Origin of the sequence: Bacillus sp. TH25, from assembly GCF_016650935.1 — a bacterium.
Taxonomy (GTDB): domain Bacteria; phylum Bacillota; class Bacilli; order Bacillales; family Bacillaceae_G; genus Bacillus_A; species Bacillus_A mycoides.
The window spans coordinates 1-40,669 of sequence record NZ_JAEKEU010000011.1; the positions used below are offsets into that span (position 1 = coordinate 1).

Consider the following 40,669-nt stretch of genomic DNA (forward strand, 5'->3'; position numbering starts at 1 on the left):
GCAATGGATCTAATATCGTTTCAGCTTTCTTCACTTTTTCTAATATACGCTGAATATTTAAAGCTTTCGTTCCTTTAATCTCTTCTTCACTAGCCGCTACGTTATCATTTACAATTTCTTGCTCTTGTAGTGTAAACTTCTCACTAACAACTTGTTTTTTACTTTGTAATATTTCGTCTATTTGCAATCCATCTGGTATAGAAACATTTTCATTCCAAATATCTCCTAAATAGCTCTCATATTCCTCATACGTCTTAATGTATTGTAATTTTGTTTCTTTTGCTGTTTGTAACATCGTGTATTTTTCAATTTCTTCTTCAATACGAGCAATCTCTATCTTCACTTTCTTCTGCAATATACCCGTACTTTTTCCAAAGATTTGCTGAGATTTCATAAAGTATCTTTTCTTTAACTCATTTGCAACGTCAGCAGTATACAGAAGTAAGTAATCACCGGTAAATCCAGCCCCCTGTTTAATTGTTTCAGCCAACACTTCCGGTCCGAAAGCAATTTCTAACGCATATATGTCTTTCCCTATTTCCTCTGTAAATAACCCTTCTTCTTTTAAGAAGGCTACAATAAATTCTTTCACATGAAAATCAAGTTGCGTTTCAACAGTCTTTTGAAGAGCAGAATAAAAAGCATCTACACGTCTCTGTTTTTCTTGCTCCGTCTTTCCTTTCGCAAATAACAAACCAACTTTAAACTTCGTTAATTTCGTTTCTAAATATTTATTTGCCAATTCTCTCATTTCAAATGGCATTAAATACGCGTTATCTAATATGGCTTGTAAACCTTTTATAAATTCATTTCTCACATCAGATTCTTTACTAACCACCCGATTTTTATTTTCAGTTAACTCTTCCTTTTTTTCAACTATCTCTGAAAGTGACAGTGGTGATGTTAATTCTTCTTCATATTTCATGAGATGTTTTTCATTTTCAGAAAGAATAAACGAACAATGTTCTTGCAGTAAATATTCTGTTTCTCGCTCCATTCGTGATCAATATTTAAAGAAAAATCATCAAATTATTGAAAGTATGGAACAATTAGTTCGTGAAATTTTAAGCGTGTCGAAACTAGAACAACACACCTTTAAACTAAAAGTAGAAGAAGTTAATCTTTCAAAGTTAATAGGTACAATCACAAAAGATCTCGAATTTTTTGCTTCTCAAAAAACCATCCAAATAATAACAGAAATTGATTCTGATCTTTCTGTTTATACAGATCGTGTTCTTTTTGAAAAAGCATGTAAAAATATTATCCATAATGCGGTTATGTATTCACCACATAATGAAAAAGTCTATATAAAGTTAAGTGAGGATTCTGAACAAGGTCAAATCAAAATGCAAATTATGAATACAGGTGTCAATATTAAAGAAGAAGATATACAACAAATTTTCAAACCATTTTATCGAATTGAAAAATCAAGGAATCGAAATACTGGAGGAAGTGGTTTAGGTTTATATATTGTTAAACAAATTCTTGAAACGCTAAATATAAAATATTCTATAAAAAATATGGAACATAGTGTACAATTTTGCATGAACATTCCATTATCTAAACAAAAAACAAAGAAACTCCCCTCTTAGTAGGGCGAGTTTCTTTGTTTTTTGTAGTTTTAGTATTGTTACTTTTTAAGCAATATTGGGATTAGCTTTTTTACCAATCCACATACCTAAGCCCACCATGCCAAGCCAACAGCAAATTGCTAACATAAACATCAATCGTTGTACGGATAACCCTTCAATCTGCATTTGACCCTTCCCAACAATTGTTTGGAAAAGTTGCGACCATTCGACATCGTAAAAGACCCCTACTCCCACAATCACAATCAATATAAAAAATTGTAAAAATATATTCCCCATATTTCTCCATGTTGTGTAAATGAGTAAAGAAAGCTCTCTATGTGTAGCATTCACCATATATACTTTCATATTATTTTGAGAAGAAATACTATTAATGGCATAGCTCCCAAATGTAACGCTAAGGACTATAAATATTGGAGAATAAAACCCAAATATCATGATTAAATTACTTACTAAAAACAAATGGATTGGATTAACTTTCTTAGCAGCTTTGATATCTAAAAATATGGACATCAAAATCCCTAATAGGTATGGTCCAACTACAATGAAAATACAGGTTAACATGTTATAGAAAGTAAAACTATAAAAAATACCCATCAAAAATAAATATCCATTTCCTAATCCAAGTAAAAATGATTCTGCCTTTAAGCGAATTGGTAAAGATGATGAAAGTTTATGAAAGAACTTTCCTTTCAACAAACTCAAAAACATGAAACAAATAAGCGCTATAGAGAGTAGAAAAAAACAGAAAATATATTGTTCATTATTTATGTTACGACTTGTTCGTATCAAAAGAATAAGCATTGAGACAAAAAGAAACTTTCCTATAACCGATACGATGGAGATAGGTAAAAGCCCTTTGGCTAACTCTGTTCTCGGCATTTTTTTTATAGCAAAAAGGATACTGATTAAACAAATCCCATATATGCATGTTAGCAGCGGCGGCGATAGAAAACTAATTGCTAACAATATGATAATCAGTAAAAGAAAAACGATACCAATAATAATCGCTTGTTGATTTTTATTATAAATCTTTCCCCCGCCTTCAACATGTAGAAACAATAAAGTACTCGTCATGGTAGAAATTGTACTAACTGCAAAACCAGAAACTAACGCACTTATTTCTAGCCATCTTGAACTCCATCCAAAGAAAGTAACACTAAGTAATGATACTATCAGAATAGAAACAGCCCAATATAAGGAGCGGTGAATCCCAGCCTTATTCACAATAGGTATCCAGATAAACACACCCGTCATATAAGTTGTATAAAACAAGATTGATGGCCAGTATCCCTCAAAGCCTTTCGAAATCTGTAATCCATAAATAATGTAAATAAGCATTGGTGTAAAGATAGTCGTTATTAGTAGACTAAATGTAGTTATACTTTGCACCACAAGTCTTTTTTGTTTTGTCGTATGTATCGTATAACACCTCACTTAAAATGAAATCAGTAGTTGTTATTACTTATTCTGTCCGGAACGAGGTTGTTATATATGCGCAAATCCGATTGAAATTCCCATTACGAGGGAAACTCGATCTAAATCCCTATTAAATTAAGTGAAGTTCAAAAAAATGAATTTTGCGATGCTTAAAAACAAAGTTAATGGATATATTAAAAACCTTAATCATAAATGGAACAAATGTGTTACTTAGATTGTCTATTACGTATAAAAAAGGTGTTCTTGGTAGTTCTCTCATTTTGTAATGCAAGAAATACAAGAGAAGTGCTATCCTGTACATTTGTTAATTGCATCGGTATGTAAAATACCTATACAAAATCCATAAATTTTTGAAAGAGGTTGAAAATGTATGATAGTTTCAAAGAAGTTTTTTCACATTGCACATTATAAAAAGATGCTACCTGTAGTATTACTTTCATGTGTAACGCTTATAGGCTGTTCCAATAGTAATATTCAATCCGAACCACCGAAACAAACAAAACAAGAAAATACAAGTAATCATTCTTTTGTAAAGCTGGAAAAAGAATATGATGCTAAACTTGGTATTTATGCATTGAACACAGGTACGAATCAAACTGTCACTTATCGTTCAGATGAACGGTTTGCATACGCATCTACCCACAAAGCCCTTGCTGTTGGAGCACTGTTACAAAAAAACTCAATAGAAGATTTAGATCAAAGAATTAAGTATACTAGCAAAGATCTTGTGAATTACAATCCAATTACTGAAAAATATGTAGATACAGGTATGACTCTGAAAGAGCTTGCGGATGCTTCCATTCGATATAGCGATAATACTGCACAAAATCTTATTCTTAAGCAATTAGGTGGGCCAAGTGAATTCAAAAAATCACTGAGAGAAATAGGAGATACTGTCACAAATCCTGAACGTTTTGAGCCAGAATTAAACGAAGTGCAGCCAGGAGACACTCATGATACTAGTACCCCAAAGGCATTGGCTACTAGTCTTCAAACTTACGCGCTAGGTGATATACTTTCAACTGAGAAACGGAATTTTTTAATAGATTTGATGAAAAGGAATACTACGGGGGACAACTTAATTCGTGCTGGAGTTCCAGGAGAATGGGAAGTAGCCGATAAGACCGGCTCTGGGTCTTATGGAACAAGGAATGATATTGCAATCATTTGGCCACCAAATAAAAAGCCAATTATTCTTGCGATACTTTCTAATCATGCGAAAGAAGATGCGAAATACGATGATAAACTTATTGCAAATGCAACTAAAATAGTGTTAGACGCTTTAAAAGTAACGAATAAATCATAGCAATGAATTTAAGCTGCTCCTACTTTACGGCACATATAGTTTTAAATACTTGTACTTATCTAAACGCTAAGAAATGTAAGCGTGTTTTCAGGCAAAGAAGGAGGCAAAAGCCTCCCTCTTCTCCTAATCGAACTCTCATCCCATTCCTAAAGAAGACGACGCCACATCGTAGTGGTCTTTCAAGTTCGAATCTCCTATTTAGAATTAATATTTTACGTTTCCTTTCATCTTCAACCATTCTAATGCTCAATCATATTACGCATATTTTTAGATTTTCCATTTGTAGCTATATTAATCGAGACATTTAAATCTAATTCTTTATTTTGAAGGGATATTCCCCCCTCTTTTTTATACTGTTTCCACAATTTAGAATTCTGCCGATATAAGGAATGTGATAACTGATACGTGTCAATCCCTCTTTCGATTCCTTTTCGGTACGTTTTTTTAATTTCTTTTTCAACTTGGTCCTCTGCAATTTTTTTAATATCATTTACAGGCATAGAATTTATTAATTGAAAAATATCAGCATCGAAATGGATGTTCATAAGCATACGTAACTTTCCATTTTTAATAAAATGCTTTGTATCTATCTTTGGATTTTTTAATACTATATGTCCAATGATTTTCTTGTTAAATTTTAATAGTAATGGAGCTCGTTTGGTATTTTCATCCGTCCATCGAACCCCAGCAATATCATGGCTGTTTAAATGATTTATATAGGATTTATCGTTTATAAAACCATAACCACTAAATTTTAACATTGGAAATGATGTATGTCCTTTTTTCCAATATGTTTTAGTCGTAGCTAAGAATGGAATGCGAGTTGTCATCCCAGGTTCATAATAATTTCTTTGGAATTTATATAAAGGTAAAGGATCTATTATTGTATATTGCTTGGTTATCTCTTTTGGTAAATTAATGATTGTATATAATTGAGAAATATTTAATATATTATTGTTCGCTAATATATTTTCTAAAGGCTCCTTAGTTCCAAATATCCACATAGTATCTCGAAATTGAAAAAACCGAGAAAAAAAATCATTAAATTGATTTAAGTCACCATGTTTTAGAAATCTCTCTGTTACAACAATTGTTTTGAGATGCTCCCATGAGATTTCTTGTTGAGCACCCTTATAAAAATCAAATGCTGCCTCATCTAAAATGGGGCCTTTTCCCTTTCCGATATAGGCCTGGCTATAATTACGGGTAGTGCTCCCTTCTTGTTTAGCTATGTTAGAAAAATTAATAAATTGCGGACGGATGATATAGTTATTATCTTTAAAATCGATACCTAGACTATTTATATACAAAACGTGATGCAACTCTCTTTGATCCCAACACCCTGTTAGAAACGTACACATCATAAAAAGAAATATAACTATTCTTTTATTTTTCTTCATCGGTACTCTCTCTTTTCCTTGTATTATCTTGCGTATGCAATTCTTTAGGTCTTTTTTTCATATACGTGAAAGGAAGTCTAAATGTGGCTGCTAGCATACTTTTAAACACAGGGGGTGAATATGGTGTAAAGAATGGAACTCCAAAAGAGCGTAAATTTACTACATGTATCACCATCACAAGGACACAAAAGATAAATCCTACTATGCCTAATAAAGAAGATACTAAGAATACTACATACCGCAATATACTTATTATTCCTGTTACTGACTGATTAGTTAAAGCAAATGTCGAAACAACCGAGATTGCTATTATAATGACCATAGACGCTGAAACAATTCCTGCACTAATAGCAGCTTGTCCAATAATTAATCCCCCTACAACAGATAATGTTTGACCAAATACGGCAGGAACACGCAAGCCTGCTTGCCTCAAAACTTCAAATAAGGTCATCATAATTAGCCCTTCTAAAGGAGCAGGAAAAGGAATCCCTTCTCTTGATAAGCTTAATGTAGCTAACAACGTATAGGGAATCTGATCTGGATGATATGTAATTAGTGCTATCCAAATTCCTGGAAGAAATATAGAAATTGCTATCCCCAAAAGACTTACAAGTCGTACAAAGCTACCGAATATATAGAAAAAATCTTGATCTTCAGATGTATTCACAAAAAAAGGAAATGTAACTGGTGCAATAGTGGCTGTTGGTGACCCTTCAACTAGTAAAATAAAACGCCCATACAACAAACAATTCACAGCATAATCAGGGCGCCCAGTATATTCAACTAAAGGAAATACACTAAATTGATTGTTTGTAATTAATTCTTCAATTTGTGCACTTGAAACAATCCCGTCTATTTTAATTTGTCTTAATTTTAATCGAACTTGATTAATGATATCTTTGGATGCGATATCTTTTAAATACAAGAGTGCTACTTTAGTTTGTGTTCTTTCTCCAATAATAAATTCTTCATAACTAAGAGAACTCGTTTTTAGTCTTTTTCTAATTAATCCTATATTTGTGTTTAATTCTTCAACAAATCCATCACGCCCACCACGAATGGTCATCTCTGTATTTGTTTGTTCAACTGATCTTGTAGGTATTTGGGCAATATCAACTATATACCCTTGTTTAGATTCTTCAAAAATAATGAGGAGGTTACCTTCAAATATAATCCGAGAGATAGTTTCATTCGAATTTACTATATCTAATTTCTTTACTGATAACTGGGGAATTAATGTTGAAAGGTTAAATTCTTCTATCGAATTACTTAAAAGTTCTTTGCAAACTTGAGATGATGTGGCTTGTTTTAATTTTGTATTGTCAATTAAGCTTTGACAATACATAAACAATACTGACCTCGTTTTTTCTGTCTCATCGAATTCACGCTTTATTACTTTTACATCGTTGCATCCCTCAAACCACTCTAGTATTATCTTCTCGTCTAATTCTACTCGTTTGTTCATCTACGTTGTCTCCTTCAAACTCAGCAACCTTATATGAAATATATTCTCATACTCTTTCAAGAGCTTTTCTTATATTTAACAACCCATACAAACACTATTAGTAAGATAGAAAACAAAAATAGTCCTAATGCTGAAACTGGTAAAACAATTTGAGACACAAACCAATAGAAACTAGAGTCACTGATGGGGAGTATACTTATTACTACAATACATGAAAGTATTGCAAACATAATCCCATTTCTCGTTTTCCGATTTGTAATTGATAACAAATCTGGAATAAGAAAAACAACAAGTGATAGACGAATAAAGATCCCTACAAGCCACTGATACACGGAGAGAAAGTCTAAATTTTCAATGTACCTTCCTATTGACACAAGTCTCCATTCTTCAAATGCTGGATATCGTTGGTTTGCTGCTACGAAAGGACCAAATTCTATAATTGCTGCCATAACTGGGCCTATTGTGATACCAATAATAACAATACCCAAAGCAATCAGTTGATATAATTTGACTTTTGAACAAATGTGATGTTGTAAAAAAAGAATAAAAATTAACTCTAGAAATCCTGCTGCAGGATAAACCATCCCCTTAAATACTGGCTTCATTCCATTTTCCATCATTGGCTGAAGTAAAGAATAATCTTTATGTGGAACATTTGCAAACATGACAAAAAAACCAAGTAGAAATACAATAGGTAACAAAACACCTGTTGTAAGTGCAATAGATTGAATTCCTCTTGTAGCATTATAGAGACAAATCATTGAAAAAAGTATTCCTAATACAAAGTGAGGTGTTTCTGGTAAATAAAAAGAGAAAAAGGTTAATGTTTCTTTTAGTGCAACGACACCAATTGTTATTAAATAAATCACAACTATGAATATGATTGGATATACACTGAGTTTCCCAAAATTATTTTTTAACCACGAAAACAAGTGTTCATTTTTTATGTTTCTATATATAATGAATATTAATGAAATCCAAATCAAGTATATAATGCTTACTAATATGATAGAGATCCACGAATCTCTACCTGAGGTATCTAATAACATAGGAATCATAATGACATGATTAATTATCCCAATACTACCAATGAGTATCATAGAAACTTGAAATAAAGTAATTGTTTGCTTAGTCATACATACCACCATATTTTGTAATGAATAAATATTACATAGTATAACTGATACATTGCATCTTTATTCCAAATGGTTAGTGCTTAGAGCCATGGACAATTAAACGCTCTTATTTATAAAATCTATCACATGAGATGTAAGCTAGTTCCTTTTTACAAATAAATAATTAAACGGGACAGTATTTAGATCATACATCTAGATACTGTCCCATTTTTTACATGCAATTCTTCAATGATATAGTAAACCGATCATAACAAAAAGAACCTGTAGAATATACTACAAGTTCTTTTTCAAAAATTGTTAAAAAGGGAATAACAAACTATCTTAACATTCAATACAGGGAGACCATTTTGATTATGGCTTGGTTATATTGTATATCAAATATAAATATTTGAAGAAACTGATTTCGAAAATTATGTGAATTAAAAAACTAGGGTGTTTATATTAAATTTCGTTTACTACCAACTTCTTCTTACTTAAATAGACTGCACGGTCTGATTTTTTAGCAACTTCCTGTGAGTGCGTCACAACAATAATACATTTATTTTCTTTATGTGCAAGTTCTTGAAACAGTTCTATTATATCCATTGCCGTTTCTTCGTCGAGGTTTCCTGTCGGCTCATCCGCAATCAGTAAATCAACATTACAAGATAACGCTCGAGCGATTGCAACACGCTGCTGTTGCCCGCCACTTAGTTGCAGAACATTTCGTTTCGCTTCTACTTCTGTAAGTCCTACTTTCTCTAATAATTCTAACGCCCTTGCAGTTTTATTTTGCACTTTAACACCTGTAATTTCCATTGCTGTTAAGACATTTTGAAGAGCAGTCATATAGGTAATCAAATTATAAGATTGGAAAATTACCGATACATTTTGATTACGGTACCGATCCAAACCAATTTTTCGAATATCCTTTCCATTAAATAGTACATAACCATTTTTAGGTATATCTAGCCCACAACCTAAGCTAAGCGTAGTGGTTTTACCAGATCCGGATGGTCCTAGAATCGTGTAGAAATGTCCTTTTTGAAAAGAAAAGTTAACATTTTCTAGTATCGCTACTTTTTTCCGTTACTTTCATAATAATAATCTAAGTTTTTAAATTGTAAAATCGTCTCCATATCGAGCCTCCTTATTCATCTTTTAAAAGAATTTGTTTTGGATTCAGGCGTAGAATAGATAATGCTGGAAGAAGCGTTGCTAATATAGCAATAGCTAGTCCAATTCCCCCCATTTTTCCTACATCCTCTCCCGTTACACTTACATCAATCTTATCAATTGGCTCTTCGTTTTGGTTTTGTGGAGTACCACCAGCTCCAACCATCATTACACTACCATTTTGTGAATTGTCTTTTTCTTCGCTTGCTGTAGCAATTTCACCCGAAAGTAAGTTATCCCCTACGAATTGAGAAACTTTAGCCCCTGTTGTTAGGGATAATCCTAACGCTAAAATAGCAATACATACTACTTCTACTACGAACTGCGCCATCAGTTTCCATTTTTTCTCTCCAATGGACAATAAAATCCCCATTTCCTTACGACGTGCTTTAATCGATAACATAATGATTAATCCTAAGATAATCGCACCTGCAATAGATACCATATAGATAATCATTTGAGACGTAGAAGCGATATTTTCGATAGGCCCAATCATTTGTTTGTATAATGAATCATGTGCATCTAACTTAAAATAATTAAAATCAATATCAGATTTTTTTGCTTCTTTTTTAAATGCATCAATGTATTGTGGATCGTTCAATAAGTACACAACTTGAATACTACTACTCATACCTTCATCTGTTTCTAATTTTTTCAAAGTAGAGTAAGGCATATATAGTTTATTAGCTGGATTCATCATAGGAGGGGGATTTTGACCCATTGGTTGCTCATTCGTTTCGTAAATACCGATAATTTCAACTTCAAGAGTTTCCTTCTTATCCCCTGATTGAACTTTAACTTTATCTCCTACTTTCAAATTGTTTTGTTCCGCTAATCGTTTTTCCATTAAAGCTACATTCTGATCTTGCATCTGTTCTGTAATTGGTTTTCCATCAACGATTTTACTTTTTCCATTTTTAAAACTTTCTTGTAATAAAGTCTTGCGAACTCCTTCTATCATAAGAGAAGAATTCATATCTATTTCTGAACCTGAACCTGATCCTCCCACCATTGCAACGTTACCTTTTCCTTTTCCTTCTCCTTCTGAAGCTCCTACTAATTTAAACCCATCTGCAATTCCGAAATTATTGGTTATATAATTATAGTCTTTTACATGCTTGGACTTCGCTAATTGGTCTGCTTCTTTTGTGTTGAGCTTCGGCGGCTTAGGCATCTCGCCAGTTTCCCTAGCTTGTTGACCTAATTTATCAAAGTCAAGACCTAAAGTAACATCTGCACCTAGTTTTTTTCTTGCTGCATCAGCAGCTTTTTTTGATGCATTTTGGATTGTGAATCCTGCCAACACTAAATTTGTAACAATTAGGAAAACTGCCATCAAAATTAATGATGTTCCTACTCTTTTTTTCATACTGAGAATTGCTCGTTTCATAAAGTTCATTTTTTCTTACCTCCTTGATAACTTGTATTCTATATAGGTTATCTAGAGTCTATATGGAGCTAATCGGTAGTTTATCTAGAGATATAAGGAGTTTATGTGTAGTTATTCATTGACCTGGTCAAGAAAGACCGGAACACATATTCAAAAACGTAATCGTTTTTGAATATTGGCAAGGAGGTTATGGCTTTAGATAACATTGAATGAGAGCATACAAATCCATGCTTATTACGTAATTTCTATACAACAAATAAAAACCACCCTATTTGGATGGTTATATGTGTGCTTGTTAAATATGAAAATTCATTAAAGAATATGGAGGTTTATTGAAGTTGGTCGGATTCTCTAATAATAATATTGTGTTAAAAAGCCTAACTTATAATTTTATAAGTTAGGCTTTTATGCTATCTATAAGAAAAAGTTATAGAGACTCATAATATTTTATAATTTAACCTTTTGTATTTAAACAAGTAAAATAAAAGTAACAAGTGCATACATTAAGGAGGTTTTTTGATAGTGACAGAAACTATAACATTTAGGATTGCAACGGCAGATGATTTAGATGAAATTGTAAAAATGCTTGCTGATGATGTTTTAGGAAATAAAAGAGAGCGCTATGAAACACCACTCCCTGATAGTTATATAAGAGCATTTCATGCTATTGATTGTGATCCAAATAACGAGTTGATTGTAGCGTGTGATGGGACGGAGATTGTAGGTATTCAACAAATTACATTTACGCCTTACATTGTACGTCAAGGGGGTTGGAGAGCTACAATTGAGGGTGTACGGACAGCCTCATCAAAACGTGGTAAAGGTATAGGAAGTAAACTTATTAAATGGGCTATTCAACGTGCTAAATTACGGGGATGTCATTTAGTACAGTTAACAACAGATAAAGAACGACAAGAAGCTTTGCAATTTTATAAGAAATTAGGGTTTAAAGATTCTCATGAAGGATTAAAACTCTTTCTTTAATGAATATAGCTATTTATATACCAAAAAGACATATATTGTATGGTTAATTGACTATTGGCTTCGGAAATTATAGTAACTATCACTGTATAATATATATAAATTGACACATTGTCTTTCATATAAATCACGTCACTTCAAACGGTGTATCTTTTGATACGAAAATAAGCAAGTTAATGTTCTCTAATATGAATGAGAATATTAACTTGTTTTTTAGATTTTTGTATAAATTATTTATAGTTTTATTTTATTACTAGCTTTATAATATAATATACAAATTTATCACCTGTTTTTATAATTAATTAACAGCATAAAGAAAACATAAATTTTATCCATGTTTTAAAACAATATATATTTTGGAGGAGGTTAATTTGATTTTTTCAAAACTCATTGATCGATATGCCTTGTATGATTTGCACAAAAAAGAAGTATCGAGTTTCAGTATACTTCTCTTTCTAACACCTCACTAGATATAAAGGACATAGAATTTTTTATAAAGTACAACCATCTGATATTCATTTTAACATTAAGCATTCAAAGCAGGAAAAAGAATACATGGTGGGACAATTCAAATATAAAAGCTCGGTTCAATCTGGTGATTCACGCAACGACTCTGTGACTGGGGAATTATTTTTACATAAAAATGCAGATGCACCTCATGTCATCTTTGTTCACGGTTGGAGAATGGATTCTAACGAACGTGTAAAAAAAATATTTCACGACCATATGACCAACTTGAAGTGGAATATGTATTATTTCACTCTACCCTATCATTTTGAAAGAAAACCCAACCAATCCTTATTCAGTGGAGAGTACATGGTAAGTGCCAATATTGAACGAACTGTACAAGCCACTAGACAAGCGGTAGCTGATTTACGAGCTTTGATTAAATGGATTAAAGCAAATAAAAATGGCCCCTTGATTTTAATAGGAGTCAGTTTAGGTGGGGTTATTACTAACTTAACATCTCTTGTTGAACCAGAGATTGATGTATTAGCATCCATTTTCTACGCGAATCGACTTTCTTATTCGATTTGGAAGACAAATCCAGGTAAATTTATTAGAGAAGACTTGGAACATCATGGTGTAACGTATGATGATTTAATAAATTATTGGAAAATCACTGAACCGAGTCAAGCATTACCAAAAGTGAAAAAAGAAAATATTTTATTAATTTCAGGCAAGCACGATCTATATGTGCATCCTGAGGATACGGACTATTTGTGGGAATCCTGGGAAAGACCTACGCGATATATTTATACATGTGGACATGCTGGGATTGTTCTTAAACGTAAAAAAATTGCAACTGATACTATCAATTTTATTCAGAATCGATTGAACTCCCCTCACTTCCCCAAAGACATACCTTAAAGTGAGGGATTACTAAGTATAGAATCTTATACTTGTAATCTTTCATTTTATACCAAGTTCATTTCATATGGAAAAGGGGTACTCATCATTTTCACCAGGGGCTTATTTTTATGAAAAGAAATTATTGTTGTTTACCCTTTATATGCAATATTACATATAAAAATCTTTAATTGTTCTGTTATGATTTTAAGAGTAAATTATTCATCCATTAATTTACACCATCCATATCTACAGTTATGGAAACCTTAATTACATATAAAAAAGAGAAGAACCTTGGTGAGTTCTTCTCTTTTCGTTTATTAAATTGTAATATAATTACAGTATGTGAAATTATATTAAGTTAACTTTTAAAGCGAAGTGAGAACAACCGTCACTTCGCTTTTTGCATTTATTTAATCGGTTTCTCTGTTTTTAAAACTAGTGAACTTAATGCAGGAACTTTAATTTTATTGTCATGGACAACGTAAAGTGTTTTACTTCCCGCCTGATTCTCGTTTACTAGCACTTTCCATGGACCTTTCGATGGAAGAGTTATGTCCACGGCTTCTCTGTTTGCATTGTGAGCCACCATAAAGTATTCGCTTTTATTCCCACTTCCCTTTCCATCTATTGTATAAGCTACAACATTTTTTGGAACATCGATAAAAGCAATATGCTTTTTAATTTGCTCTGCAGATGTCATTCGAAAAGCTGGGTATTTTTTGCGTAAATCTATTAAGCCCTTCATGTACTCTACTTCATTATTAAATGCTGCACGGCGTAACCAGTCCATCTGGTTAATTGAATCAGGAGATTTGTAACTATTATGATCACCATATTTTGTGCGCATAAACTCTTGTCCTGCATGTAAGAATGGAATACCTTGTGATGTTAATAAAATAGAAGAAGATAATTTATGCATTTGTTTTCGCATTTCTTCACTGTCACCTGAATTAGTCAACTCAAGTTTATCCCATAAAGTATGATTGTCATGTGCTTCCACATAAGTTAGCACCTGCTCCGGATCTTGATAAGTAGACGAATTTGTATCATAGTCAATACCGGCTGTAATACCTTTTTTAATACGGTCTTCCATGTTTTGTTTTCCATTTACAAAACCATTTTCTTTCTCCTCAAATACACTACCTTTCAATCCATCACGTATATTATCGTTAAAATGAGCAATCCCTTTCATTTTCTCCGCATTTTTTTGATTTGCTTTCAATTCAGCCGCAAGAGGTGTATTTAAATCCCATCCTTCTCCATGCAGAATAATAGAAGGATCAATTTGATTAACAGCTTTACGTATCTCATTCATCGTTTCATAATCATGAATACCCATTAAATCAAAACGGAACCCATCTAAATTGTATTCTTTTGCCCAGTATGTGACGGAATCTACCATGAATTTTCTCATCATCTTTCGTTCTGAAGCGGTATCATTCCCTACTCCAGTTCCATTTGCTAATGTTCCGTCTTCATTGTAACGATAATAGTAACCTGGAACTAACTTATGAAAATTTGATTCAGCGGCATTATACATATGGTTATATACTACGTCCATCACAACACGAAGATTATTATCATGCAATGTTTGAATCATTTGCTTTAATTCAGTTATTCGAACAGTTGGCTCAAAAGGATTTGTAGAATAGGAGCCCTCTGGGACATTGAAATTTTTCGGGTCATATCCCCAATTATATTGTGGTTCATTTAAATTCTCTTCATTTACTGAAGCATAATCAAATATCGGTAAAAACTGAACGTGAGTAACACCAAGATCTTTCATATGATCAAGTCCTGTTTTTACACCTTCAGGCCCTTTTGTTCCTTTTTCTGTTACACCTAAATATTTTCCTTTTTGCTTAATACCACTTTCAGGTTGAATGGAAAGATCGCGTACATGCAATTCATAAATAATAGCATCTTCCGGATTTTTAAATTTTGGCTTTTTGTTTACTTTCCATTTTTTCGGATTTGTTTCTTCTAAATCAACAACTGCACCTTTATCTCCATTTACAGAAGCAGCACGCACATACGGATCAACCGCTTCAGTCCACTTATCCCCAATTTTCACCTTATACGTATAAAAGAGACCTTTTTGGTTCCCTTTAAGTTCTGCTTTCCAAGTTCCCTTTTCACCTTGTTGCATGTTTATTTCAGTACCTATTTTATCGCTCCATTTTTTATATGTAACTAACTTCGCTTCACTCGCAGTAGGAGCCCATAAACGGAACTTTGTATGTTGCGGAGTATATATATTCCCTAAATCATTACCACCATAATAAAATAAATTATCAAATTCCTCGCTACGAATAACTTTACCGATTTCAGTATTCGCATCAGCTAAGTTTGCTATTTTAACTTTGTATGTTTGTTTTAAATCAATTTTCTGTTCCGTAATTATTTTAACCTTATTAGTAATATCTCCACTATTTTTATCATAAGGACTAATTCCCTTAATTTTAACGCCTTCAATTTCAATTTTCTGTTCCTTACTATTAAACGGAACATTAGTCGTTACAGTAATTTCATTAAAACTATCAATAGTAGCTTTTTGAATTGAGAGATCCGAAGAAGGCTTAGAGTTATATACTTTTTCATCACCCGAAAGGATCCATACTTCAGCACGACCATCCCTTATATTTTCAACCCAGTGATCACCTCCATCTTTTTCCCATTCATTGGTACGAACTATAAATCCTACACGATTATAGTCACCATCTATTTTTATCTTAGCGTATTTTCCAAATTCATCTTCACCAGTAAATTCATAAGATTTACCGTTTGCATTTTCTCCCCATACCCAAAGATTCCAGTCTTTTGTATTTCCAGATTTCTCTTTGTAATGAATGATAACTTCAGTTGTTTTCGAATTTGAAACTGCCTTCACACTCTGAAAAGAGAAAACAGATGATAACATAACGATTATGGCAAGTAATAAAAATGATTTGTTAATTAATCTTTTTGTCATTTGCACCACATACACCCTTTCTTTAAATAATACGAGCGATTTATTATGCTCGTACTAAATTACACTGCTTAAATTAATATAGAAATCTCTTTTACTTCACCCCCATATTGACTATTTTCACGTATGTATTTCAATGATCTTTTAATACGAAAACGTTTGCATTAATGCTTAAAAAATAGATTTGTTTTTGCCCTCATATATTTGTAAATACTAAAAGATCAGGGAAATCATTTTAAAGCAATCGTTTGTTATCGCTTTCATTCTATAGCACTTACTATTAAGAGGTCAATATATTATTAATTTTCTGTTTTTTTATCCTTTAAATCTTATATATTTGACGTAGCTTATTGAAGATAGACAGCCTGATTATTGCTTAGTAAGTTTATTTTCACTAGTGTATTGCTACGTAAAAAAACAGCTAATATCCTTAAAATGACATTAGCTGTTTTTCATAATGTATTAATATATGAATGAAAACTTTATTTCTAACTTACTTAATTTTTGCTGCATCAAATGCCTTTTGAACTGCTTGAACTTCAGCTGTATTCGCCCCATATTTATTAGTCGCCACTCGAATACATGCTGATTTCAATTCTTTGAAATTAGATGTCATGTTTAACTCATCTGTATTTGCATAATAGAAAATATCAAACATTTTATCTTCACCAATTCCTTTAACAGTTACTCCGTTATGAGTTCCGCCTTTTGCAATGAGATACGCAACTTTATTAATAATGCTTGAATTAAAATGAACGCCGCCTTGATCCCATCCATTAAAATCGTTAAATTCACTGTAATCATCTGGATAAGGTACTCCAAGTGAAGATGGAACAGAAGCTGGGTTTTCCATATCACGGAAAACAGATCCAGTTTGTTCTCCCATTGTCCAGTTAAAGGTTCCATTATTTACGTATTTCTCAATAGATGTTCCCATAATATCAGATAGCGCTTCATTAATCGCACCAGATTCACCGTAATATTCAAGATTAGATTCGCTAGAAGTAACAGCATGTGTAAATTCATGTCCAGCTACGTCATATGCCTTGACAATAGGATCACCATATACAAGCATACTTCCATTATTAGCACTTAATGCATTTTGCCAATTTTTCGGATCGTTCGTATCTTCAGAATCCCAAGCATGTACAACTGAAACTACCTTTTGTCCCTTATTATCAAAACTATTACGCTTGTATTTATCTTTATAAAAATCAAATACCTTTGTTGCTAGGTAATGAGCACTTACTGCTTTTGGATCGTTAAATGTTGTTAAAGTGCTGGTTGCTAGTGTACCAGGATAATAGCTTTCTTCTTTAGTAATATCTCTGTAATTCACATCATATGTTTCAATTCCTTGCCCTCTTGTATAATCAGCAAGTGCATATTTGCCATTACTTTGTTTAGAAATACCAAATGAACGAGATATACCTAAATCATCTTTTCCTGTTCCAGTTAATGATGTAAGACTACTTTTTTTACTTTCCTTTAAAGCTCCAACTAGTTTTTCACTTGCTTTTAAGTTAGATTCTTGTACCATATTTTTTAACATATCACCATTTTGTGCATTTACTAAATAAGTTCCAGAAACATAGTTTGGTGTTGCTGCTTCAAATGTAACTTGATATGCATTTGAAGCTTGTCCATTATTTTCATCAACAAAAATAACTTCCTTAACTTCTGGCTCAGAAATAAACTTGATATCGTTCCCGTATTTCGTATAAATATATTGTTTCGCTTCATCTTTTGATAGATTAATAGGCTTTTTCAATTCTTCTTGTTTTAAATTTTGCGCGCTATCGCCTGAAACACTTTTAATAACACCCTTATTATCTACGTGTGCAGTTAATTGATGACCATATACTTCTTTTCCTTCGTATGTTTGCTGCATACGCACAAGTGTTGTTCCATCATACGAACCACGTTTTTGAAGAACTTTATAATCTACTCCTGTTTCTCCATTGACTTGCTTTGAAGAAAGAGCTTGTTCTGTTTTCTCCTTAAGAGCATCTTTTACTACATTCTCTGGTGTTTTTTGTGACGGTTGTGTAAGTTCACCTGAACGGAATGAGTCCTCTTGAATTTGAACTTGTAGTTGATTTGTTTCCTCTGCATGGCCTATTCCGTATGGTGCCACAGCTGTTAAAGCTAATCCTGTTGTTAATGCTACCTTAGTTAATGTCTTTGTGTTTTTCATTTTTTCACCTCGTATAATTTTTGAAATAGAAAGCTTGTACAAAGTATACTGTCTATTTATGTCGAAAAAAGAGAAAATACAAAATTTATGTAATATTATGCAAAATTACATAAATGTGGTCGATAAAATAAAAAATGAGCCCTTTTAGGTACTCATCCAATTGTTTAGTTGTTAATTATCTATATTCATTCTAATCAAAGTACACTTATATCTTATTAACAACATAAAAAACCACTCTTTACTATTTTAAGAATAGTAGATAAATACTTTAGTGAGGTGAGGCAACGCATATACAAGTTAGATTTTTCAATATAATTTTGTTATTTATGTCTATAGCTGCATGGATTGGAACGTTTTGAGACTGCTGAAGTCTTATATGAGTTTCAGGCTTTTTTATCTTGTCAAAAATATCTTTTAAAGATAAATTCTTCTCCCCATTTAAATATAGAAAAGGACATATCTATTGCATGTTATTAACTTAAGGTATGTTCTTTTAAAGCATATTATAAATATACATAGTGAGAAATGAAACAATAATTATTCAAATGAAAAATCCCCTGAATTTTTAGAGCGATTCAGGGGATTTTTTACCGATGATTCTCTATATTTCCATACCGATCACAAACTTTTTTAGGATAATGGTATGTCCAAGTTGAATAGTTTTTTGCACGAGAGCCATCTTTTTTATATTTATTTAATTATCCTACTAAGTTTTTTGTAAAATTCACCTTTTCTTTTTACATGATTAAACTGATTTGGATTAATATTAGCTTTTTGTGAGAGTGCTACAATCTCTTCTTTTGTAATTGAATCTTTAGTATTTATAGATGCTATATTTGTATATTTTCCATCTTCTGTTTTTGGGATTTCTAAAATCCCTTTATTTACGAGATCAACTACAGCCTTATGCTCTGAAGAATGTGTATCTACACCAGTAATTTTCCAATTATGCATAACTTTTGGCGTGTATACACCGTTCTTTACCTCTTTTAAATATGTAATAGCAAGGTTACGAATGGTTCCACCTGTTTCTCCGAATGCATTCTCTTGTTTAGATGACCAAGTTTGTTCAAATTTACGTCCCTCTAAAGCTCCCCCTTTTGCCTGAAGAGCCTCCATTCTATACGCATTCATTCCTAGCGTCATAACATCGCTCATTTTGATTGGTTTATTTGTACGAATAGAGCGTAAATTTGTAATTCTACTACCATATGGTTTTGTTAAGTCAATTTCGTATTTTACGCCTCCAAAGAAATCGTTCGTACTGTATTTAGACGCACGACGGTTTTTATCAAAGCTAACTGTTACATCTCCGGCACGAGATGAGTTAAAATATCCTGCTGCCCATTCCATATAGTCTTTTAAATCTTTTCCAGTTATCTTATATACTGTAATTTCTCCCAAAGCATATTGATAATTATAAGCAATATCTTTCTTCTTTATAGGACCTATATCCAAACGGGCATAATCATTATCAATTTGATGGGCTACTACATCCGCCTTACTGTAATGGAGCATGACTTCATGGAAGAAATCTGATAAAGGTGTCTCTTGAATCTGCACACTTGGAATACCCTTTATTTCATTTTCAGGAACAAGGTTTCTACCCTTTAATTGGGCGACTACAACATTTGCATCTCCTCTCGCATACTCATGAAAAGGTGTAAGTGTTTCTTCAAGTGTAGAATCAGATAATACTGTACTTCCATCAGCATTTTTTACAGGTATAGCGGTAGCTGTTTTATCTTTTAAAACAAGCTTCCCATCTTGCTTTGTAAAAGTAAGGTCAATACGTGAAATATGCGTTCCGTATTTATCTGGTTCTGTAATAATTACGCCATTTACAACTTCTTTTTTTACAAGTTTATGCATATGAGCCGCAAAAATAGCGCTTAGTTCCGGACAAGCATTCGCAATATCTTGAACACCAGTACCTGGGATTCCATTCTCATTTTCTAGTCCCATATGCATAACCCCTACCATTACATCTACTTTATCTTCTAATTCTTTAATAGCCTTTTTTGTCTCTTCTACTGGATTTTTCACTACTAAACCATCCAAATGATCTGTCCCTTTTTCAAAATCACTAATCATTGGTGTATTCATACCAATAATCCCGACTTTAATTCCACCTTTTTCAACAATCGTATATGCAGGAAGAAAACGCTCTCCATTTTCCTTATAAATATTTCCTGCTAACGTCTTTCCCTTGTATTGCTCACTAACTTTTTTCAATGTATCTAATCCAAAGTTGAATTCATGATTTCCAAATGTCCAGGCGTCATATCCCATTGTATTCATTGCTACCATCATTGGCGATTGTAGTTTATCGTTGAATAATTCTACTGAGTTTCCTTGAATTGTATCCCCGGCATCTACTAATATGGTATTTGGATTTTCTTGACGTACCTTCTTTATAACCGTATAAAGCTGCGTCAAACTTCCACTCATATTTGCTCCATCAAGCGCATAATCCCAAGGCATAAATCTACCATGAATATCTGCAGTACCTAACAATGTAATATTAACATTAGATTCCTCAGCCTTAGAAATAGCTGGTTTGACTGTTACTGCTGTTACAAGAAGCATAAGAATAATAAAATAGCATACATAGTTCTTCCATTTCGTTTTTTGCATAATATCAATATTTCTCCCCTTTTTGTACTGTCATAAAGTTGCTTGAACTTTAAAAATATAACTTGTTATTCAGAAAACTTCAACTGCAAAAGATAATTTTGGAGGTGGTTTTGCTGTGAAAATATAGAGAATAAAATGCATATATCCCCTAACAGAATAGTATTTTATCGTTTTCTAATAAAATACTTCTTCCTCCAACGTGTGAAGAGCGCTAAACCAACGGTAGATGTATATGTACTTTCAAAATTTTGGACATATAACTCATTTCCGGATTTTATTTCTAATTTTTTCCTTCTATATGAAAATACTGAGATCACTTCCAAAAATAATAACCCCGCTCTTCATTTAAGACGGGGTTACACTTATACAGCAAATCGGATTCAGATTTTTTTCAAATGTTCGTTTCCTCTTCAGGAGTAAAATCTGCTAGTTTCGTATTTTTTTCTGCTTATTGGTTGCTTTCAACTAAATTCATCATAATTTTAATCAGGACTTGTATTTTATCACTCGAACCCTTGATGCTATCCCAAATCGCTCAATAAATAGATAATGATTTTTACTTTTCAACTTCACAAAGCAATTTTATCTCTTTGATTTGTTCTATATGACGCTGTTCATGCAAATAGATCAGTTCTATCCACTGATCAAGGAGTAATTCTCCAAGAGCTGGATGCGTCACTGATTTTTTCGCTAATATAGATTCATCTTCTATTGTACTCAGGAAACGCATCAATTCTTTTCTAGAGTCGTTTAACAAATCAACCATTTGCTGCAATTCAAATGGCTCTATACTTGGTTCAATCATTTCTGGGGCTATAAATTTTATCGATCTATCTAATAAAATAGTGTGAATTTCTTTACGCTCATTTAAGATACTATCCATCTTTTTTAATCCCGATGAAATAACTGTTATAACTCTCTCATCTAATAAAACTAAGTGATGACAAACTTGTGCTATACTCCATTTATCCTTATCTGGTTTCCTATTAAATTGAGCATCACTTAACAAAGTAATTTCCTCAAATAATTGATTTCTAGTTTCATAAAACTTGTCATTTACAAATGTATTCATGTGAATTCTCCTTTCATTAGAACCTACATACTTAGATTCCTACGCTAGAAATATTCTCTATGGAAAAAAGATTTTCCTTCACTATTATTCCAATCCAATCTTTTCTTTCTTTAGTAGGTTCTCTAATTCATGCTGAAACGTATGAGTTCTCTCAACATCCTTGAAGATTTCCTTGAGGTTATTATGCGCTACAGCTACATCATAATACTTTCCACGGAATCCCTTCAATATAACCACATAAAACGTTCCTAATTATCAATCTAGCATTAAATATATGTAAAAAATCAGCCTATTCATTCATTTTTAATGCTTATGTATGTACATTTGTTAATTTATTAGTTATATTATGGGTATTGAATGATTACGAAAAGTCAATAAATCGCTTGTATAACACCTTATATTTTTATATCCGTGAAAACTACAAAATGTATAAAATTCCATTTGTCAAATGAATTTAATGCGGAAGGAGGTTTGTGGTTACTTCATCGGGATATAATAATCAGTTTTGAACTGATAAAAATATAGGAGGCGACATAATGTTTCGTACGATTTCAAATTTCATGAGAGTAGCTGAGATAAGAAACAAAATTCTTTTTACACTAGCGATGCTAATTGTTTTTCGAATTGGCACGTTTATTCCAGTTCCTCATACTAACGCAGAGGTATTAAAAGTACAAGATCAAGCCAACGTTTTAGGTATGCTAAACGTATTTGGCGGAGGAGCACTGCAACACTTCTCAATCTTTGCTGTAGGTATCACACCATATATTACAGCTTCTATCATTGTACAATTACTACAAATGGACGTTGTACCTAAATTTACAGAATGGGCAAAGCAAGGAGAAATGGGCCGTAAGAAATCAGCTCAATTTACTCGATACTTTACAATCATTCTCGCATTTATACAATCCATTGGGATGTCTTATGGTTTTAATAATATAGCAGGTGGACAATTAATTACAGATCAAAGCTGGACTACATACTTATTTATTGCGACAGTTTTAACTGCTGGTACTGCATTTTTACTTTGGTTAGGTGAACAAATTACCGCTAATGGCGTTGGTAATGGAATCTCAATGATTATCTTCGCAGGACTTGTTGCGGCGATTCCAAATGTCGCTAATCAAATTTATTTGCAACAATTCCAAAACGCAGGCGATCAGTTATTTATGCACATAATAAAAATGGTTTTAATTGGACTCGTAATTTTAGCGATAGTTGTTGGTGTTATTTACATTCAACAAGCTGTTCGAAAAATACCGATTCAATATGCAAAAGCTGTTTCAGGAAACAATCAATATCAAGGAGCAAAAAATACTCATTTACCTCTTAAAGTAAATAGTGCAGGTGTAATTCCTGTTATCTTTGCTTCAGCCTTTTTAATGACGCCGCGTACAATTGCGCAGCTCTTCCCTGATTCAAGCGTATCTAAATGGATAATTGCGAATCTTGATTTTGCACATCCATTTGGAATGACACTATATGTGGGTCTTATCGTTGCCTTCACATATTTCTACGCGTTTATTCAAGTAAATCCTGAACAAATGGCTGAGAATTTGAAAAAGCAAAACGGATATGTCCCGGGTATTCGCCCAGGTAAATCTACAGAACAGTATGTAACAAAAATTTTATACCGTTTAACATTTATCGGTGCGATTTTCTTAGGAGCAATTTCAATATTACCACTTGTATTTACAAAAATCGCTACATTACCACCATCTGCTCAAATCGGTGGTACAAGTTTACTAATCATCGTAGGTGTTGCATTAGAAACGATGAAGACGTTAGAAAGTCAACTTGTGAAGCGTCATTATAAAGGTTTTATAAAAAAAGTGAATTAATTACAAAAACACACTAGAAGTCACAATAGCGACCTAGTGTGTTTTTATTATAAAAACTTATAATAACGGAGGTTTTGTCTTATGAGTCAAAGAATGTCTTATTATGATATTTCGCCTGATGGTATGAAAATTATGATGGATATGGAGAAATACACGAAGAAATCTTCAATTAATCGAGCTGTTAGAGAGCTTATAAAAATTAGAGTCTCTCAAATTAACGGCTGTGCTTATTGTATCGATATGCATACTTCTGACGCCCGAAAATTGGGTGAAACCGAGCAAAGAATTTATTGCTTAAATGCATGGGATGATTGTGATTTTTATACTCCTGAAGAAAAAGTTGCTTTGGAACTATCGGAGCATATTACTCTCATTCCTACTAAAAGAGTTCCTGAAAATCTATACAACCGAGTACGTGAACACTTTGACGAAAAACAATATGTTGACCTTGTGTTAATCATTAATCAAATAAACAGTTGGAATCGAATTTCTATCGCGATGGGTAATACCCCGTAATAAAAAAATAACACTTATCCACCAAACAATATGCGATTGATTTAGTTAAGTGTAAAATTAAATACACCCTATATTAAAACACAGTTGGTTATTTCTCCAACTGTGTTTTTGATTTTACTATCTCTAATCTGTATTCTAATGTGTTAATCATTTTCTTCAAATTAACTATTTTTTCTTCTAAATTTCGAATGCGTTTTCCGCTGTTTTCCACATCATTAAACTTTAACTACATCTCTTTTTTTAACAACCTTCCCTGCTTAAAATAAACTCCAAGTGTAGAACGATTCGCTAAAAATACACCAATCAAGATTAAACAAGCTCCAATTCCCATTGTAGGATTTAATGGTTCTCCTAATACAAAATAACCTACAATAACAGCAATTAACGGCGATACATATAACCACGTTGATGGAAATACAGGATTTGTTTTTGATAAAAGCCAGTAATATAAACCGTGTCCACCGATAGATCCTACAAATATGAGATATAAAATTGGCCATTGTACATTCCAAGATGTTAAGATTGTTAGATTAGGCTGTTCCATTACGATAGATACAATTAACAACAAAACTCCTCCATAAAACATTTGAATGCCGTTAATGAGAAATGGTGATACGTTAGGTAAATCTGAAAGTATCTCTTTAGAACGAATAGAACCTATTCCATAAAACAACTCTCCTACTAATATAAAAAGGCAAGCGATACTCCATATGAATGTAAGTTCTTGATGCATTCCAGGTAAAGAAATGCAAAAAACACCAAGGAGTGCTATAACTAAAGCGACAAGTTGTTCTTTTTGCAATTTTGTTTTATTTCTCTTTGATTGTAATAGCAAAATCATCATTGGGGCTGTTGCAGATAGAACTGCAGCTAATCCAGAAGAAATATATTGTTCAGCCCAGTAAAGGGTCGCGAATGTCATAAATGTTAAACAAAAACCAGCATATATAATACGTTTCGATAATAAGTAAGGCATAATATCCTTTCGCTTTAATTTAAAAATAATAATGAGAATAAGGCCCGCCAAAAAGAAACGAATTCCAGCTGAAAATAATGGTGGTGCCCCCGCTTCTATTCCAATTTTTATCGTTAAAAATGTCGTTCCAAAAATAATACATACTAAAATATAATTTAAAATGACCATTTTCCTTCCTCCTTTTTACTCTTGAAATGAGTATAGAGGATATGGTGTATAACAGTGTATCCACGCATATAACAGTTGAATAAAAATATAGTTGATTGTCAGGATGTTTTTCGCTTTAATTAAATTAAAAAGAAAAACAGGTGATTCTATGAAGATAGTACTACGTAAAGAATCCAACATACCATATTACCAACAAATATATATGCAAATTGTTGAGAGAATTCAAAGCGGGATGTTTTCACATGGCGATTACCTCCCTTCTTTACGTTCTATGGCCGATGATTTGCAAATTAGTTTATTAACTGTTCGTAAAGCTTATAAACAGTTAGAAACGAAAGGTTATATACGAATTGAACAAGGAAAAGGTGCCTATATACATAAACGTGTGAATAAAGATTTCAAACCAATTCCATATCAATGGCAACAAACGAAATCCATTAATGTTATGCGTTCTCAATATGTGATGAACCAACACCGTAAATATTTCGATTTTTCACAGGCGGTCCTTTATCCGCGTTTATTACCAAATCCGTTTCTTTCAGATGAAATGCACAAATTACTTAATAAAGATCAAATGATACTAGCAACTTACGGACCTGTTCAAGGCGATAAAGAACTTAGAGTGGAAATAACAAACTACTTAAAAGAACACCAACAATTAGTTACAGATCCATCTCAATTATTAATTACAAGTGGTGCCCAGCAAGGAATCGATTTAATCGCCCAAACATTATTAAAGCCTGGAGACATAGTGTTAGTAGAAAGTCCGTGTTATGGAGCGGCGCTTGATGTATTTGTTAATAAAGGAGTTCAAATTATCCCTGTTAGTCTTGATAACAACGGCATTCGCTCAGATTTAATCGATGATATTTGTCAAAGAAAGAATCCTGTTTTGTTATATGTGAATCCTACTTTTCAGAATCCAACGGGCACAGTAATGAGTAAAGAAAGAAGAATGGAACTTGTAGAACTAGCAGAGCTATATAACTTCTTCATTATTGAGGATGATTCTTTCGGAGAAATTTATTTTGAGGATTTTAAAATTCCCCCTCCAATAAAAAGCTTTGATACAAATGGTCATGTTATATATTTAAAAGGATTTAGTAAAACGTTAGCACCAGGTCTTCGCATCGCGGCACTTGCAGCTGAAGGACATATCTTTGAATGGTTATACGCTGTGAAGGCTTCGATGGATATTGGTAGCCCTTTATTAACGCAGAAAGCACTACTTCCTTTTTTACGAGCGGAACGAATGAAAAATCATTTAGAAAAATTACGTACAGCTTTACAAATTAGACGCGATTTAACAATTGATATATTATCTCCATTAAAAGAATTAGAATTTGAAATACCTAATGGAGGATTTAACTTATGGATTACACTCCCTCAGTCAATCGATCCTTTTACATTATTACAAAAAGCGAATGAAGTAGATGTTTCTTTTTTACCCGGCACAGCTTGTTTGTTAAGCCATGAAACTCAATATAATCATTTACGAATTAGTTATTCAATGTTAAATGATAAAGATATGTTGATTGGATTAGAAAGATTACATGATACAATTGCTAAGTTTAAATCAATGATTTAAACTCAAAAACAACAACTAACCTCTTATTCACACAATAAAAAACCAACACTTTAAAATTTTATTAAAAGGCAAGATATAAGCTGAACCTATTATTAATAGTGAATTCTTATCTAATGTCATACATTATATGTATAAAAATTAAAAGGATAGAAGAGCTTGAATAAATTCGCCCTATCTATCCTCTTTTTAAACACAAATGACTAATCATAGCGGACTTCGCTGTCACCAGAACCCGTATTGCTCTATTGCTATGCTCAAACTTCTTTTTATTACTACTTGTTCAATAAGAGGTATTTTCTTCCTGCATAAAATTTATTTTATAGGGAATTCATTATACTTATTAAAACAACAACATGATATAGACAAAACCAAAGAATAAACATAATGGACTATAGAACCAAGTGTCATATCTAGCAAACTGAGAATGTTTAATTTTTTTGAAAAATCCAACAAACTTAAAATCACCAATTGCCCTAACAATGAAAACTAAAGCACAGACAATACTTCCGATTTTAGATAAACTATTTGCTTCGAACCCCTGCAAATAACCTACTTGAACAACAATAATGACACTAGCTAATAGAATAAGAATGGCTACGAATAATGTTCCCCATATTCTCGGAGTAAAAGCAGGCTTATGTTCTCCCTCTTTTACTGGGATAACAGCAGCAGAACCCCATCGACCTCCAAAAGCCCAATAAATATGCAAAAAACTGATAAACCACAGAAGCCCCACAGCTACTACTATTAATAGTAATTTCATTTATTCGCCCCCAATTTCGTAACTTCAAAGATAACATACACTACCGTATGTTATAGTGGAAATTTTGTCCCTTCAGGTTTTATAACCATATTAGGGACATTTATTATCGAATAATCAATTATGCCTCAGCATAATTCGGTGACATCCGCCGGAGGCTTTAACTTCTTTCAGTGGATGTTTGGACGCCCGCTGAAAGAAGTTAAAAGCTCAACCATTTTATCAATATCAAAATTAGGATTTGCTTCAAACCTTGTCATCCATCCTACATACGTTAAATAGGAAAGTCTCGCTCGATCAATTGATTCAGTTTCGTCTACGCCCATTTTTTGATACAATTTTGCAACACAAGAAATTCTTTGTTCTTCTATATCTACTAAACGTGTTGCCACAACAGGATCATATTTAGCCCAAGCATAAATACCATTCTCAATTTTTTTATCTCGATTAAAACTAATCTGTAATAGCTGTTCTAAAGAGGCGTCCTGTTGCTCCATATTTTGAACAATCAGCTTTGTTGCATGTACTTCCCAAAAGTCGAGCATAGAATCTAAAAGCTCTTGATGGTCACGAAAATAGTGATAGAAGCTTCCTTTGCTTATTTTTAGCAATCGAGCAAGTGCTTCAATGCGAACTTTATGTATACCTTCATTAGCTAATTGTTGTAATCCTACTTTTATCCAGTCTTCTCTCGTTAATTGCATATTATCTCTCCCATAAAATACGGTAGCGTATGTTTTACGTTAGATTACTACTATTCTCATTTTTTGTCAATTATTCATTCTGTTTATTTTTATGAACTTTAATGTTGTTGTTAATCGTAATATTGATCGTTATCACCCTTGATAAAATACAAGCACATACTAAATCAAATAGATTTTCTGTTTTGCCCATTAAAATATCTTCCCCTGTAAATTTCAAGAAGATTTGGATGGTCTACAGCCTAAAACCCTTGAATAAGCATTTAGACCACAAAATTTTTCTGTATATTATTTTAAGTCATATTAGCTTCACATGTATAAGGGATATATCAATGATTTTGTTGGTCAAGTATACAAACAATATAACATTCACGTAATAGAATGTACTATATTACACGAAAGGAGATAGCGATATTTGGAATTAAAAAAATTTATTGATCCCCTTCCGATTCCCTCTGCAATAAAACCTATAGGAACATATAAAGGTAAGCCATTTTATGATGTACGTATGGTTGAAACGCTACACAAGTTTCATAGTGATTTACCAAAGACGAAAGTATGGGGTTATAATGGAATGGTACCTGGTCCAACGTTTGAGGTGAAAAAAGATCATCCTGTATATGTGAGATGGTCAAACGATTTACCTGAAAAACACTTCTTACCTGTTGATACAACCGTTCACGGGGCGCATGATAACCCAGAAGTACGAACTGTTGTACATTTACATGGAAGCCCCAGTGAACCAGATAGCGATGGTCATCCTGAAGCATGGTTTACGAAAAACTTTCAACAAACAGGACCTAGTTTCGTAAAAGAGATTTATCATAATTCGAATCGAGAACGAGCAACTGCCCTTTGGTATCATGATCATGCACTTGGGATTACTCGTTTAAATGTATATGCGGGTCTCGCAGGACTTTACTTGATTCGTGATAAAGAAGAAAAATCACTACCCCTACCTAAAGGGAAATACGAGATACCACTTATCGTTCAAGATAAATCTTTTAATCCGGACGGTTCCCTATTTTATCCTGGTAAACCTGAAGATCCATCACCAGGTTTACCATACCCTTCTATTGTTCCTCTATTTTTAGGAAATACAATTGCAGTCAACGGGAAAGTATGGCCATTTTTAAAAGTGGAGCCCCGCAAATATAGATTTCGTTTATTAAACGCTTCTAATACTCGCACATACAAGTTCCAATTAAGTGACCTTAGCTCATTCTTTTTAATAGGGACTGATGGAGGCCTTCTTAAACGGCCGATTAAAGTACAAAGTTTAGATGTTTCACCAGCAGAGCGTATTGACATTATTATTGATTTTTCAAGGTTTGAAGGGAAAAAAGTAGTTTTACAAAATGGAATTGATTTAGATAATCCAACTGGTGAGATAATGGAGTTCCAAGTAACGAAAAGATTACCCTGCCCAGATAAAAGTAAAATCCCATGCAAATTAAGTAACATTGACTTTATTCCCGTAGAAAAAGTAAAGAAAGTAAGACGATTAACATTAAATGACTCAGAGGATGAATTTGGGCGTCTTATGCTTTTATTAGATAATAAAGAATGGGACGATCCAGTGACAGAAACACCTTTATTAAATTCTGTTGAAATATGGGAGTTAGTAAATTTGACCGTTGGGATTCATCCTATTCATATACATCTAGTTAATTTTCAAGTTCTTGATCGTCATGATTTGAATGGAAACTTATTAGATCCTCTCCCAGCTGATTTCGGTTTAAAAGATACCGTACTTGTAGCAGGTGAACAAACCGTTCGAATCATTATGAAGTTTGAGCCCTATTCTGGAGATTATGTATGGCATTGTCATCGTTTAGAGCATGAAGACCATGATATGATGAGACCGTTAAAAATCATACCTTCCAGTCTTAATAAACACAAAAGATAACACGAAAGTCCCTTCAGGATTACTGAAGGGACTTTTACACGTTTGCGAAAAGTGCCTTTATGTACAAGAAGCGCTTTTCAGTCTAAAACTATTTTTTTAGATTGCATTGCTCTAGAAGCTTTTCTAGCATTTCCAAAGTAACTGGTTGTGCCTTAGTAGTTAGTTGATACCCAATCCGTCCATTCGTTTCTACAGTTGCTTGTTGTAAATTCTTGATTTCATGTATACCTTTTTCTCTCAGATGCATAAATAATTGTTGTTCTGACATTTTTACGCGTAATAAATTCTTTTTTAAGATTTCTCCGTTTTCTATAACAATAATGCTATTTCCATTTAGAAACTTTTCTACTTTTCGTGATTTCAATTCAAAAAAATGAATAATAAGTAAAACACCCGCAAAAATAAACGCAGCAAAAATAGATGGGCCTACTTTCCTACTTAATATAGGTTCTACAATAATACGACCTATAGAAACCACAATAATAATTTCAGCTCTCGTCATTTGGCTAACAGATTTACTACCTGTCAATTTTAAAACAATAATTCCAGTGAGGATTAAAATAATGCTTTCAAAAAGTATATTCATTACAAGCCCAATCCTTTAATAGTGAATGTTACTAGTATTCCCACTAAAGGATTTTTATGATATTTTAAAGTATCCATTCTCTTTACGTGCCTTATTCTTTGAAGCACCTCTCTCCCAGCTAGTAATGGTAAAGCATCAATTTTCTTCATTGCTTCTACTTCTGATTCGTTACGAATCATTGCATACACAGTATGACCTTCTTTTATTAGCATTGGTATTAAAGAACGTGCTGTTGCACCTGCTAAAAAAATTTCCAAATGTGTTTCTTCTTATTTTGAATATCATAATTGAGACGAGACATATATAAGCTATGTATAATAATCAATATGAAAGATTCATCCAAAATTAAAGCTATAATGTTGGCTAGCAACCAATAGTGATAACATGATAATTGAATTTGATGGATATGGAATTAATGAGTATGTTATTGGTCATAACTGTTCTATCAGTAAGTTAAAAAAATGTATTTTAACGTAAAAAATGAAGAGTTATCTAATGAGGAGCTTATAAATTTATTTTGTGTACGTTATCATTTTGAAAACATTCCAAAGTCATTACAAGAAGACATTAAGAGTGATGTCGTCATTGACTTAGATACGGACTATATTTATATCCCTAATAGATAACAATAACCCAGTAAACTAAAATGGTTTAATGTAACTTACGATTCAGACAAGAATTTAATAAAATAAGTAATTGCCCAAATGGAAGTCGCGAATTGAGTAACAAAATACATTGTCCATTCGAAAGAAGTCAGTTTTCTCTCTCGTTTAATCTTCTTTAAGTATCTGTAAAATATTAATGTACTCAAAAACATAAGTAATAAAGAGAATTGTTGTAAATCATCGACTATACGTACCGCCATAGACTCCATCACCCTCCTATACAAAATATAAACTATACTTTAAGGATATCATTTTTTTGGTAATGATTCCCTATATATTTAATGAAGTTAAAAAATGTTTTATGCGATATATGTGTAAAGATAATAAAGTTGTTTAATTTTGTTCTTAGAAATACATTAATCGCCTACTCATAAATTTGATGGGCGATTATTATTTTTGTTTAATAATTGCTTTATTTCACACCATTTGCAATATGCTTTATTTCAATCACGACATTAATAATAGGTTTTGGTCTAAATGATTCTTGCAAGGAATCTCCTAATCTTGGACTTACTGATTTGGAAAAATAAAATTATTATGATCGTCTCAATTACCATTATTTTGGAGAACAATGTGCTATTATATATTCGTAATCAATGAAATAATAAGAAAGAAGGGGCTGTTGTGGAAACAAAGATTATAGAAACAGAGAAGAAAATTGATTCGAAATCCCTTTTGGCTTTGGGATTATTAATTATTTCCGGGATTGTATATCAACTTTTCGCAGTGTTAGGAGATAATATACCTGAAGTATTGGGAATGATTCTTGAAGCTTTATGGAATCTTGTATTATGTGGAATTATAGGATACTATTTTTTAGGAAAAATATCATTAGAGCAATTTAAACATTTTAATTTCAAGACATTACTTTGGGGTGTGCCTTTAACAATTATCGTGGGTATCGGTTCCAGCTTAATATTCAGTTACATTTTTGAACCTGCAACTAAAAATTCCGTTGCTGAAGTAATAAGTATTTCTATGATTTTATTCCGTGTACCCTTTATGTTAATGGGTGAAGAGTTGATTTGCACTAATATAATTATCGCATTACAAAAATTAGGATTAAAATTTGGCACGGCATCAATAATATGTAGTTTGTTGTTCGCTTTGTGGCATATTCCAGCTTATGGTTTTGTGCCAATGCAGTTATTAATAACTATAATCCCAGTTAGATTAGCACTAAATTATATATGGAAAAATTCAAAAAGTATTTGGGTAAGTTGGATTTGTCACTTTATTTTTGACTGTATTTCATTTGTACCAATGCTTTTTAAATAACTATTTTATCCCTCTATTTGCGGGCAGTAAGACTCCCATCTCAAAATTCGGCGAATGCTAGGAAGTTAGGTGGGAGATAACTGCCCGTAAACGCCCAATTGGTGAAGGCTAATAATCAGTGGAGAATGGACACCTCCACACTGATTAAAGTTTCACTTTGTTTTTAAGAGGACTTTATTATTTATGTACAGTATAAAGAAAAAGAGCACTCAGCTATTGAGTGCTCTAAAAACATTAATTTTGATTCAAAACATTCTCCTCAAAATATTCCCCCCAATCTGGGCGTCTTCCATCCATATCTGTAAATCCATACTCTCTTCCTAATTCCCATGAACTTAACGCTCGTCCCGTTTTTTCATGAACATTTGGATCACTTGCTAAAGCTGCTACTGCTCTTCCAACAAAGAAAGGAGTTTCTGATGCGATAAAATGAGGGTCTTGTTTAGCTCCTTCTCGCCAATTCTCCTCTGTTACACCAAATATATCTAACATCGCTTCTGAACGAAGGAATCCTGGACTAACTGCGACAGCTGTAATATTGTGTTGTTCTAAATCTTTCGCCATAGCTTCTGCTAAATGAATTGTTGAGACTTTTGCTAAACTATAGTACAAATTACCTCGATATTGATAATCGACTCCATCTGTAATTTCAATAACAAGTCCCATTTTATTTTTCACCATTAATGGTACACCGTAATGGCTTGTCATTATATGAGAATGAACAGCTCTTTGTTGCATAAGTAGTCCGTTATGTAGGTTGTGTTCCCAGAAAGGTTTCTCCCATTCCGTTAAAGGATCGCCGCCCCAAACATCGTTTACTAAAATATCAAGCTGTCCATTTTGTTCGTCTTGAATCTTTGTAAATAATGTTTTAATATCTTCTTCTACCGTATGATCAACACGAACTGCGATTCCTTTTCCGCCTTGCTTTGTAACAAGCTCTGCCGTTTCTTCAATCGTTTCAGTTCTTCCCATACAGGATAAATTCCCTTTTGTACTTCTTCCTGTTACATATACAGTTGCACCGGCTTCACCAAGCATCATCGCAATACCTCTTCCGGCGCCTCGTGTTGCTCCGGCCACAACTGCTACTTTACCTTGTAATGGTTTCATTTTATTCACCTTCATTTTTATAATTCAACTTTATAACTTGGGGTATATGCTTTCTTTCATACTTCCTCGTATAGATTTCGCTATTTGGAGTAACTAATTGTAACGTAATGTCACCACAAACGCCATTTGCAATTTCAAATTCACCTTGTTCATTTGAAATACTACGTTCCTTACTTTCAATTGAATCCTCATAAATTTTCACATTTGATATAGGTTCGTTATTTTGATCTACGATTATACCTCTTGAATACATACCAACTGCTATGCATTGATCATCTTCTATATAATATTTAGTAACTACCATCGCTCCAATTACTATAGTAATACATATAAACAAGGTTATTAATTTGTGTCTCACAACAAACCTCCTTATTCATATTATTCTTTTTTAAATTGAAAATTTAGACGTTCTGATTGTTTGATTTCCTCAATTACTTTGCGAATACCCTCTTCAATCTTATCTTCTTTTACATTCGATACGTTTAACTTCAACAACCTTTCTTTATGAAAATCATTTAAATAATTCCTATCAATAGAATCAATACTTATTTGATTTTCGCTTAATTTTTTTATAAGTACCTCCGTCGCTATGTTTTTCTGCATTTCTAAACAAGTGTGTATTCCCAATGTATTTTGTTTATTATATGTAAATAAAGATGGGTTTTCATTTTGCGCTTTTTCTAATGCTTCTGCTAGTTTTATCGATCTATTGTAGTATGAAGATTTAATTTTACTTTTATGCCGATCAAACATTCCGCTCTTTATATAAATTTCTAAAGCAGCTTGAGATATCATTGGACTATCGATGTCTAAAATCTTTTTATATTTATGGAAAGCATTTGCAATAGCCGGTGGAATAACCGCCACACCGACTCGTAAACCTGGAAAAATAATCTTCGAGTAACTTTTCAAATATATGACATGATTACAATTATGTAAGCTATATAACGGATCTGCTTTTGAATCTGTTTCTAAATCTGCTAAATAATCATCTTCCACTATAAATACATTATACTTCGTGGCCAATAGCACGATTTTTTCTTTCTCATCTTTAGAATAAGACGTTCCAAGTGGATGATGATATCTCGGTATCGTATAAAAGAATTTTATTTTTCCTGTTCGAAATATACGTTCTAATTCATTCAAGTCGATGCCTTCATTCGTACGTTTAATGCCGATTACAGGAATTTTATTTATTTCTAGATATTCAATATATAAATGATATGTTGGCTGTTCAATTAATATCGTTTCGTTTTCATTCGGAAATGGTATAGAAGTTAGTATTGCAAGCGCCTGCTGCACACCTGACGTTATAAATATATTATCTTCCTTTGTGAAAACTTGATAGTTTGCTAACTGTTTTTGCACAACCGAAATTAAAGATGGTAACCCTTTCGGTGTTCCGTATATAAACAAATCATTCTTATAGGTATCAATCGCTTTATTAATGCAATGCTGAAAATCTAAGTATGGAAAAACATCTGGATCTGGGGCCGAAGAAGCGAAATCAATAATCTCGTTACTTTCTACGTAACTTCCAGATTTCTTAACAACGTAGTATCCACTTTGTGGTACAGAATAAATAATATGACGCTTTTCTAATTCATGCAGCGCTCGTATTACAGTCGCCTTATTACATTCATATTGTGTAACAAGCGACCGTATAGACGGTAATTTCTTTCCTTCTTTTATCTCACCATTTTGAATCATACTTTCTAAGTCGTTCAAAACATGTAAATATTTATACATCATTACACCTCCTATTTTTTTGTACCGGTACAGTTTGTATTTGTTCACATTGTAGCACTAGATCAGAAGGATTACTATGTACGTATACTGGCCAGTAAGAAATCAACTACTATGAGGTGGAATTATGACAAATATAACAAAAGCATATTTATCAGCGTTACTCTATTCTTTAATTATTGGATTTTCATTTATGTTTGTGAAACTAGCACTAACGATTACGAGTCCTCTTGATACTCTGGCTCACCGTTTTACAGTTGCCTTCATAGCAGCAAGCATTCCGGTTATTTTCGGTTTTGTAAAGTTAAATATATCATTTAAAAACATACTTGCCCTTTTACCACTCGCAATATTTTATCCAGCATTATTCTTTGCTTTCCAAGCATTTGGCTTAGTATATACAAGTTCATCTGAAGCTGGAATTATACAAGCAGCGATCCCTATATTTACGATGATACTAGCTTCCTATTTTTTAAAAGAATATACGAATACATGGCAAAAAACATCAGTATGTATTTCTGTCATAGGTGTCATTTATATATTTGTTATGAATGGTATAGGGGCTCATGAAACGAGCTTCATCGGTGTTATTCTCATTTTATTATCGGCATTATCATCTGCTTGCTACAATGTATTAGCTCGAAAAATGACAAAGAAATTCAAGCTAATGGATTTAACATACACAATGACAGCAATCGGTTTTATTAGTTTTAATTTCATCGCAATCATTGACCATATGAACAAAGGTACAATAACTGTATACTTTAAGCCATTTACGAATGGAACATTCCTTATCTCCATTTTATATTTAGGATTATTATCTTCCTTACTAACAGCATTGTTATTAAACTATTCATTATCTTATATTGAAGCAGCAAAAATAAGTGTTTTTAGCAACTTATCTACACTTATTACCATTATCGCAGGCGTTGTATTCTTACACGAGCAAATTTCCTACTATCATATTGTCGGTACACTTATGATTGTTCTTGGAGTAATAGGCACAAATTTTCTAGGAAAAAAAGGAATCATAGCGAAAAAGAAGAATACCTCCTTGAGTAAATAAAAAGTGAGGGGTAAATAATGCAGAACTCTAATACGATCGATATCCGTAATATACATGAGCTAGAGAACGAATTATCTACTTTATTAAGTAAACCCATTTCTTCAGGAGAAGATTTAGAAAATTGGCTGAAAATACAGTCGAAATTAATATGGGAAATCGAAGAACAATTGAGATCACACTATATTGACTTTCAATGTAATACAGATAACAAAGAAATAAAAGATACGTTTGAATATGATCAACAATATGTAAGGCCTCTTTTGAAACGTTATCAAAATTCCTTTGATAATAAATATTTAGAGTCACCATTTCGAATGCAACTTGATCCAAAAACTTATAGCTTACTAGATAAAAAAATAAAAAATGCGCAAACATTATTTTGTGAAAAGAACATTGATTTAGAAGTAAAAGAAGACAAATTAGTAACCGAGTACTTCGAAATTACAGGCAGTTTGACTGCACTATGGGATGGCGAAGAAAAAACAATTACTGAACTACAGTCTTACTTACAAAATCCGAATCGTGATATACGAAAAAAGCAAAAACGCTCATTTCTGAAAAATTCTTATCTGTTGAAAATAATTTACAACAGATTTTAAATGAATTAATTGCAATCCGTCACCAAAAGGCAAAAAACATTCAATTAGATAATTATCGTGATTATATGTTTAAAAAATATGAACGTTTTGATTATACGGCTGATGATTGCTATGAACTTGCAGAATCCGTTCGTAAATACGTTGTGCCACTTATTGATAATATATTTAATGAGAAAAAAGCTGAACTTCAAGTAGATACACTTCGTCCGTGGGATCTAAAAGCAGCCGCACCAAATCAAAAAGTATTAAAACCCATTGAAGACGAGAGTGATTTAATCGAAAAAAGTTCTCATATTTTACAAAAACTAGACCCGGAATTTTCTGCATTATTGAGCCGTATGCATAAAAATGATTGCTTAGATTTAGAAAGTCGTAAAGGAAAAGCACCTGGAGGATTTTGCGAACACTTACCTGCTTCTCAATTATCTTTTATTTTTATGAATCTCAATCATACACATTATGATGTTACTACTTTCCTCCATGAAATGGGCCATAGTATTCATAATGAATGTATGAAGCAGCTAAAGCTACAAAAATATTTAGAAATCCCTTCAGAATCAGCTGAGCTAGCCAGCATGACAATGGAATTGTTTTCGATGGAGTATTGGGATACATTTTATGAGAATACAGAAGAATTTATAAAAGCAAAATTAGATTTCTTTAAAGATATTGTTAAGTATTTACCACAAATGCTTATCGTTGATCAATTCCAACATTGGATGTATGAAAATCCAAATCATACTGCTAAAGAAAGAAATGAAAAATATTTAGAATTACATAACACTTACCAATCGAATGTGGTAAATATTGAAGGTTATGAAAACTGGATAGCAATTGGCTGGTTACCTGTACTACACATATTCGAAATACCATTCTATTATATCGAATATGCAATCGCGCAACTTGGTGCATTGCAAATGTATAAACAATATAAAAAGAATCCTAAACAAGCACTACAAAATTACAAAAAAGCATTATCTCTAGGTAGCTCTGAATCCTTACCAGAGGTATATGAAGCAGCTGGAATTCGTTTTGATTTTTCTAATGAGACAATAAAAGAATTAATGGCATTTGTAGAAGAGGAATTGGAATTACTTAAACAAATATAAATAAAAAATGCATCTGTCCTTATAGGTGCATTTTTTATTGTTTTTTTATTCAATACAAATTGAATCTTTATCTCGCTTTATTAATAAGCTCTATATATTGTAGGTCCCCATATCCTATTGTTGGGAAAAGATTAAACAACCTTTTTAGTAACTCTTGTGTTGGTAAATCTCTATTTTTGGAGATATACTTTACTACTACATTATTTTCTTTTAGCATCTCTAAATATAAATCTATCGCCTGATACATTACAGGTAGTATCTCATGAGATGGCTTTTTATGATTTACTAGAACTTCATTGTAAACAGAAAAATAGTTCCCTAATTCAAGTTCAATTTGACTTACTTTAAATTCATCCTCTCTGAAGCTATTTAAGTATACTTTTCCCTTATAATCAGACTGTTCAAGGTAAGAAAGTACGGTAAGTAGATTCATTTGGCAAAACATATCCTCACCAAACCATAAAACGATACATTTATACTCTTTCTTAAAAAGATTCTCTAAAGGATGAATAACCTTTTTCATATAATTTTCTACAGTACCTTGATGTCCTTCTGCCCTTGTTTTAATAAACTCATCATCAAAAATCTGTGCAGTAGTCGCATTTACACACATAGCTTCATTAAATGGAGCGTAATCAGACTCTCCCATTAGTCTTTCACTTTTAAATTCTTCATACATAAATTGACCATTTAATATGTTTAGTACATCTTTATCAAACAGCTCACTCTTCGCATTTCGTAACTGATTAACTTCAACTTTTCTAGAAAAATTCATTCTATCCCACTCCTTGCCATCATTGATTGAGAGTTTAATAAATGATTGAACCGGTATTTTGTTAAGTTGGAATTTTCCTGGGGTTATACCAAAAACAGTTTTAAATGCTCTACTATAAGCCTCTTGCGAAGAGTAATCGTAATCAAATGCGATATCAATTATCTTTCTATCATTCGTCAAATCTTCCGTTGATAAATACAATCTTCTAAGAAGAATATATCGTCTAATACTTATCCCTGTTACTTGATGAAATTTAAACGAACAGAAGTAAGGAGAATACCCCATATAATCAGATAATTCATCTAATGAAAACTCCTTTTTTAAATTGCCCTCAATCCATTCAATCATTAGCTGTATATGTTCATTCATTTATCTCCCTCCTCACTAAATATTATAAGAAGTATCCACTTCTTTCTTTTGATATTTCTTGTGGTTTATAACATTAACCACCCTCTAGAACCTTTAAATATCATATGTAATTACTCATTTCATATTTTTTCAGCTATCTTATTTTGTCATACATTTACTTAACTTTCCAATAAAGTGAAACTTTAATCAGTGGGGAGTTTGTTCCTCCCCACTGATTATTATCCCATACTAATCGGACTTTTACGGGATAAATCTTTTTTAAAGGATTCTACCAAATAAAACACGAAATTTGTAAGTTAAGGAACTAGTAGTTTTGTGAGTGGAAAATTTATGTTTGGAAAGGAAGTTAAAATGAATAATATAGAAAAAGAGATACTTAAACTAATTAATAAACTATATCCATTGGATTTTATTGAAATGAAACCAATAACAAATGAAATGTATCAATGTCTCACAGCACAAGGTACTTACTTCGTTAGAATTACAAACTATAAAACATATGAAGAGCAATTGAAGAAGTTACATATACGAACTTTTTATATCAAAAGGGCTTAGGAGTCCCTCCCATAATACCTTCTTTAAAGGGGAATTTAGTAGAGAAAATAACATTAGACAAAGAAGTTTTTGCTGTATTATATAAAGCTGCTCCTGGTATACATTTACCAAGAAACGAATGGAATTCTAATGTATTTAAAAAGCTTGGTCAACAAATTGGTAAATTACATCGTGTATCTAAAAATTTTGAAAGTATTGAACCAGTAAAACATATAAACGACTGGTATGAAAATGAAGAGTATAATTTTCTTAACTATATC

At 32.5% G+C, this 40,669-nt stretch carries 28 protein-coding genes and 8 pseudogenes; 13 read left to right on the forward strand and 23 right to left on the reverse strand.

The window, feature by feature from the left end:
* Positions 1–997 (reverse strand): annotated as a pseudogene (locus JFT89_RS11560) (dynamin family protein); the annotation flags it as partial.
* Between the two features lies 1 nt (position 998).
* Between JFT89_RS11560 and JFT89_RS11565 the strand changes: the two are divergent.
* Positions 999–1,592: pseudogene (locus JFT89_RS11565) on the forward strand (sensor histidine kinase); the annotation flags it as partial.
* 45 nt (positions 1,593–1,637) lie between these two features.
* Here JFT89_RS11565 and JFT89_RS11570 read toward each other — a convergent pair.
* Positions 1,638–2,930, reverse strand: coding sequence for a hypothetical protein (locus JFT89_RS11570; protein WP_016095429.1), 1,293 nt, complete (start codon positions 2,928–2,930; stop codon positions 1,638–1,640).
* A 469-nt stretch (positions 2,931–3,399) separates the two neighbouring features.
* On the opposite strand from JFT89_RS11570, the gene bla reads away from it, so the two are divergent.
* Positions 3,400–4,335, forward strand: coding sequence for a class A beta-lactamase (bla, locus tag JFT89_RS11575; protein ID WP_016095428.1), 936 nt, complete (start codon positions 3,400–3,402; stop codon positions 4,333–4,335).
* A gap of 239 nt (positions 4,336–4,574) precedes the next feature.
* Here the strand turns inward: bla and gerXC are convergent, their stop codons facing one another.
* The 5 genes and pseudogenes from gerXC to JFT89_RS11600 all read right to left on the reverse strand — a co-directional run bounded on the left by gerXC (position 4,575) and on the right by JFT89_RS11600 (position 10,890).
* Complete coding sequence (gene gerXC / locus JFT89_RS11580) at positions 4,575–5,735, reverse strand: spore germination protein GerXC (protein ID WP_002085357.1); 1,161 nt, start codon at positions 5,733–5,735, stop codon at positions 4,575–4,577.
* The gene (gene gerXA / locus JFT89_RS11585) at positions 5,722–7,200 is read right to left on the reverse strand and encodes a spore germination protein GerXA (protein ID WP_201040030.1); all 1,479 of its coding nucleotides are present in this window, start codon (positions 7,198–7,200) and stop codon (positions 5,722–5,724) included. The genes gerXC and gerXA overlap by 14 nt, the downstream gene beginning before the upstream one ends.
* A 56-nt stretch (positions 7,201–7,256) precedes the next feature.
* A complete protein-coding gene (gerXB, locus tag JFT89_RS11590) occupies positions 7,257–8,336 on the reverse strand; it encodes a spore germination protein GerXB (RefSeq protein ID WP_016095426.1) in 1,080 nt (359 codons plus the stop codon).
* Positions 8,337–8,777: 441 nt separating this feature from the next.
* Positions 8,778–9,454 (reverse strand): annotated as a pseudogene (locus JFT89_RS11595) (ABC transporter ATP-binding protein).
* Positions 9,455–9,465: 11 nt separating this feature from the next.
* Positions 9,466–10,890 (reverse strand): ABC transporter permease, encoded by a 1,425-nt coding sequence (locus JFT89_RS11600; protein WP_016095425.1) that lies wholly within the window; start codon positions 10,888–10,890, stop codon positions 9,466–9,468.
* Positions 10,891–11,403: 513 nt separating this feature from the next.
* On the opposite strand from JFT89_RS11600, the gene JFT89_RS11605 reads away from it, so the two are divergent.
* Complete coding sequence (locus JFT89_RS11605) at positions 11,404–11,865, forward strand: GNAT family N-acetyltransferase (RefSeq protein WP_016095424.1); 462 nt, start codon at positions 11,404–11,406, stop codon at positions 11,863–11,865.
* Positions 11,866–12,233: 368 nt separating this feature from the next.
* Positions 12,234–13,233, forward strand: a pseudogene (locus JFT89_RS11610) (alpha/beta hydrolase).
* A 388-nt stretch (positions 13,234–13,621) separates the two neighbouring features.
* Here JFT89_RS11610 and pulA read toward each other — a convergent pair.
* The 5 genes from pulA to JFT89_RS11635 form a co-directional block, all read right to left on the reverse strand.
* Complete coding sequence (gene pulA / locus JFT89_RS11615; protein ID WP_033706858.1) at positions 13,622–16,192, reverse strand: type I pullulanase; 2,571 nt, start codon at positions 16,190–16,192, stop codon at positions 13,622–13,624.
* Between the two features lie 484 nt (positions 16,193–16,676).
* Positions 16,677–18,380 carry a M4 family metallopeptidase gene (locus JFT89_RS11620; RefSeq protein ID WP_033706859.1) on the reverse strand — a complete coding sequence of 568 codons (1,704 nt, stop codon included), beginning with the start codon at positions 18,378–18,380 and terminating at the stop codon, positions 16,677–16,679.
* A gap of 690 nt (positions 18,381–19,070) precedes the next feature.
* On the reverse strand, positions 19,071–21,017 hold the full coding sequence (locus JFT89_RS11625; RefSeq protein WP_201040031.1) for a bifunctional metallophosphatase/5'-nucleotidase: 1,947 nt from the start codon (positions 21,015–21,017) through the stop codon (positions 19,071–19,073).
* A 556-nt stretch (positions 21,018–21,573) separates the two neighbouring features.
* Complete coding sequence (locus tag JFT89_RS11630; RefSeq protein ID WP_002069879.1) at positions 21,574–22,089, reverse strand: DinB family protein; 516 nt, start codon at positions 22,087–22,089, stop codon at positions 21,574–21,576.
* Between the two features lie 84 nt (positions 22,090–22,173).
* The gene (locus tag JFT89_RS11635; RefSeq protein ID WP_002069882.1) at positions 22,174–22,326 is read right to left on the reverse strand and encodes a hypothetical protein; all 153 of its coding nucleotides are present in this window, start codon (positions 22,324–22,326) and stop codon (positions 22,174–22,176) included.
* A gap of 299 nt (positions 22,327–22,625) precedes the next feature.
* On the opposite strand from JFT89_RS11635, the gene secY reads away from it, so the two are divergent.
* Together secY and JFT89_RS11645 are read left to right on the forward strand one after the other, a co-directional pair.
* Positions 22,626–23,930 carry a preprotein translocase subunit SecY gene (gene secY, locus JFT89_RS11640; protein WP_002069884.1) on the forward strand — a complete coding sequence of 435 codons (1,305 nt, stop codon included), beginning with the start codon at positions 22,626–22,628 and terminating at the stop codon, positions 23,928–23,930.
* Positions 23,931–24,011: 81 nt separating this feature from the next.
* Positions 24,012–24,446, forward strand: coding sequence for a carboxymuconolactone decarboxylase family protein (locus JFT89_RS11645; protein ID WP_016095417.1), 435 nt, complete (start codon positions 24,012–24,014; stop codon positions 24,444–24,446).
* An 88-nt stretch (positions 24,447–24,534) separates the two neighbouring features.
* Here the strand turns inward: JFT89_RS11645 and JFT89_RS30900 are convergent.
* Positions 24,535–24,672: pseudogene (locus JFT89_RS30900) on the reverse strand (DnaA N-terminal domain-containing protein); the annotation flags it as partial.
* A complete protein-coding gene (locus JFT89_RS11650; protein WP_016095416.1) occupies positions 24,673–25,590 on the reverse strand; it encodes a DMT family transporter in 918 nt (305 codons plus the stop codon).
* Between the two features lie 148 nt (positions 25,591–25,738).
* Between JFT89_RS11650 and pdxR the strand changes: the two genes are divergently transcribed.
* Positions 25,739–27,178: a MocR-like pyridoxine biosynthesis transcription factor PdxR gene (gene pdxR / locus JFT89_RS11655; protein ID WP_033707727.1), complete on the forward strand. Its 1,440-nt coding sequence runs from the start codon at positions 25,739–25,741 to the stop codon at positions 27,176–27,178.
* 340 nt (positions 27,179–27,518) lie between these two features.
* Here the strand turns inward: pdxR and JFT89_RS11660 are convergent, their stop codons facing one another.
* The gene (locus JFT89_RS11660) at positions 27,519–27,941 is read right to left on the reverse strand and encodes a DUF3995 domain-containing protein (protein WP_002136501.1); all 423 of its coding nucleotides are present in this window, start codon (positions 27,939–27,941) and stop codon (positions 27,519–27,521) included.
* A 167-nt stretch (positions 27,942–28,108) separates the two neighbouring features.
* Positions 28,109–28,642 carry a TetR/AcrR family transcriptional regulator gene (locus JFT89_RS11665; protein WP_002069890.1) on the reverse strand — a complete coding sequence of 178 codons (534 nt, stop codon included), beginning with the start codon at positions 28,640–28,642 and terminating at the stop codon, positions 28,109–28,111.
* Between the two features lie 412 nt (positions 28,643–29,054).
* Here JFT89_RS11665 and JFT89_RS11670 point away from each other — a divergent pair, with 412 nt between their 5' ends.
* The gene (locus tag JFT89_RS11670; protein WP_201040032.1) at positions 29,055–30,548 is read left to right on the forward strand and encodes a multicopper oxidase family protein; all 1,494 of its coding nucleotides are present in this window, start codon (positions 29,055–29,057) and stop codon (positions 30,546–30,548) included.
* 88 nt (positions 30,549–30,636) lie between these two features.
* Here the strand turns inward: JFT89_RS11670 and JFT89_RS11675 are convergent, their stop codons facing one another.
* Both JFT89_RS11675 and JFT89_RS11680 read right to left on the reverse strand, forming a co-directional pair.
* Positions 30,637–31,134: a DUF421 domain-containing protein gene (locus JFT89_RS11675; RefSeq protein ID WP_016095412.1), complete on the reverse strand. Its 498-nt coding sequence runs from the start codon at positions 31,132–31,134 to the stop codon at positions 30,637–30,639.
* Positions 31,134–31,391 carry a hypothetical protein gene (locus tag JFT89_RS11680; protein ID WP_002069899.1) on the reverse strand — a complete coding sequence of 86 codons (258 nt, stop codon included), beginning with the start codon at positions 31,389–31,391 and terminating at the stop codon, positions 31,134–31,136. The genes JFT89_RS11675 and JFT89_RS11680 overlap by 1 nt, the downstream gene beginning before the upstream one ends.
* Positions 31,392–31,518: 127 nt before the next feature.
* Between JFT89_RS11680 and JFT89_RS30245 the strand changes: the two are divergent.
* A pseudogene (locus JFT89_RS30245) lies at positions 31,519–31,760 on the forward strand (hypothetical protein).
* A 35-nt stretch (positions 31,761–31,795) separates the two neighbouring features.
* Here JFT89_RS30245 and JFT89_RS11685 read toward each other — a convergent pair.
* The gene (locus JFT89_RS11685) at positions 31,796–31,999 is read right to left on the reverse strand and encodes a hypothetical protein (RefSeq protein WP_000290880.1); all 204 of its coding nucleotides are present in this window, start codon (positions 31,997–31,999) and stop codon (positions 31,796–31,798) included.
* A 424-nt stretch (positions 32,000–32,423) separates the two neighbouring features.
* On the opposite strand from JFT89_RS11685, the gene JFT89_RS11690 reads away from it, so the two are divergent.
* Positions 32,424–33,077: a CPBP family intramembrane glutamic endopeptidase gene (locus JFT89_RS11690; RefSeq protein WP_002069901.1), complete on the forward strand. Its 654-nt coding sequence runs from the start codon at positions 32,424–32,426 to the stop codon at positions 33,075–33,077.
* Positions 33,078–33,311: 234 nt separating this feature from the next.
* Here JFT89_RS11690 and JFT89_RS11695 read toward each other — a convergent pair whose 3' ends face one another.
* From JFT89_RS11695 to JFT89_RS11705, 3 genes are read right to left on the reverse strand one after another with little or no spacing between them, the layout of a single operon-like run.
* Entirely contained in the window at positions 33,312–34,190 is an 879-nt protein-coding gene (locus JFT89_RS11695; RefSeq protein WP_002065566.1) for an SDR family oxidoreductase, read from the reverse strand.
* Between the two features lies 1 nt (position 34,191).
* Positions 34,192–34,548 carry a carboxypeptidase regulatory-like domain-containing protein gene (locus tag JFT89_RS11700; RefSeq protein WP_002085386.1) on the reverse strand — a complete coding sequence of 119 codons (357 nt, stop codon included), beginning with the start codon at positions 34,546–34,548 and terminating at the stop codon, positions 34,192–34,194.
* A 20-nt stretch (positions 34,549–34,568) separates the two neighbouring features.
* Positions 34,569–35,939 (reverse strand): aminotransferase-like domain-containing protein, encoded by a 1,371-nt coding sequence (locus tag JFT89_RS11705; protein WP_201040033.1) that lies wholly within the window; start codon positions 35,937–35,939, stop codon positions 34,569–34,571.
* A 124-nt stretch (positions 35,940–36,063) separates the two neighbouring features.
* Here JFT89_RS11705 and JFT89_RS11710 point away from each other — a divergent pair, with 124 nt between their 5' ends.
* Both JFT89_RS11710 and JFT89_RS11715 read left to right on the forward strand, forming a co-directional pair.
* On the forward strand, positions 36,064–37,002 hold the full coding sequence (locus tag JFT89_RS11710) for a DMT family transporter (RefSeq protein WP_002065570.1): 939 nt from the start codon (positions 36,064–36,066) through the stop codon (positions 37,000–37,002).
* A gap of 17 nt (positions 37,003–37,019) precedes the next feature.
* A pseudogene (locus JFT89_RS11715) lies at positions 37,020–38,710 on the forward strand (M3 family oligoendopeptidase).
* Between the two features lie 67 nt (positions 38,711–38,777).
* On the opposite strand, the gene JFT89_RS11720 reads toward JFT89_RS11715, so the two are convergent.
* A complete protein-coding gene (locus JFT89_RS11720; protein ID WP_002065573.1) occupies positions 38,778–39,854 on the reverse strand; it encodes a helix-turn-helix domain-containing protein in 1,077 nt (358 codons plus the stop codon).
* Between the two features lie 351 nt (positions 39,855–40,205).
* Between JFT89_RS11720 and JFT89_RS11725 the strand changes: the two are divergent.
* A pseudogene (locus JFT89_RS11725) lies at positions 40,206–40,669 on the forward strand (phosphotransferase); the annotation flags it as partial.

Coding starts and splice junctions, on each gene's coding strand:
- JFT89_RS11570 (WP_016095429.1), bottom strand. CDS start 2,930: ATGCTTATTTACATTATTTATGGATTACAGATTTCGAAAGGCTTTGAG.
- bla (WP_016095428.1), top strand. CDS start 3,400: ATGATAGTTTCAAAGAAGTTTTTTCACATTGCACATTATAAAAAGATG.
- gerXC (WP_002085357.1), bottom strand. CDS start 5,735: ATGAAGAAAAATAAAAGAATAGTTATATTTCTTTTTATGATGTGTACG.
- gerXA (WP_201040030.1), bottom strand. CDS start 7,200: ATGAACAAACGAGTAGAATTAGACGAGAAGATAATACTAGAGTGGTTT.
- gerXB (WP_016095426.1), bottom strand. CDS start 8,336: ATGACTAAGCAAACAATTACTTTATTTCAAGTTTCTATGATACTCATT.
- JFT89_RS11600 (WP_016095425.1), bottom strand. CDS start 10,890: ATGAACTTTATGAAACGAGCAATTCTCAGTATGAAAAAAAGAGTAGGA.
- JFT89_RS11620 (WP_033706859.1), bottom strand. CDS start 18,380: ATGAAAAACACAAAGACATTAACTAAGGTAGCATTAACAACAGGATTA.
- JFT89_RS11625 (WP_201040031.1), bottom strand. CDS start 21,017: ATGCAAAAAACGAAATGGAAGAACTATGTATGCTATTTTATTATTCTT.
- JFT89_RS11630 (WP_002069879.1), bottom strand. CDS start 22,089: ATGAATACATTTGTAAATGACAAGTTTTATGAAACTAGAAATCAATTA.
- secY (WP_002069884.1), top strand. CDS start 22,626: ATGTTTCGTACGATTTCAAATTTCATGAGAGTAGCTGAGATAAGAAAC.
- JFT89_RS11645 (WP_016095417.1), top strand. CDS start 24,012: ATGAGTCAAAGAATGTCTTATTATGATATTTCGCCTGATGGTATGAAA.
- JFT89_RS11650 (WP_016095416.1), bottom strand. CDS start 25,590: ATGGTCATTTTAAATTATATTTTAGTATGTATTATTTTTGGAACGACA.
- pdxR (WP_033707727.1), top strand. CDS start 25,739: ATGAAGATAGTACTACGTAAAGAATCCAACATACCATATTACCAACAA.
- JFT89_RS11660 (WP_002136501.1), bottom strand. CDS start 27,941: ATGAAATTACTATTAATAGTAGTAGCTGTGGGGCTTCTGTGGTTTATC.
- JFT89_RS11665 (WP_002069890.1), bottom strand. CDS start 28,642: ATGCAATTAACGAGAGAAGACTGGATAAAAGTAGGATTACAACAATTA.
- JFT89_RS11675 (WP_016095412.1), bottom strand. CDS start 31,134: ATGAATATACTTTTTGAAAGCATTATTTTAATCCTCACTGGAATTATT.
- JFT89_RS11685 (WP_000290880.1), bottom strand. CDS start 31,999: ATGGCGGTACGTATAGTCGATGATTTACAACAATTCTCTTTATTACTT.
- JFT89_RS11695 (WP_002065566.1), bottom strand. CDS start 34,190: ATGAAACCATTACAAGGTAAAGTAGCAGTTGTGGCCGGAGCAACACGA.
- JFT89_RS11705 (WP_201040033.1), bottom strand. CDS start 35,939: ATGTATAAATATTTACATGTTTTGAACGACTTAGAAAGTATGATTCAA.
- JFT89_RS11710 (WP_002065570.1), top strand. CDS start 36,064: ATGACAAATATAACAAAAGCATATTTATCAGCGTTACTCTATTCTTTA.
- JFT89_RS11720 (WP_002065573.1), bottom strand. CDS start 39,854: ATGAATGAACATATACAGCTAATGATTGAATGGATTGAGGGCAATTTA.